Consider the following 57,671-nt stretch of genomic DNA (forward strand, 5'->3'; position numbering starts at 1 on the left):
GATCCACCGCGCCGCCGGTCGCGCGAAGGTGGACCGCGGCGCGCCACACCAGATCGGGATCGCCCGTGGGGTCGGCCGCGGCGATCAGCAGGATGGTCTGCGTGTGAGCGGGTAGCGCCCGGACCTGGCGCAGGAACCGGGCTTCCAGCTGACGGCCCATCGGCAGGCGCTGGGAGAGGAGCGGGGCGGGGACCTGCTGGGTGACGAGTTCGCCGCCCAGCTCGCGGATGGCCAGCGGGTTGCCGCGGGTCTCGGCGACGATGCGGCCGGCGATGCTCGGGTCGAGCCTGCCCGTGACCGCCGTGGCCAGAAGCTCGTGGGCGGCCTCCTCGCAGAGCCCCGTCACCCGGTGCCAGGGGAGATCGTCCAAGACGGTTCCGCTGTCGCCGCAGCGCAGGCCGAACAGCAGGGCGACTCGGTCGGCCTGGAGACGGCGTCCGACGAAGGCGAGCGCGCGCAGGGATTCGTGGTCGAGCCACTGGGCGTCGTCGCACACGCACAGCACCGGCCGCTCCTCGGCGTGGTCGGTGAGCAGGGTGAGCACCGCCAGTCCGATCAGGAAGGGATCCGGGCGGGGGCCCTCGGTCAGGCCGAAGGCGGCACCGAGCGCGCCACGCTGGGGGGCGGGCAGGCGATCGCGGCGGTCCAGGATCGGCAGGAGAAACCGGTGCAGACCCGCATATCCAAGCTCGGACTCCGCCTCGACGCCCGTCACCCGGAGGATCCGCACGCCCGGTGCCGTCTCGGCCGCGTGGTCCAGCAGGGCGGTCTTGCCGATGCCCGGTTCGCCGCGGAGCACGAGTGTCCCGCTGGTTCCGTGCCGCGCGGCACTGAGCAGCTCTCCCATGAGTCGTTTCTCGGCTTCACGGTCGAGGAACGCCATGAATCGATCTTAATCGGCCTGGGGCTGGCCGGGCCAAGACTAAGGACTTACCTGGATACAAACCGGCCACCTGAGGGGCGACGATGGCGGGGCCGGTCGCCGATGAGGGACGGCGCCGAGCGATGAGGGCGACGGTTTCGGCCGGCGACCGTCGCGTCCTGAACTCGGCGATTCGGAGCCGAAAAGATCCGCGATCCATCCTGCGTCCGGAGGGCGTCGACCGATGATCCTTTTCGACACCCGGGATCTCCCCGCGGCCGATCGGGTGGAGGCGTTCCACGCCGCGGCGACGGGGATGACGGTGCCGTTCCGGATCGTTCACGAGGACCCGGACGGTGACGTCCACGCGCGCATGGATCGCTGGGATTTCGGGCGATCCTCGCTCTTCGGTACGCATGCCTCGGGGTTCCGGCTCATCCGCACGCCCAGGCACATCAGGATGGGGAGCCTGCCGATCGTGGCCCTCGTCATGCAGACGCAGGGACGGGGGCTCTTCGAGACCCAGGGACACCGGCAAGTCGTGGGCGCCCACGACCTCGTGCTCAACGACCTGACGACGCCCTACGAGTTCGCCTGGTCCGGCGACGGGACATCACGGGCGTTCATGGTGGAATACGACCAGCTCGCGCTGCCCGCCGACGTCGTCCGCGAAGCCTCGCGGGACCTTCGGGCAAGCCCGCTGTACGGGCTCGTCCGCCACCATTTCGGCACGCTGGCGCGCGACGCCGAACGGCTCAGCCTCGACGCCGGCGCGGACGGGCTGGCGGCGGCCGGCGTCGAACTGCTGCGGGCGCTCATCGTCTCCGCCGCCCGGGACGACAGATATTCGCGGCCCGTGAAGGCCGAGACCCTGCTGACGCGCGTCCTCGCCTACACCCGGTGGCATCTGACCGAACGCGACCTCACGCCCGAACGCATCGCCTCGGCGCACAACATCTCCGTGCGCTCCCTCTACAAGCTCTGCGAGCGGGCCGGGATGAGCCTGGAAAAGTGGATCATCGAGCAACGGCTGGAGGGAGCCCGCCGTGACCTCGCCTCACCCAACGGGCGACATCGCACCATCGCCTCCGTGGCCCACGCCTGGGGCTTCTCGGCCCCCGGTCACTTCTCCCGCAGATTCCACGACGCCTACGGTGTGCTGCCCAAAGACTGGCAACGCGCGGCACGCCGACTCTCGGAAGCCCCGGACCTCCGGTGAGCGCAGTTCCGATCGTGATCAGAAGCCTGCGACCCGGCCTCGGACGATGCCGGACGGGCGTGGTCGTGAGCCGCTCCTGTCGCGGACGGCCAGGTCGGGAGATTCGAGACCGCGAGCTCGCCGGAGACCGCGGCGTCGATTCGGTCGGCGTTGATCGAATAGGTCGACACCGGATACGAAAGGTCCATACCCTCGCGACATGGACGTGGGTACAGGACTGACGGCCGCAGGTCTCGTGGTCGCCGTCATGGCGGCGGTGATCGCATGGATCCAGCTCCGAAGGACGCCCAGGCCGGATTCCGGTTCGGCGAGTTCCACGGGACCCCAAGCGGGCGACGGCCCGCCGCCGGAACCCTCCTCCGGTCTCAAAGTGCTGCCACCGCCGACAGGGCTGCTACCTGATCACGTACGTGGCCGAGACGAACTCACGGCCGAGCTCCGTACCTTGATCGACACTCCCGACGGGCAGGTCCATCTCCTGGCGGGTCTCGGCGGCATCGGCAAAACCACGGTCGCGCTGCAGGTCGCCGCGGAAGCACGGGCGGGAGGCCGGCCGGTGTGGTGGGTGGCCGCCGGCGACGCACAGGCTCTCACTCTCCAGTTGCTCGGTCTGGCACGCGAGCTGGGTGCCACAGCGGGTGAGGTGGAAGAGGCGATCGAAGGCCGTCGTAACCCCGCGAGCCTGCTTTGGCGGTCTCTTGAAGCCTCTGACGGCTGGCTCCTGGTGATCGACAACGCCGACGATCCGCGCGTGCTACAGGTTGGGGATCAGCCCGTCGCGGGTGGCAACGGATGGCTTCGACCGACCACATCCGGCCTTTTGCTGGTGACCAGCCGTGTCAGCGGGTCGCCGGAATGGGGCCGCCATGTGACGGTCCATCGATTGAACGCCCTGTCCGTCGAGGACGGGGCACGGATGCTGCTCGACCTGGCGCCGGAAGCGGGCGGTACGGCGGAGGCGCGGGCCTTGTCGGCAAGGCTGGGAGGACTGGCGCTGGCACTCCGTCACGCGGGCATGCATCTCGCCATGACCTTCGCCGCCGAGAGAGAATTCGCCGTGTACCGTGAAGCCCTGGACGGCAGAGGCCATCAATTGATGAACGAGAGCACGGAGGCCAGGTCGAACATCGCGACCACGTGGGAGCTGTCGCTCGATCTCCTTGAAAGTCAAGGCTTCCCTCACGCGCGTGCCTTGTTGGGGGTTTTCTCCTGCTTCGCGGCTCCCTCCCCGATCCCGGCTTTTCTGTTCGACCACGAGCAATTGAGCGCCGTTTGTGGAGATCGAGGAATCAGCGGTGTGATCGGTGGGCTGACGGCGCTCCATTCCGTTGGAATGGTCGAGGGCACGGTGACGCCGGACAACGCGCTGAACGGTGTCATCGTCCACCCCCTCGTGGCCGAGACCACTCGGCACAAGCTCTCGGGTGAGACCCTGGGCAGGGAAACCGCAACGGTAGCCGTCAGGTTGGTGTCGGGCGCCGCCGGCGGACTCGGTGTCGATCGCTCAACGGACTGGCCGAGGTGGAAGCAACTTCCCGAACATCTCCGCAGGTTTTGGATGGTCATCTCCGAGGATCTTGACGAAACGGGCATGAGAAGCCTCGCGGAGGCATCAGCGATCTGCGCTGTGGGTCTCACCTACGGTGGCGCCTATCACGTCGCTCTGGATCTCATGGAGGTCGCGCTGGCGGGAACCGAGAATCGCCTCCCCGCCGATGATCCGGTAGTTCTCGAACTCAGGCATCGGCACGCGAGCGCCTACATGTTCCTCGGCCTCACCGTCGACGCGGAGCGTGAATTCCGGCAGCTTCTCGAAGATCGGACGAGGGTTCTGGGGCCGGACCATCCCAAGACACTGACCATGCGCCACAACCTGGCGCGTGTTCTCGCCGACCAGGGGAGGCTGGCCGAGGCTCAGCATGAGTTCTCGGAGACCTACGAGTCGAAGGTGCGGGTACTGGGGCCGGACGACCCCGACACACTCGCCACCCGCTACGAGGCCGCCCGTGTCCTCCTCGTCCAGGGAAAGGCGTCTGAGGCCGAGCAGGAGCACCGCTCCATCTACGAGGTCAAGGTGCGGGTACTGGGGCCGGAACATCCTGACACGCTCGTGTCGCGCCATGAGATCCCCAAGACGCTTCTGGCTCAGGGAAGAGCCGTCGAGGCCGAACGTGAACTGCGAGAGCTTTACGATCTCCGAGTACGGCTTCTCGGCCCCGATCATCCCCACGTGATGACGACGGGGCATGAGATGGCCCGGGCCTTCGCCGAGCAAGGACGCCACGAGGAGGCCGAGCGCCAGTACCGGACGGTCCTCGAAGCCAGGCGGCGCGTGCTGGGTGCGGAGAACAAATACACGCTCGTCACCGAAGAGGCGTTGTCCACGTTGCTGCGGCGCCCCGCCGGCCCCACCTCGGAGAATGAGCGCGACGCTTCAGGCCCACCCCGGTTCGACGACCGAAAGTGAACACTCGCCAGACCGGCGGACCTCCGACGCTCGCGGCGGCAGCGGGCGGGCAGCCGCGGCCGGCTTCACCGGCTGAGCGTGTCCCGGCAGGTGGCGGTCGCCGGTGTGCTCACCCGTCCGGACCCGAATGCGGTTACGGCCCCGCGACCGCGGGCCGTAAGAAGACCTGAAGGAGACCGTAAGGGCCGCCCGGCATCGTAGGGGGTGTCAGCAGGAAGACCCCAGAGGGGAGGCCGGGATGGACGAGCGGTTACGGGTGGCGATCATCATCGGAAGCACCCGCGACGGCCGGTTCGGCCCGACCGTGGCCGAGTGGTTCGCCGCCAAGGCCCGAAGGCGCGAGGACCTGGAGGTCGACGTCGTCGACCTCGCGGAGGCCGGACTGCCCGACACCCTCTCCGGCGAGGAGGGAACACCGGCCCCCGCGCCGGTGCGGGTCCTGGCTCCGCGCCTCGCCGCGGCGGACGCCTTCGCGGTGGTGACGCCCGAGTACAACCGGAGCTTTCCCGCACCGCTCAAGACCGCCATCGACTGGTACTACGAGGAGTGGCAGGCCAAGCCCGTCACCTTCGTGTCCTACGGCCGGGAGTCCGGCGGCCGGTACGCCACCGACCACCTTCGGCAGGTCTTCACCGAGCTGCACGCGGTGGCGATCCGGGAGACCGTCAGCCTTCCCTGCTACTGGGACCTGTTCGCCGCCGACGGCTCCTGGCCCAAGGCGACGGCGACCTGCAACGCGACAGCCAGGATCACGCTCGACCGGCTCACCTGGTGGGCTCACGCACTGCGCGAGGCCCGCATTCGACGTCCGTACAAAGCCTGAAAAATTGGAGAAAATCATGCGCAAGATCATCGCTTCCACGTATGCCACGCTCGACGGTTACATCGACAACCCGCACCTGTGGTCGCTGGACTACTGGAGCGACGAGGCCGCCCGGTTCGCGAAGGACCAGCTCTTCTCCTGCGACGGGCTGCTGATGGGGCGGGTCACCTACGAGGGCTTCGCCGCCTCCTGGCCCGAGCGCACCGGCGACCCCTTCTCCGACCGGATCAACAGCATGTCCAAATACGTTGTGACGTCGACACTGGAGAAGGCCGACTGGAACAACACGACCGTCATCCCGGGCGACGACCTGGTGAAGCGGGTGACGGAGCTGAAGGAGCAGCCGGGTCAGGACATCCTCATGTACGGCATCGGGAACCTCACCGACGGGCTCATGGCCGGCGGCCTGCTCGACGAGTATCGGATCTGGGTGCACCCCGAGATCCGAGGCGAGGGCCAGCCGTTGTTCCGTGAGGGCGTGAAGGCCAAGCTCAAGCACCTCGGTACGCGGACCTTCGAGTCGGGCGTCGTCATCCTGTCCTACCAGCCGATCTACGAGGGCTGAGAATCCTCCGGCCGGATGTCGAGATGACGTCGGCAGGTTCGACAGATATTTCGACAGGTATGAGGAACCGACGAACATCCTTCCGGCGGGCGGCACCGTCCACCCGTGCTTCTCGAAGAACAGGAAACGATCGTGAGTGAGCTGCAGAAGAACGTCCAGGCCGTTGCCGACCGGCTTGTCGACTCGGGAGCCGAGCGGGGCGTGCAGGTCGCCGTCTACCGGGGCGCCGAGCAGATCGTCGATGTCGTGGCGGGTGTGGCCGACCCCGAGACCGGCCGCGCCGTCACCCCGGACACGCCGTTCTACAACTTCTCGATCGGCAAGGGCGCGACCGCGACCGTCGCCCACATCCTCGCCGAGCGCGGTCTGTACACCTACGACACCCCGGTCGCCGAGCTGTGGCCGGAGTTCGGGGCGCACGGCAAGGAGGGCGTGACCGTACGGCACGTGCTCAACCACACGGCCGGCGTGCCGGGCCTCTCGCTCGACAGCACGGCCGAGGACGTCTGCGACTGGGACAAGATGTGCGCGGCGCTTGAGAACGCCGAGCTCTGGTGGGAACCGGGCACCAAAATGGGCTATCACGCCTACACCTTCGGCTACCTGGTGGGGGAGATCGTCCGGCGCGCCACGGGGAAGCCGATCTCGCAGGTGCTGCTGGAGGAGGTCTCCGGGCCGCTCGGCGTCGCCGACGAGCTCTACTTCGGGGTGCCGGAGTCCGAGCACCACCGGCTGGCCAAGCTGGAGGACGAGCCGATGGACCCCTCGGCGTTCGGCGACATGCCCGACGACCTGCCGATGTTCAAGGCCGGGCCGATGACGCTGTTCCCGGCGGCCGGTCTCGGCAACCGCCGCGACGTACTCGGCGCCGACATCCCGGCCGGCGGCAAGACGACCGCGCGGGCCATCGCGAAGATGTACGCGGCGCTGCTGGGCGAGGTCGACGGGGTGCGGCTGCTGACGCCGGAGCGGCTCCGCGAGGCCACGAGGAAGTCGTCGTCCGGCATCGACGAGATCTTCGGGATGCCGTCCGCGTTCGCCCTGGGATACGCCCTGGGCTCGCCCGTCGACCAGTCGCCGGAGACGGTCTTCGGAATGGCCGGGGCCGGGGGGAGCGGCGCCTACGCGGACACCGCGACCGGGCTCGTGGTCGCCGTCACCAAGAACCGCCTGACCAACGACTTCACCGCGTACGGCCAGGTCGCCGACGTCGTCAAGCGTCTCGCGTCCTGACCCGCCCGTTCCCGCCCGCCCTCACGTCACGTGGGGGCGGGCGGTTCCCTTTTCACGGGAGCGTCACGCCGCGTGGGCGCACCTCCCGAGGACGCGCCGGCGGCGGATCTATGATTTTGATACCGAAGGGAACGCCATGGACATCAGGGACTACGCGGACAAGGTCTGGCGCGGCGCGATGGAGGACAACATCGCGCACGCCGGGATGGGCGGCAGCGGGGTCGTGGAGATCGCTGACGGGCTCGGCTGGCAGCCCGGGTTCGGTAACGCGATCGCGTTCCGCAACGCGGGCGAGCTGATCCTCTTCGACACCGGGAACGCGATCGCCGCCGACCGGCTGCACTCCCGGATCCGGGAGTGGACGACCGATCCGCTGACCACCGCGTTCTACTCGCACGGGCACATCGACCACGTCATGGGCATGGCCCCCTTCGACGCCGAAGAGGGCGCCCGGCCCCAGGTCGTCGCGCACGAGCTGGTCCGCGACCGCTTCGACCGCTACGTGCTGACCGCCGGCTACAACTCCGTGATCAACCAGCGGCAGTTCCAGCTCCCCGAGCTGCGCTGGCCGACCGAGTACCGGCACCCGGACGTCACCTATCGCGACGCCATGACCGTCTCCCGGGCCGAGCTCACGTTCGAGCTCTTCCACGCCAAGGGCGAGACCGACGACGCCACGGTGGCCTACGTGCCGGAGTACAGACTGCTGCTGCCCGGCGACCTGTTCATCTGGCTCGCGCCCAACTGCGGCAACCCGCAGAAGGTGCAGCGCTACCCCCGCGAATGGGTCCAGGCCCTGCGCCGCATGGCCGCCCTCGACGCCGAGATCATGCTGCCCTCGCACGGCGCACCGATCTTCGGCGCCGACCGGATCGCCCAGGCCCTCCTGGAGACCGCCGAGTGGCTGGAGAGCATCGTCGAGCAGACCCTCGCGATGCTGAACGAGGGCCGCCGCCTCGACGACGTCGTGCTCGCCGTCGTCCCACCCCGGCACCTGGCCGACCGGGTCTACCTGCAGGCCAAGTACGACGAGCCGGAGTTCGTCGTCCGCAACCTGTGGCGGATGTACGGGGGCTGGTACGACGGAAACCCGGCGCACCTCAAACCCGCCCGTGACGCCGACCTCGCCCGTGCCGTCGCCGATCTCGCGGGCGGCGCCCTCCGGATCGCGGACGCCGCCCGCCGGGCCGCCGCCACCGGAGACCTGCGGGTGGCCGCCCACCTGGCCGAGATGGCCGTCCAGGCCGACCCCGGCGACGCGAGCCTGCACGAGGTCCGGGCCGAGGTCTACGCCGCCCGCGCCGAGGCCGAGTCCTCCCTCATGGCCACCGGCATCTACTCCTGGGCCGCCGCCGAATCCCGCCGGGCCGCCGATCAGGGGGAAAGACCTTCCCCTTGAGCCCGGGGCAAGCCGCGGAGCCGGTTTTCCGGGTGGGCCACCCGGCTGGCAGGATGGCGGGTGTGACCCTTGCCGCGTCGGCACTGCGCGTGCCACGAGCCGTCGTCTTCGCGACGTTGTGCGTCGTGGTCTCCGCGGGCGGTCACGTCCTGGCCGGCGGCGGGCCGGTCCCGCCGCGTCTGGTCGCTCTCGGCGCGGCGATCGCCTTCTGCGTGGCGTACGCGCTCAACGGACGTGAGCGTGGCGCGGACGTCGTGCTCGCCGCGACCGTCGGAGCCCAGATCCTGCTGCACGAACTGTTCGGCCGGGCCGCGCCCGCGCCGCACCTGACGGTCGCCGCCGATCACGCCCACCCCGGCTGGGGCATGGCGGCGGTCCACCTGGTGGTGGCACTGGGCACGGGATGGTGGCTGCACCGCGGCGAGAGCGCGCTGTGGTTCATGATCCGTCTGTACGGCGGGCGGATGCCGGTGATCCGGCTGCGCCTCGCCTGCGCCGCCGAGGTGACGCCGCCCGCCTGGCAGGCCGTACCGGCCGCCGGCGTCCGGCCGTACGGCGGCTGGGAGATCCTCCCCGTGCTGCGGCGGCGCGGCCCGCCCGCGTCCCGACCCACCGGCTGAGGAACCTCCCCGAAGGGTCCGGCGGCCGGTGTGCCCCCGTGACCAGGCGCTTCCTTCCTCCACCGAAGCGTCCCTCCGGTTGTGCCGATCCGCGACGAGGGCGCGGACCGGGAGTTCCCTTGGAGCCCGTGATGGCATACATGCCACGATTCATACGCAGGACGGTGTCGGCGACGCTCTGCTGCGGGTTGTTTCTCATGCTCACCGCGCCCGCCGCGCTCGCCCACGACAGCCTGAAGAGCAGTTCCCCGGCGAAGGACGCCAAGATCTCGACCATCGAGCGGATCGAGCTGGAGTTCAGCGCCCACGTCCTGTTCCCCACGGTCGTCCTGCGCGAGGCGAAGGGCAAGTCCGTGGACATCGGCCAGGCACACGCCGACGGCCCGAAGGTCACCGCCAAGGTTCCGCGAACACCGCCCGACGGCAAATACGTGATCGCCTGGCGGGTGGTCTCCTCCGACGGTCACCCGATCGAGGGGGAGATCCCCTTCACCGTGACCGGCTCGGCTCCGTCGTCCGCGAAGCATCCCGCGCGGGCGTCGGCGCTCAGGCCGTCCGCCGCACCCGATTCCGTCTCCGCCGGCGATCAGGTGGGCACCCAGGGCGTTTCGACCTGGATATGGGTCGCCCTCGCCGTGCTCCTGACGATCGGTGCGGGGGCCTGGCTCCGGTACTCCAACCCGGATCGGCCCGGCAGCGCGAAGTGACCTCCCCGACCCCGCCGGCGGGCCTGACGTTCCGCCTCGCCCGCGCCGCCGCCTTCTCCGCGGTCTGCCTCGGGTTGAGCGTTACGGCCCACGTCCTCGCCGGAAACCAGGTCTCCGCCCCGAGCGCGGCCGGCGGGCTGGCGCTGGCGTTCCTGACGGCCCTGGGAGCGTCGGGACGCGAACGCACACCGGCCGTGATCATGCCGGTTCTCGTCGGCCTGCAGGCCGTACTGCACCTGCTTTTCTCCTTCGCGCACGCCACGTCCCACGTTGAGATCACCGGGCACGTCCACTCGGGGCTGCTGCCCGACCTGGGCATGCTGGTGGCGCACGGCTGGGCCGCCGGGCTGACCTCGCTGTGGCTGGCGCGTGGGGAGGCGGCTCTCTGGGCGATGCTGCGGCGGCTGGACGTACGGCTCCGCCTCCTGCTCGTCGTGTGCGCCGATCCCGCCTACACCGCCTTCCTGCCCTCGCGCACGGCCGAGCCGGCGATCCTCCGCTCGGCGATCCTGCGTCACGCCGTGAGCCGGCGTGGTCCTCCCGGGTCTGTCACCGCCGTCTCCGGCTGACCGCTCAGGTCGCCGGGGGACGTCACCTCGCTCCCGAGCCCGCGCGTGCGGGCACCTGCCGAGCCGTCGTCCGGCCGCTCGGTGGATCGAACCTGCGTGACAACTCCGGGCTGTCCGTCCGGCGGGCCACATCAAGGCGGCATTCGGCCGCGGCCCGCCGACGTCGGCCAGAAGATCAGAAGAAGGGCATCACCATGCTTTCTCCTCGTGTCGCCCCCGCCGGAATCCTGCTCGCGGCCGTGATGGCGCTCAGCGGATGCGGCTCCCAGAACGCGACCACGACACCGGCGGCGGCCGGAAGCACCGCGCCCGCTGCGGCCACCTCCACTGCGGTCACCGCCACGGAGACCGGTGCCGGATCGGCGACAGCCTCCGGGCTGACGATCACCGATCCGTGGGTGAAGACCGTCAAGAAGGGCATGACCTCCGCCTTCGGCACCCTGGTCAACACCACCGACGCCGACGTGACCGTCGTCTCCGCGACCTCTCCTCTGTCGCCGATGGTCGAGCTGCACGAGATCGCCGACTCGGGCGGCAAGATGGTCATGCGCCCGAAGAAGGGCGGTTTTGTCATCCCGGCTCGCGGCTCGCAACAGCTTCAGCCCGGCGGCGACCACCTCATGCTGATGGGCGTCACGCAAGAGGTGAAACCCGGCGCCCGGATCCCCTTCACCCTCACCCTCGCCGGCGGGCGGACCGTGACGTTCACCGCGGTCGGCAAGGACTTCGCCGGCGCCAAGGAGGATTACCAGCCCGGCATGGGTGAGGGCTGATGCGAGAGCCCCAGCTGACACGCAGGGGACTGCTGGCGGGAGGCGCCGCCACCGCGGTCGGCGCCCTCGCCGCCTGCGCCCCCGAGCAGACCGCCTCCCCGGGCCGGTCCGTCGCCGGAACGGCGTCGACACCGGCCTCCCCCGCCGGCGGCCTGGCGGTGGAACCCTTCCACGGCCTCCATCAGGCGGGCGTCGCCACGCCACCCCAGGCCCACGCGGTCTTCGTCGGCCTCGACCTGCTCCCGGGCACCGACCGGGACGCGGTCGTGCGGATGATGCAGCTCCTGACCGACGACGCCCGGCGGCTGACCGGGGGCCGGCCCGCGCTGGCCGACACCGAGCCGGAGCTGGCGGTGCTGCCCTCCCGGCTGACCGTCACCTTCGGGTTCGGCCCCGGTCTCTTCACGGCGGCCGGGGTGGAGGACCGGCGCCCCGCGTCGATCGCGCCCCTGCCGGGGTTCGCGATCGACAAACTCCGGAAGGAGTGGACCGGCGGTGACCTGCTGCTGCAGATCTGCGCCGAGGACGGCCTCGCCCTCGCCCACACCCTGCGCATGATCATCAAGGACGCCCGGTCCTTCACCCGGGTGCGCTGGACGCAACGGGGCTTCCGGAGCGGCCCGCAGACCCAGGCCCCAGGGCTGACCCACCGCAACCTCATGGGCCAGCTCGACGGAACCGTCAACCCCCGGCCGGGCACGCCCGACTTCGACCGGGCCGTGTGGGTGAGCGACGGCCCCGGCTGGCTGCACGGCGGCACCACGCTCGTGCTGCGGCGCATCCGCGCGGAGCTGGAGACCTGGGACGCCGCCGACCGGGTCGCCAGGGAGTTCACGATAGGCCGCCGGCTGGACAACGGAGCCCCGCTCACCGGGCAGGCCGAACACGACGAGCCCGACTTCGGCAGGCTCACCCCGGCCGGCTTCCCCGTCATCTCCGAACAGGCCCACATCCGCCGGGCCCACGTCAAGGACCCGAACATGCGCATCCTGCGCCGGGTCTACAACTACGACGAGGGTCTCACCTCCGAAGGACACGCCGACTCCGGACTGCTGTTCGCCTCCTACCAGGCCGACATCACCCGGCAGTTCCTTCCCATCCAGAAAAGCCTGGCCGAGGCCGACCTCCTCAACGAGTGGACGACACCCATCGGCTCCGCCGTGTTCGCCGTCCCACCGGGATGCTCACCCGGCGGCTGGATCGGAGAGACCCTGCTGGCCTGACATGTCATGACCGTCCAGGGGGGCGCGGGAACTACGCGCGAGACACCGCGTCGAGCACGTCAAGGTACCCGTCGCCGGCTCGCCACAGCGCGTCCGCGACCGGTTCGAGTTTGCCCGGGCTCCAGCGCCGGTCCTCGTACGCCCGCGTGCACGCGCGAAGGTTGCGCAGGCTGACCGCCAGCTCCTCGTGCAGCCGCCCCAGCAGCAGGTCCTCGGCTGGGGCGGCCAGGCGGACGGTTTCGCCGTGCCCGTCGCGCAGCGCGGCCAGCGTGTCCTCCCGCACTCCGTCCGTGTCGTCCCAGACCAGGGCCGGCCGATCGATGCGGTGGTTCCAGACCGGCGCACGCGCGGACCTCCACCAGACCAGCACCGGGTTCCTGGCCAGGCGGGTGGCATTGGCCCAGTGCTGCGCGCCGGGCGGTTCACTCCACCAGGCGACCTCGTCGGCCGGAAGGTCGACGCACAGGGCGACCGTCACGGTTTCCAGGTCGCGCGGCGGGCCGAGCAGGTCCGCGGCCACCCACATCTGGGTCACCCGCAACGGAAAGATCGAGGGCGGCCGGGTGGCCATCTGGGCGCACTCCTGCGCCAGCGACTCCAGATGATGCACGGCGCGGGTCCATTTCATCCGGCCATCCTCGCCCATGCGGGTGGACCGTCGAGCCCACGCCATGGAGATCACCGGGGGCGCGGGGCACACCGGCGGGCCGTACGGGGTCCTCGTGGTCGTTTTGACGCGCGGGGTGAAGCGCTTCACGGGGCTTTTATCATGATTTACGACTTCATGTCACTAAATCGGCAAATATGCGCGCATAGGGGAAGGGACGTTGATTCCACTCATGAGCTGATCGCCGGAGGTCCTCATGGTTCGAAGAATGCTCGTCCTGATGGCCCTCGCCGTCCTCGTGCTGGGTGGCGCGATCAGCGGCGTCGCCGCCGCTCAATCGGCTCCCAGCGACCAGGACAGTCATTTCCTGGTCCAGGCGCACCGGGCCAACCTGGCCGAGATCGAGGCAGGGAAGACCGCTCTGGACAAGGCGAGTGACCAGACCGTCCGCGACCTCGCCAACAGGTTCGTCGCCGACCACACGAGGCTCGACGCGAACGTGCGGAAGGCGGCCGAGGATCTCAACGTGACCCTGCCCGACCGACCCGGTCCCAAGCAGCGCGCCGTACTCGACAAGGTGTCGGCACTGAGCGGAGCGGCCTTCGACCGCGCGTGGATAGCCGCGGAGATCAAGGGACACCGGGAGACCCTCGACGCGGTGAACACCGAGCTGAGGGACGGCTCCTCCACCGAGGTGAAGCAGCTCGCCACGGACGCCAAGCCCGTCGTGCAGGAGCACCTGAACCTGCTGGAGAAGGCCCGAGGCTCCGAGAAGACGCCGGAGAGCACGCCGAGCCCCAGCTGACCGGCGGCCAAGGCCACCGGTCCGGCCCCGCGTTCCGGCGCCCGGCGGCGCCGTCCGGGGCCGGACCGGCCCACATGGGCCGGCGGGCATCGGATCCGGGCGGGAAACCGTTCCCCGGCCTCAGCCCACGTGGGCCGGCGGGGCGGGCTCTTCCTCGGTGAACTCGATCTCGGGCGGGGGAAGCCGGAACAGGCGGGTGAGGTAGGCCAGGTAGACCACGCCGACGAGGAGCCAGATCAGGCCGAGCATGATGGCGTTGCCGTCCAGCTTGGTGAGCAGCCACACGTCGACGATCGCGCCGATCGCCGGCGCCAGGACGTACGGCAGGATCCTCGGCCGGCGCCCCGCGCGGCGTTCGCGGAGGTAGAGGGCGATGACGCTGAGGTTGACGAAGGTGAAGGCGGTGAAGGCCCCGAAGTTGATGAACGACGTCGAGGTGGCGACGTCCAGGCGCAGGGCGATCATCCCGACGACGCCGGTGAGCAGGATGCTGAGGGCGGGCGTGCGGAACCTGGGGTGGATGTAGCCGAAGATCCTGCGGGGCAGGACCGAGTCGCGTCCCATGGCGAACAGCAGTCGCGAGGTGCTGGCCTGCGCGGCGAGGCCGGAGGTGAACTGGGCGATGACCAGACCGGCGAGGAAGACCGCCCCGAACAGGTTGCCGCCGATCGTCTTGGCGATCTCGGAGGCCGCCGAGGAGGAGTCGGCGAAGGTGCTGCCGGGATGCACGAGCTGGGTGAAGTAGGCGACGACGACGAAGATGGCGCCCCCGATGAGCGCGATGAGCAGGATGGCCCGCGGGATCGTCCTGGTGGGTTCGACGGTCTCCTCGGTGAGGGTGGTGACGGCGTCGAAGCCGAGGAAGGAGTAGGCGGCGATGGCGGCGCCCGCCGAGATGCCGGACACGGTCGTGGCCGGGTTGAGGAACGGGGCCGGGTCGATCAGCGCGCCCGCGCCCCGCGAGCCGACCACGTGGCCGATCGACAGCAGGACGAAGAAGACCAGGACCAGGATCTGGAAGACCATGAGCAGGGAGTTGGCCCTGGCGGCGACCTTGATGCCCAGCAGGTTGAGCGCGGTCGTCACGACGATGAAGGCCACGATCCACAGCCACGAGGGGACGCCGGGGAACTGCGCGGACAGGTAGGCGCCGCCGATCAGCCAGATGACCATGGGCAGGAAGAAGTAGTCGAGCAGGACCGCCCACCCGACGAGGAAACCCACCCGGGAGTCGATGGTCCGCCGCACGTAGGTGTAGGCGGATCCGGCGATCGGGTACGTCGCCGCCATCCTGCCGTAGCTGAGGGCCGTGAACAGCATGGCGATCAGGGCGACGGCGTACGCGGCGGCGGTCGCGCCGCTCGTCGTCTCGGCCACGACGCCGAAGATGCCGAGCACGATCAGCGGTGTCATGTAGGCCAGGCCGAACAGGACGACGGATCTGAGCGTGAGGGCTCGCCTCAAGGTCGGTTCGCTGGCTTGCATGGCGAGGTTCCTCCAAAGGGGATCAGTTGTCCGGTGGTTTCCAGCGCGCGGGGTCGATGCGCCCGCCGTACAGGGGGAGTTCGAGGGGATCGTCGGCGGGGCCGAACTGGTCCCACACGCGGTTGAGGCCCGCGGTGCCGTACCTGCGCACCCGCGTGACGTCGTCCAGGTCGAGGACGTCGGTGAGCACGGTGGGGGCCTCGCCCGCCTCGACCCTGACCCGGCCCTCGGGATCGACGACGAGACTGCGCCCGGTGCCGGTGGGGGCGGCCGTGTTGACGCTGACGACGTAGACCTGGTTCACGATCGCGTTGGCGCGCGCCAGCACCAGCTCCTGGGCGCGGTCGGAGGTCGTCGTCATGACCGGGTTGACGATGACCTCCGCGCCCATCCAGGCGAGATGGCGTGCGACCTCGGGAAACCAGACGTCGTAGCAGATCGCGAAGCCGACCCGGCCCGTCCCGGGGACGTCGAAGACCACGAAGCGGTCACCCGGCCGGTAGGGCTCGTACGGTCGCCAGGGGAAGATCTTCCGGTACGAGGCCGCGAGGCGGCCCTCGGGGGAGAAGGCCAGGGCCGTGTTGTACAGCGCGCCGTTCTCCCCGCGCTCGCACACGCTGCCGGGCACCAGCCAGATGTTCAGGTCGCCGGCGAGCTGGGCGAGCGCCTTCGACCGCGGCCCGTCCAGGGGCTCCGCGGACGCCTCCAGCTCCGCGTTCCTCCGGCGGGGCGGCGTCCGGGTGCCGTGCAGGTGCAGCTCGGGGAAGACGACGAAACGGGCCTCGGGAAAGCCCGCGACGAGTTCCTCGACCTCCCGGGCGAAATCCGAGAGCGAGGCGTCGATCGGATGAGGGGCCGCCTGGGCGAGCGCGACGGGAAGAGGGCGGGACACGGTTCACCTGTTTTCTGGCTTCCACGCTATGAGATGTGAAAATAGCTCATTCTGAGCATTTAAATCAATAGTGCTCAGAATGATCTATTTTTCGGCTAGTACGGTGTGGGCATGACGCCTGGCAGCCCCCTGACCGCGCTCAAAGCACCCGCCCTCGCGGGTATCCGCCGGCTCAACGCCCTGGACACCGTTCGCGCCCGCATCGCGATGGCCGTCGATCTCGGCCTGCTGAAGCCGGGGGAGCGGCTTCCCCCGACCGACGAGATCGCCCGTGCCCTCGGCGTCGGGGAGATCACGGCCCGGCGCGCCCTCGTCTCGCTGTGCGCCGAGGGCGTCCTGGAGCGGCGGCGCGGCCGGAACGGCGGAACCCTGGTGGCCCACCGGCCCGTCACCGGAGGGGTCATCGAGATCGAGGCGTACCGGTCGGCCGCGGACGAGGTCCATCGGCTGATCGACCAGAGGCTGCTGCTGGAGTGCGGGATCGCGCACCTGGCGGCGTCGAACGTGAGCCGGCGGCAACTGGAGGAGCTGGAGGAGCTCGTGGCGCAGATGGACCGGGTCTCAAGCTGGGCCGAGTTCCACACCTGCGACGAGCGGTTCCACACGGCGATCGCGGCGGCCACCGGCCTGCCGTCCGCGGGGGACCAGTACGGCCCGATCCTGCGGGAGCTCTACCGCTACTACCTGCCGTACCCGCTGGACTACCTGCGGGAGTCCAACGGCGAGCACGCCGAGCTCGTCGCGGCCCTGACCGGCCGCGATCCGCTGAAGGCGGTCGACGTCACGCGCCGCCACGTCGAGACGCTCCACCGGACCATGTTCGTCGGGCTCATCGGCCGTCAGCCGTCCGCCGACGTCCCGCCCCCGGCCGTGCCCTCCCCTGATGAGGCGGTCTCGGTTCCGGCCAGCGCGGAGTGCCGGTAGGAGTAGCCGAAGTACACGATCAGGCCGACCACGAACCACGCCGCGAAGCGCACCCAGGTCTGCCACTGCAGGAAGGTGATCAGCCAGAGCGAGAAGAGGACGCCGATCGCCGGCACGACCGGCATTCCGGGGCAGCGGAAGGTCCGCGGCAGGTCGGGCCGCCGGTAGTGCAGCACGATCACCGCCGCGCACACGACCACGAAGGCGAGCAGGATGCCGATGTTGGTCAGTTCCGCCACCTGCACGATGGGCAGGAACCCGGCCATGATCGCGGAGATGACGCCGACGATCCAGGTCACACGGGTCGGCACGTGCCGGGTCGGGTGCGTCTTGGCGAACCACTTCGGCAGCAGCCCGTCCCGGCTCATCGCGAACCACACGCGGGTCACCCCGAGCATGAAGGTGAACATCACGGTGAGGATGCCGATGATCGCCCCGACCGCGATCACGTTCGCCAGGCCGCGCAGGCCCACCGCGCTGAACGCGGTGGAGAAGCCGCTCTCCCTGTCGATCTCCGTGTACTTCTGCATGCCCGTCAGCACCAGGCAGGCCAGCACGTAGAGGACCATCGCGATGGCGAGAGAGTACATGATCGCCTTCGGCATGTGGCGCCTGGCGTCCCTGGACTCCTCCGCCGCGGTGCTCATGGCGTCGTAGCCGAAGACGGCGAAGAAGACCGTGGCCGCGCCGGTGAACGCGCCGCTGACGCCGTAGGGGAAGAAGGGGGTGTAGTTGGCCGTGTCGATGTGGAGGAAACCGACGACGATGACCACCAGCACCACGACGACCTTCAGCGCGACGACGGCCATCTCGAACCGGGCGGCGTTCCTCATGCCGAGGTTCAGCAGGTAGGCGATCAGCAGGCACAGCAGGGCGGCGATCAGGTCCACCTGGTGTCCCGCGCCCGTCCCCGGCGCTCCCAGCATCCACGCGGGAATCTCGACGCCCAGGGCGTCGAGCAGGAACGAGAAGTAACCGGAGATGCCGATGGCGACGACCGCGACGATCGCGGTGTACTCCAGCAGCAGGTCCCAGCCGATGAACCAGCCCACCAGTTCGCCGAGGACCGCGTAACCGTAGGTGTACGCCGATCCGGCCTTGGGGATGAGCCCCGCGAACTCCGCGTAGGAGAACGCCGCCGCCGCGCTCGCGATCCCGGCGATCAGGAACGACACCACGACGGCCGGACCGGCTATGCCGTTGGCGACGGCGCCCGCGAGGGTGAAGATGCCCGCGCCGATGATGCCGCCCACCCCGATCGCGGTGAGCTGCCACAGTCCGAGCACGCGGGTGAGCTGCTCACCCCCGGCCTCGGGTTCCTCCAGGTGCTCGATGGGCTTACGGCGAAGGACGCCCGATCCCGCCCGGAGTATGGCCATGACGCATCCCCTCAGCATGACGGCCGTGGCGGACCGTCTGGAGCCGCCATCGATCCTGACGGAGAGTTTTCCCCACTTCACTCACGGTGATGTCAGCGGCGCCGTCCCCGGATCATGCCCGGCCCGGACCGCCTCGACGGCCCCGTCCGCCGGCGCCGGCGCGACCCCGCCGGCCCGGGGGTCACGCCGGACGCTTCGCCCGGGCTCTCCCTCCTCTCCCGGGACGAGAGGAGGTACCGTCGTATTGTCGGACTCAGCCACCGGGGGGAGCCGCTATGTCAAGCGATCCCGATCACGTGCTCGACGCCATCGACGGGGTCGTCGACGAATGGCTCGCCATGAGCGACGATTCCATGCGCTGGGCACCACCTGAGAAGATTCCGCCGAAGGCACGGCTCACGCTGCCGACACCGCCCCTGCCGCATGTCCTCGAGGACCTGCTGCAGGAGGTCGGCACGCAGGCGCACACCGCCCTGGAGGCGTTCCGCCCGCTGGGGGAGGGGGTGGTCGGCGCCTTCACCGCGTTCTTCGACAGCTCGCCCGTACGGCACCTGATCGAATTGGCCAACCCGTCTGAGGAGCACGCCTCTCCCGGCGAGGCCGAACCCGGCGAATCCCGGCCCGGGCCGTCACCCGGGGAGCCGCCGGAGCGGTGATCGCGGGTGTCCCGTGACGTCTCCGGGACGCCGGTCACGAACGCCGGCGCGGCCATGAACGGATCTACAACGTAAAGGGCAAGTGCCGGACACCGGAGGTTCTCCCTTGCTTGCGGATCGCGTGCCGGAACGCGTGGGTCCTTGCCCTTCCGGTGGTCGCAGGACCAAGATCGGTGGCGGCTCTACGGCGAGGCGGGCATCGCGCGGGTGACGCGCGGTGGGCCGTCCGGCCGGACGACGGTCACGCTCTCCGGCGATGAGGGCGGCCTTTCACCGCATTTTTCTCTCTTTGCAACCCGCCACGGGTAACGGATCGGTAATGCCGCACTGTCAGTAGCCCCATACAGCGAGTGACTTTCGTCAGGCTGGGGGAGATCAGACGTGAAACGGGAGGCGAGATGCACAGTGAGCATGATCGGACCCACGGCCACGGCCTGGAGGTGAGACCGCGAGGCCGCATGCCGTACAGCGAGTCGCGAGGGGTGCCGTCGCCCGCGCCGGCCGGGTCACCGGCCGGTCCGACGGAGACGCTGGTCTGGCCGATCGAGTCACGGGCATGCCCGGCTGACACACCGGTCGGGCCACGGCCGTCCGGTGAGCCGTCACGGGCCGAGGCCGCCGACGAGACGGAGGACGCCCCCGATCCGTTCACGCGCCGGCCCTGGGCGGGCATCGAGAGCCGGCCGTTCTCCATGCCCCCGCCGCCGGGCCGGTGGGATCGGCCGTGGTCGCAGATCTCGCGCGGCCGGCTCGTGAGGCCCGTGCTGATCGTCGGTTTCCTCGCCGCGGCCGGTACCGGCGTCTGGTTGTACGGCAGGCCCTCCTCGCCCGACTCGTCCGCCGTTGAGGCGGCTCCCGCCGCCCGGGGCCCCCTCGCGGGACGTGACAGCGTGAGCGAACCCCCCTCAGGGACGACGCGGGGCACCTCCTCTCCTGCCCCGCGGACTCCGGCCTCGGCGGCGCCCGAGCCGGGCCACAAGGCCTCGGCCGGGCGTGGGCAGGGGAGGAAGTCCGTGCGCGGCTGGAGGTCCGAGACCCCGCTCCCGGCGAGGCCGTCCCATGCCCTCGCCGCTCCCGGTGGGAAAGAGGGCCGGGGGAGTCAGGAGGAGAGGCATCGGGAGCGGCGCAGGACCCCGAAGGTCACCGCGAGGCCCGGAGCCGTCGAGAGCGCCAGGTCGCCGCGGGCGGAGGAAACCCGGAGCGCACCGCCCCCCAACGCCAGGACCGTGCCGTCCGGGAGGGCCCGGAGCGCGCCGGACGCGAGGGCAAGGACCTCGCCGCCCGCGAACGCCAGGACCGTGCCGTCCGAGAGGGCCCGGGCCACGCCGGACGCGAAGGCCGGGACCGGGCCGTCCGCCAGAGCCAGGACCGCGCCGCCCGCGAACGCCGGGCCGAGGTCGTCGCAGGCGCCCGCGGCGCCGAGGGCCAGGGTCCCGGCGCCCGCCGGCGGAAACGAGAGCCGGGCGGCCGACGGCGGCGCCGCCTACGCCTGCCGGCATCTGAGTCCCGGAGACTGGCGCTACGCCTACTGCGTGCAGGTGTGGAACAACTACAGCAGGAGGAGCGGCACGCCCTGACCTCGCGCCGGGTCAGTACCGGCCGCTGCGGCGCATGGCGCGCGGGCGTCCGTCGGGGTCGCACACGAGCCGGTAGAACGGGGCGGCCCAGGCGACGGTCCAGGGCGACATGCGCGAGGTCTCGTAGAGCCGTAGCCGTCCGGGCGGGCGCGGCCCGTGGCGGCCCTCCGCGTGCCAGCGTTCGAGGGCGGCGGCCGAGTCGGCGAACGCGGCGAAGAAGGCCTTCGGGTCGAGAAGATCCTCATCGGAGGAGCCGGTCAGGTCGAGGTGCTCTTGCGCGAGGGTCAGCCGCAGGTCGCGGGGGAAGCGGCGCGCGCCGTCCCCGTGGCCTCCCGGGTCCAGGGGCTCCCGGCCGTCGAGGGTTTCGTCGAGCACCGCGCAGGTGAGCTCGGAGTCGTAGGTCCAGGACCGCCGGTTGAAGTTGTCCGAGCCGATGGTCGACCAGGCGTCGTCGATGACGCAGACCTTCGCGTGGACGTAGATCGGGACGCCCTCCCGGTTCTCGACCCCGTACACCGCGACGCGGTCTCCGCCCGCGCGCTTGAGGATGGAGAGGGCCTGGTCGCGGCCCAGTATCTGGGGAGTGGCGCTGAGCGCGCCGTCCTGGTCGGGGTGGAGCGGCAGGACATTGATCATCAGCAGGTCCGGGTTGGCCTCCAGCGCCTCGGCGAAGGACTCCGCGACCTGGGGCGACCACAGATACTGATCTTCGATGTAGATGAGGGCGCGGGCGCGGCGCAGGGCCTTGAGGTAGCCGCGGGCGACGCTGCGCTCTCCTTCGGGGGCGAACGGATAGCGGGTCCGGCGGTGGGCGTAGGTCCGCAGGAGCTGTACGGCATGCGGCCCGCGGGCGGGTGGATCGGGGAACTGCGGCGGCAACGGATCGGGCAGGGTGTCCTCGTGGCGCAGCAGGTCGGCCAGGCGGTGCAGGGGGTTGCGGGTCAGCGGCTGGGGATCCTCCCAGCGCTCCCTGAACACGGCTTCGACGTCGCCGACGGCCGGCCCCTGGATCGCGGCCTGGACGTCGTGCCACGGCGGGCGGGCGCCGTACACCTTGGCCATGGGGGCGGACTGCGGGTCGCCTTTGTGCGAGGAGTCGTCGCGGCGGCCCCAGCACAGGTCGATCCCCCCGACGAAGGCGATGTCGCGTTCCGGTTCGGCGCGGTGCCGCAGCACCACGAGTTTCTGGTGGTGCGATCCGCCGGGCGGGACGCGCATGTCACGCAGGCACTCTCCGCCGGCGGCCTCGATGTCCTCCCCGAGATGGCGGTTCTCGGCCTCGCTGAAGCGGAGCCGGTCCCAATGCGAGCGCCACAGGAGGCCCTTCACCACGACCCCGCGTCGCGCGGCCGCCGCGAACACCTGGGCGACCTCCGTGCCGGGGCCGTCCAGCCTCTGGGTGGGATCACCGCGCCAGTCGGTGAACAACAGCAGGTCTCCGGGGCCCAGTTCGTTGACGCGGGCGAGCAACTCGGTGAAGTACGGCGCGCCGTGCGGGATGGGCCGTACCGTGTTGCCGCCCGACCAGGCCACCCCGTCGTCATGCCGGGCATCGATTCCGGACGCCGGGTTGCCACGCTCCTTACCGTTAAGAAACCAGTCGTTTGTATTCATTAAGTGCGCTCTACCCGGTTTTTGCCAGATTTCACGCCGCGGCTTTGACGATCGGGTGGCCTCCGGCGGGCGAGGGAGGACGCACGACATCGTCACGAAAGCTTGATGGGGGATCGACGGACTGTCACGCTGGCCCCCATGGCAGCATTCGCTGGGAACAAGATCGAGGCGTTCGTCGGGCCGACGGAGCTCGGGGCGGCCGACGACCTCGAAGGTGTGATCGTCGACTTCATCGGCGGCGCCCGCCACTCGCTGGACATCGCGGTCCAGGAGCTGGACTCCGAACCGATCGCCCAGGCGATCCTCGACGCCCGCTTCCGCGGGGTGAGCGTCCGCGTAGTGCTGGAGCAGGACTACCTGCTCACCGCCAAACTGCCCGTCGTCACCGCGCGCGCCGGAGAGGACGAGGCGGCGGCGCGTCGTCGCGTCCAGTGGGGCGAGGAGCCCGGCGCCCGCAGCCTGGAGGCCAACCGGCGGATCCTGGCGGCGCTGCTGCGGTGCGGCGTCGACGTCAAGGCCGACTACAACCCGGCGATCTTCCACCAGAAGTTCGTCGTCCGCGACTACCGCGGCCGGACCCTCCCCACCTCGGCCATCCTGTCCGGGTCGGCGAACTTCACCGACACCGACTGCCACCGCAACCTCAACCACCTCGTCGTCTTCCACGACGCCCGGATCTGCGACGAGTACGGCACCGAGTTCGACCAGATACGGGCAGGCCACTTCGGCAGGGGCGTCCACGGCAAGGTTCCCGCCGCCTACAACCTCGCCGGCGTCCCGGTGAAGGTGCTGTTCGCCCCCGATCACGCCCCCGAGCTTGAGATCATGAAGCAGATGCTCAAGGCCGTCCGGCGCGTCGACTTCGCGATCTTCACCTTCTCCGGATCCTCCGGCATCGACGACGCGATGATCGCCCTGGCCGAGGCGAAGCGCGTCGTCACCGGTGCGATGGATCCCGGGCAGGGCGCCCAGAAGTGGGCCGCCACCCATGACCTGGACCGCGCCCACATCGAGCTCTACTTCCCCAGGCGCGGCGCCGCCTTCGGCAAGCTCCACCACAAGCTCATGGTGATCGACGAGGCCGTCGTCGTCGCCGGATCGTTCAACTACACGGCGCCCGCCAACAACTACAACGACGAGAACATCTTCGTCATCGGCAGCCCGTACCTCGACCTGCCCAAACGCGAGGGCGGCCCCGTCGACCCCGACGCGTGCGCCGAACTCGCCCTGTTCTTCCGCACCGAGATCCAGCGCATCGAACAGGCCGGCGAACGATTCATCGGCGAGCCGTAGCCGTCACACGCCCGGCAGGGCGATGGCGGTGATCACCAGGCCGTCGGCGACCAGCCAGCGCCCGTCGAAACCGGTCAGTTCCCGGCCGTCCACCAGGGGGCCGGGGACGAGGAGGCGGGCGGTGAAGGTGCCCGAGGGGGCGAGGGTCACGTGGGCCTCCTCGAAGCCGAGCCAGCGTCCGGCCAGCGGGAACCACGCCTTGTAGACGCTCTCCTTGGCGCTGAACAGCAGCCGCTCCCAGTGGACCTGGTCGCCGAGCCGGGCCAGCTCCTCCCGTTCTTCCGGCAGGGCGACGACGCCCAGGACGCCGTCGGGAAGGGGCTCGTGAGGTTCGGCGTCGATGCCGACGGTGAGGGCCTCCAGGGACACGGCGGCGGCGCGGTATCCGTCGCAGTGGGTGATGGAGCCCACCACCCCGTCGGGCCACCCGGGAGCGCGGTGCTCACCGGGCAGGATCGGCACCGGGGGCAGTCCGAGCCGGGCCATGGCCTGGCGGGCGCAGTATCGCGCGGTGGTGAACTCGCGCCGCCGCCTGTCCGCCGCGCGAGCGACGACGGCCTCCTCCTCGGGGAACAGCATGACGCCGGGCGGATCGCCGAAGGTCTCGGCGCTCGCCACCCAGGGCGGCAGGATCTTCTCGATCATGTGGCGGACCGCGGCGCGGGCAGGATCCGGCGGAGTTGGCCGGGGGCGGTGGGACGGGGCCGCCATTCGCGGGGGTATCCCAGGGAGACCTCCTCGAAGCGGACGCCGTCGTACGAGGTGGTCCGGGGAATGTGCAGGTGGCCGTAGACCATCGTGTGCACGTCGAAGCGCAGGTGCCAGTCGGCGGTGCGCTCGGTGCCGCACCAGATCGCGAACTCCGGGTGGCGCAGGACCAGCGTGGGGTCGCGGACCAGCGGGTAGTGGTTGACCAGCACCGTGGGGACGCCGGGAGGGCGCGCTTCCAGGCGGCGCTCCGTCTCGGCGACCCTGGCCTCGCACCAGGCGTCCCGGGAGGGATAGGGGTCGGGATGGAGCAGCATCTCGTCGGTGCAGACCACGCCCTTGTCATAGGCCAGGGCGAGTGCCTCCTCCTTGGTCGCGACGCCGGGCATGCGGAAGGTGTAGTCGTACAGCACGAACAGCGGAGCGACGGTGACCGGCCCGCCGGGGCCGGTCCAGGTCGGGTAGGGGTCCTCGGGCGTCACCACCCCCAGGTTCCGGCACACCTCGACGAGGTGGCGGTAGCGCTCCTCGCCGCGCAGCTGGACCGGGTCGCTGGGATGGGTCCACAGCTCGTGGTTGCCCGGCGCCCACACCACCTTCTCGAACCGGTCGCCGAGCAGCCGCAGCGCCCATTCGACGTCGGAGACCTTCTCGGAGACGTCTCCGGCGACCAGCAGCCAGTCGGAGGCGGAGGTGGGCCGCAACTCCTCGACGATGCGCCGGTTCTCCTGGTAGCCGATGTGCAGGTCGCTGATGGCCAGCAGCGACGTCATGCGCGGACCGTCCCGGCCGGCTCGGTGGCTCTCCCGGTCACGGCCGCCCGGTGGCCGCCGCGTGCCACCCGGGGGACCGGTTCGCCTGATGTGTTCTTCTCCGGCACCGCCGCCTCCGTCCCACCCGATTCTCCGGGCATGGTCATGAGTTCGTCGTCGAGCACATGCACCCTCTCATGCCGGCCTCCGGAAGGCATATACGGCTCCGGAGACCGGCCCCGCCGAGGGGGTCGCCGGTCGTCCCTGCGGGCGCGGGTCCGGCGTGCCCCACTTTTCGGCGCGACCTGTTCGCCACCGCTCACGTGACCGCAGAGAACCGTAATCAACTGGTATCCATGAGTGACGTCATACCCGTGCGCCTGGCAGGAATGGAAGCGATTCTTAACCCATGACCACTTTCACAAGCACGCCGATGTGCTGCATCGCGCCCCCCGATCTCCTCAACGCGGTCGTCGAACACGGCAGCCCCGAAGAGCAGGAAGCGGCGCTCAGGACCCTGGACGTGTCGGACGCCGGCCGAGCGCAGCGCTCCGCGGTCGCGGGCCTGTTGCGGAGCAATCTCACCATCGCCGATGTGGCTCCCGCCCCCGGGATGGTCCGGACGGTCTACGACGCGGAGAACGGCGGTGACTTCCACCTTCCCGGACGGAGGATGCGAGGAGAGGGCGATCCGCCGGTCACCGACGAGGCGGTCAACGACGCCTACGACGGTTCCGGCGCCACCTACGACTTCTACCGGGAGATCTTCGGGCGCGACAGCATCAACGGGCTGGGCCTGGAGATCGTGTCCTCGGTCCACTACGGGCTCGCCTACGACAACGCCGCCTGGACCGGCTTTCAGATGATCTACGGCGACGGCAGCGGGAAGATCTTCGTCAAGGGGTCTCTCGCGAAGTCGATCGACATCATCGCCCACGAGCTGACCCACGGCATCACCCAGTTCACGGCGCAACTGGAGTACAGGAAGCAGTCCGGAGCCCTGAACGAGTCCTTCTCCGACGTCTTCGGCTCCCTGGTGAAGCAGTACGGCCGCGGGCAGACGGCGGACCAGGCCGACTGGTTGATCGGCGAGGGCATCCTGGGCACCGCCCTGCAGGGGACGGCCCTGCGCTCGATGAAGGCGCCGGGCACCGCCTGGTCGACCTCCGGAGGGGGAGACAACCAGCCGGCGCACATGCGCGACTACGTCGACCTGCCCGACGACCGCAACCCCGCGAACGACCACGGCGGCGTCCACATCAACTCCGGCATCCCCAACCACGCCTTCTACCTCGCGGCCACCGCCATCGGCGGCCACGCCTGGGAGATCGCCGGCCGGATCTGGTACGTCACGCTCACCGAGCGGCTCGGGCCGCGATCCGATTTCGTGGAAGCGGCCGAGGCGACCGTGGAGGTGGCCGGAGAATTGTTCGGTGGCGACGGCGACGAGCAGAAGAAGGTGCGGGGCGCATGGCAGCAGGTCGGAGTCCTATAAAAGGCATTCATCTAGGATTATGCCTATGAAGGTGTCGATCGTACGCGGTGGCGGTTTTGCTGGCCTTGTCACGATCACTACGGTGGACTCGGCGTCGTTGACGCCCGGGGACGCCGCGACGCTGCGGGCCAAGGTGGAACAGGCCGGCTTGTCGGAGCCGCCGGGGCGGGAGGGCGGCTCACCCCCGATGCCCGATCGCTTCGACTACGAGGTGACGGTGGAGGACCGGGGCCGTGCGCACACGGTGCGCGTGAGCGAGCAGGACCTCTCCGCTCCGCTCCGTTCCCTCATCGCGTACGTGGACTCGCTGCCCGGGCGGCAGGAACGGGTCGGCCCGCCCGGCTGATCGTCTGTGTGGCCTCCGTCCCCGCGCCGGCGTTCCGCGGGGACGGAGCGGCCCCGGCGGAGGCTCCCGGCGGCGTGGGCTCGATGTGGGCTCGGCGGTGTGGACTCTGGCGCCCGGAGGCGTGTGGCGGGCGGCCGGCGACGGAGTGGACGTCCGAGCCGGTCTCGTATGTCAGTGGTGGCGCATATACCTTTTTGTCCGGCCGTGATTGCGCGAGAAGCGCCACAGCCCATGTCTTGACGTGATTTTTGCTGGAAGAAACTCGACGTCGCCGCCCTGATTCTGGTGTAGGAATTCTCTGTCGTGATTACCTCGATGTGATGGTCCACCGGTAAGCGCAGGTCATACGGGCAGCGGAATTTTCAACGTTCGCCGGTTTTGTCATGTCTTGACGGCAATTATCTTCATATATGGATTAATGCCGTGCGTGAATTCACATTGGTGGGGGAGATATTCCGATATACGGAGGTGTGTGTGAAAGGCGTCATCGTCATCGCCGCTGTCGCGGCTCTAGCGGCGGCGGGGCTGGCACCCCCCGCGCAAGCCTGGCGGGTGCACGCCGAGCCCGGTGTGAAGACCGAATACGTCGTTCTCTACAGGAGCGGCGTCAGCGCCACCGCCGCCCGGCAGGCCGTGAGGTCCGCGGGCGGGACCATCGTCAGGGAGAACAGCGCGGTCGGTGTCGCCACGATCACCACGACGAACGCGGACTTCGCCGACGCGGTGCGCGGCAGCGGCTCGATCGAGGGCGTCGCCCACAATCGCTCCATGAGCGGTACGCCGGCCCCCCAGCGGCAGGCCGGCGTGCGCCGGGCCGTCAAGATGGGGGCGGTGGAGAGGGCAGGTCACGGCGCCCCGGCCGACTCCGCCTCGGGTGAGACGCGGGGAAGACCGCTGAGGATGCGGTCCGGCAAGCCGCTGGGCATGCGGTCGGGCAGTCCGGCGAATCCGGCACCCGCCGCCGAGCCGCTGTCAGAGCTGCAGTGGGACATGAAGCAGATCCACGCGACGGCCGACGGCGCCTACCGGGAGCACCAGGGCGACCCGGGCGTGCTGGTCGGCATCCTCGACACCGGGGTGGACGCCTCACACCCCGACATCGCACCGAACTTCAACCACAAGCTGAGCCGTAACTTCACCGTCGACATCCCCGTCGACGCCAACGGAAAATCGCTCGACGGTCCGTGCGAGGCGGAGCCGGACCGTTCCTGCAACGACCCGGCGGATGTCGACGAGCGAGACCACGGCACGCACGTGGCGTCGTCGATCGCCTCCCCGATCAACCGGCTCGGCATCGCGGGGGTGGCCCCCAAGGTCTCGATCGTGAGCCTTCGCGTCGGTCAGGACTCCGGCCTCTTCTTCCTGCAGCCGAGCGTGGACGCGCTGACCTACGCCGGCGACGTCGGCATCGACGTGGTCAACATGAGCTACTACATCGATCCGTGGTTGTTCAACTGCACCGACAACCCGGCCGACTCCGCCGCCGACCGGCTGGAGCAGGTCACGATCATCAAGGCCACCCAGCGGGCGCTCACCTACGCCCACGACAGGGGTGTGACCCTGATATCGGCCGCGGGCAACGGCTCCACCGACTACACCAGGGAACTCACGGACGCGTCCAGCCCCGACGTGGCCGGCATACCGGGGGAGGCCCCCTACTCCCGCAAGATCACACCGAGCTGCCTGTCCATGCCGACCGAGGGCGACCACGTGATCTCGATCTCCTCGACCGCCATCAGCAAGCGCAAGGCGTACTACTCCGACTACGGCGACGGCTACGTCGACCTCGCCGCGCCCGGCGGGGACGTCTTCGACACCGCGGCCGGCACCCATGATGTCTCCAGGGCGACGCTCGCGGCCTATCCCAAGGCGATGGCCGAGGCGCGTGGCCAGCTCAAGCCCGACGGCACGCCCAAGGTCACCAGCGTGATCCGTGACTGCAGGGGCACCGTCTGCGGCTACTACCAGTATCTCCAGGGAACCTCGATGGCGGCGCCGCGCGCGGCCGGGGTGGCCGCGCTGATCGTCAGCAGGTTCGGCCGTCCCGACCCGGTGCACGGAGGCAAGACGCTCGACCCTGCCGTGGTGGAGGACCGCCTCCGAAACTCCGCGACCAGGATGTCCTGCCCCACCGTGTCAGCCTCCACCTACACCAGGAAACTCTCGGACGCCACTGTGACCGAGAAACAGGTCTGCGAGGGCAGCGGGCCCCGCAACGGTTTCTACGGTTCCGGCATCGTCGATGCCCTGAGAGCCGTCCACTGACCCGAATCCGGCGGGACGCATACGTCCTCTGGTAGGCGGGGGCGCTCAGCCTGGATGGCGCATGATCGTTGGAGGATGTGCCGGTGCCGACCGGCTGACGACGGGACCTCGAGCGGGTGGGCGATATGCCAAATGAATCACCAGGCACAGGCCCAGAACGTCACCGGCGCCAGGAGGCCCAGGGGCGGGGGGCGTCCATGAGCGTGAGGACGCCCCCCGCCGCTGCTATCGGGTCGTGCAGACGCTTCCGTTGAGGGTGAAGGTGGCAGGCAGCACGTTCGGGCCGCTGTAGTTGCCGACGAAGCCGATCGTGGTCGACGCGCCGGTGGGTAGCGAGCCGTTGCCGGAGTCGTTGACGACCTTGACGTCCTGCTCGTTCTGCGTCCAGACGGCGCTCCAGCCGCTGTCCAGGCGCTGCCACGTCCTGGGCCAGTTGAAGTTCAGGGTCCAGCCATTGATCGGCGCGCCGTGGTTGGTGATGTCGATGGCACCGACGTAGCCGCTGCCCCAGTCGGACTGCTTGGTCAGACGTACGGAGCATGAACTGGAAGCGGGCGTGCCGGTCGTGAACGTCAGCGGCGAGGAGGGCGACGAGACGCCACCGCCGCTGTCCCGTGCGATCACGTTGACCGTGTGGCGAGTGCCCGGCCTCAGGTTGTTCGCGGTGAACGAGGTGCCTGCGGTCTCGCCGATCTGCTCGCTGACGGCTCCGTTCTGGCGGTGGATCTCATACTTCACGATCGGGCGCGCGCCGGCGGAGGCGGCGGGCCAGGAGATCGTGGCGGCCCTGTCCGTCACGTCCGAGGCCGTCGGCTGCCCCGGCGTGCCCGGCAGTCCGACCTGGGCGGAGGCGGGACGCAGGACGATCGTGGTCAGTGAGAGCGGTGGCAACGCCTGGCTGATCGCGCTGCCCGTGGCCGAACTGGCGATGCTCGTGGCGCCGTTGGTGTGGGTCAGCACGGTGGGAGCCCCGGACGCCGGGCTGAAGCCGGAGTAGCCGATGGTGACGGGGTAGGACGTGTCGGACGAAGTGTTGATCAGCAGGACGGCCAGATCGCCGTTGGGACGGCGCGCGGCGTGTGCGCTGACCTTCGCCTGGTCGGTTGCGGCCCGGATGAACCGGTCGCCGGGGCGGGCGAACCTGCTCACCATCTGGAGCGCGTAGTACGGCGCGAAGGGTGTGTTCGCCGATGGTTCGCAGACGCTGCCGTCGGAGGTGCACGCCCCGCTCGACAGCAGGCCGAAGTCGCCGTAGTCGGTGTGCCCCTCGACCTGCGTGACGTTGCCGATGCCGTTGTGGACGTTCCACCAGTCGACCGTGAACACCCCCTGAGCCAGCAGCGTCGAGTAGGCGTCGGCGGCGGCCAGCGCACCGGGCTGGGTCGTCGTGCCGTTGCTGCTCGACCCGGTGTTGAATTCGGTCATCGCGATGCCGATCCGCTCGGAGCCCGGCCCCGCGTACTTCGCGACCTGCTGACGGGTGAGTTGGATCATGTCCGGAATGTGCGCGGTCCTGTCGAAGGCGCCGGGGTACCAGTGCAGGATCACAAAGTCGATCTTCGACCCGGCGGCGGCCAGGACGACCTCGTTCCAGGTTCCGCTGTCGCCGTCGGCGATTATCCCGTCGGGCCAGTTGGCCGGCGTGGTCAGCACCGCGCCGATCTTGATGGTCGGGTCGACGGCCTTCATCGCGTCGGAGTAGGCCACGACATGGCGTGCGTACTCGGCAGGGCTCTTGTCGGCGTGGTTGTCGGCCTCCCAGGCGGAGCCGTAGCGGCCGTTGCCGTAGTTCTCGTTGCCGATCTCCCAGTATTTGACGCCGTAGCCCTTGGTGATGTTGGCGTGCCGCACCCAGGCCGCGGCCTCTTCCGCCGTGCCGGTGCCGTAGTTGGCGGTCACCATCGGCTGCGCCCCGGTGCGCCGCACGCCGCGCATGAAGGTGTCGAAGCCGGTGTTGGGAGCCACGTAGCCGCCGGGAGCGGTGTGGTCGGCCCAGTGGTAGATGTCGGAGTACGAGCCGCCGGGATAGCGCAGCAGCTTCATGCCCGCCTCCTTGAGCAGGTCGGCGGTTTCGTCGGTGCCCAGCCGGCTGTCCCAGATCGCATGGTTGGTACCGATGCCGGTTTCGGGGACGGTGGCGAGCGCGGCGCGGGCGTTCACGGTCACCGCGACCGGGGCGACCTCGTCGGCCCGCGCCGCGGGGACGTTCAGGACGGTCAGCGTCAGCAGGACGGCGGACGCGGCCCGTAACAGAGTTCTTGGCATCGGTGCACCTCGCAACGGATAGTGGCGTTCACTCGACACCCCCTCCCTGACCCGGAGGCAACATGATCGTGGGTGGTCGCCTCATATCCGTCAACAGCCGGTGAAACTTTCAGACTCCAGCCCGCTCCGGTGAAGTGATGACAGTCACGAGCCGACGTAGGCGGCATGGGCCTCGGAAATTTTTCGCGGGATCTGTCACAACCCGGAGGTCCGTCCTGTCTTAGCCGGCGACCGAGGGCGAGCAAGGGCCCCGGCGGACAGGAAGGCTCATCATGAAGATCGTGGTAGTTGGCGGGACCGGCCTCATCGGGTCGAAGCTCGTGGCAAAGCTGGGGGCACGATCCCGTGGTTCCGTCTCGCTCAGTGGTCGAGGACGTGGAGGGACTGCGAGCTCCCGCTGAGCCGCCGCGCCCCGGTGGGGGTGCACACCACGACGTCGGCCACCCGCGCGCCGAACAGGTCGGGCAGGTAGATCGCCGGTTCGACGCACACCGTCATGCCGGGCGCGAGGACGGTCGGGTCACCGGGTGCGAGCCACGGGCCCTCGTCGTGGCCGAGGCCGACACCCCGCCCCAGCCGCTCCGCGGCGTAGTGGCCGTAGCCGCTGTCCTCGATCACCTCCCGGGCGGCCCGCCCGGCCTCCGCCGCCGGCACGCCGGGCCGCAGCGCGTCGAAGGCGGCGCGCTGCGCGGCGAGGACCACCGAGTACATCGCCTCGAAGTCCTCGGGGGGCTCGGCCACCGCGAACACGCGGGCGACCTCCGCGTAGTGGTCTCCCCACCTCCCGCACACCGAGACCAGGAGCGCGTCGCCCGGATTGATCACGCGGTCGCACGGCACGTGCCCGGGGACGGCGCTGTGCTCGCCGGCCGCCACGAGCACCGACCGCACCTCCTCGCACCCCGCCTCGATCATCATGGCCCACAGCCGTCGCGCCATCGCGCGCTCGGTGGCCCCGAACCACGCCGGCTCGCGGGCCATGAGCAGGACCGCGTCCGCCGCCGACGCCGCGTGTTCCGACGCCGAGACCTCCGCGGGCCCCCTGTTCAGCCGGAGCGGGGCGAGCACGGCCGACGCCAGCACGAGTTCGGCCTCCACCCGCAGCGAGAACAGCTCCCCGGCCCGCATCTCGGGATCCACCCCGACGCGGCGGGCGGAGACGGGGACGAGCGCCGCCGCCTCCAGCGGGCCGGTCGCGACGGCGGGAGGGCCGTCCATGGTCACGACGAGATACCCGTCGCCCCGGCCGCCCAGGTAACGGAAGTCGGGGGAGGGGCGCAGGATCAGGGCGTCGATCCCCTCCTCGGCCATCCTGAGGAGCACCTCGTCGATCATGCAGGTTCGTGCAGCCAGCACGCGACCGGGCCGAAGTCGGGCTCGCGCTCCCGGCAGACGTCCATCGCCACCGGGCAGCGCGGATGGAACCGGCAACCGGACGGCGGGTCGGCCGGATCGGGCACGTCTCCGGGGAGTTCCGCCGGCAGCACCCCGGCGCCGTCGGGGGAGGGGATCGCGCCCAGCAGCGCCTTGGTGTACGGATGACGGGGATCGGCCCACACCTCGGCGGTACGGCCCACCTCCACGATCTTCCCGAGATACATCACCGCGATCCGGTCGGCGATCAGCCGTACCACCGACAGGTCGTGACTGATGAAGAGCAGACCGGCGCCCGAGGAGACCGCGAGGTCCCGCATCAGCCTGGCCACCTGCGCCTGCGCGGACGCGTCGAGCGCGGAGATGGGTTCGTCGCCGATCAGCAGGGACGGCCGGGCGGCCAGCGCCCTGGCGATCGCGATCCGCTGCCGCTGGCCGCCGGAGAACTCGTGCGGGTGACGGCCGGCGAAGTCGCGGGGCAGTCCGACCCGCTCCAGCAGGTCGGCGGGGGTGGTCGTGGTGTCACCTGCCGTGCGCAACCCGTCGGCGATCTGCGCGCCCACCCTCCGCCGCGGGTTCAGCGAGGCGTAGGGGTCCTGGAAGACCATCTGGATCCCGGTCAGCGACCGGTTCCTGCGACGCAGGCCGAGCGGGGTCACCGGGTGCCCGTCGAAGGTGATCCTCCCGGCCGCGGCGGGGTTGAGCCCGCACACCGCGCGGGCCAGCGTCGACTTGCCGCACCCGGACTCGCCGACGAGCCCGACGACCTCGCCCGCCGCCACGGTCAGGCTGGCTCCGGCCACGGCGCGCACCAGCGGGCGGCCGGGAGTGCGGTGCTCGACGACGAGATCGTCCACGGTCAGCAGTGTCATGAGGTCTCCCCGGGCAACGACTCCAGCAGGGCGCGGGTGTAGGGGTGGCGCGGGTCGCGCAGTACCTGACCGCGCGGGCCCGTCTCCACGACCAGGCCCTCCTTCATCACGCTCACCTCGTCGGCGATCGCCGACATCACGCCGAGGTCATGGGTGACGAGCAGTACGGCCAGGTCCAGGTCGTCGCAGAGGCCGCGAAGCAGCCGCAGCACCCCGGCCTGGACGGTCACGTCGAGCGCGGTCGTGGGCTCGTCGGCGATGAGCACCTTCGGCGAGCAGGCCAGCGCGATCGCGATCGCGATGCGCTGGCGCATGCCGCCGGAGAACTGGTGCGGGTAGCGGTCGATCGCCGCCTCGGGAGCGGGGATGCGCACCTGGCCCAGCAGTTCGACGGCCCTGGCCCGCGCCTGTTTCCTGTCGAGGCCCAGGTGGTGACGCATGTGCTCGGTGATCTGGCGGCCGATCGAGAGCATCGGATGCAGGCTGGTCGCCGGATCCTGGAAGATCATGGCGATCTCGCCGCCGCGCACCGCGTTGAGCTCCTTGAGCGGCATGGCGAGCAGGTCGCGCTCTCCCAGCGTGATCCGGCCGGTGGCGCGGGCTCCGTGCGGGAGCAGCCCGAGCACGGCCAGGCCGGTCATCGTCTTGCCCGAGCCGCTCTCGCCGGCCAGGCCGTGCACGCGTCCGGGTCGCAGGTCGAGGTCGACGCCGCGCAGGATCTCCTTGTCGCCGATGGAGACCTTCAGATCGGAGATGGCGAGAAGGGTCAAAGCGCACGCTCCTTGATGGCGCGGGCCGTCCGCGGGTCGAGGGCGTCGCGCAGCGTGTCGCCCAGGAAGTTGAAGGCCAGCACGACCGTCAGGATGGCCAGGCCGGGGAAGGTCGCCACCCACCAGCTGTCGAAGACCTCCACGCCGGAGGCGACCATCGCGCCCCACTCGGGAGACGGCGGCTTCGCGCCGAGGCCGAGGAACGACAGGCCCGACAGCAGCAGCAGCGCGGTGCCGATGTCGAGGGTCGCGAGCACCAGGATCGGCCCGGTGACGTTCGGCAGCACGTCCACCCGGAGCGAGCGCCAGGCGGAGAAGCCGAGCAGCCGCCCGCTCACCACGAACTCGCGCTCGCGCACGCCCAGCACCAGACCGCGGGTGACGCGGGCGTAGGCGGGCCAGGCGACGACGAGTACGGCGAGCACGGCGTTGCTGAGACTCGCGCCGAGCGCGGCGGCGACGACCATGGCCAGGATCACGGTGGGGAAGGCGAAGACGAGGTCGGCGAACCGCATGATCGTCTCATCAACCCATTTACCGAAATATCCGGCGCAGGCTCCGAGGAGGCCGCCGATCAGCACCGAGAGCGCGACCAGCAGCAGTGTCAGGGGGATGGACAGCCGCGCGCCGTACATCACCCTGCTCAGGATGTCCCGGCCGAGCTGGTCGGTGCCGAACCAGTGGCCCGGGCCCGGCGCGGCCAGCCGCGGCAGGTCCTGGGCGAGCGGGTCGTGCGGTGCCAGCAGCGGGGCGGCCAGCGCGATCACGATCCAGGCGACCGCGATCACCCCGCCGACGATCGCCAGCGGCTGCCGCCAGGCTTGGGGGAGTTTCACTGGAGTCTCACTCTGGGGTCGATGACGCCGTACAGCACGTCGACGATCAGGTTGATGACGAGGTAGACGCCGCCGACCACCAGGCCGACGCCCATCACGGCGGGCAGGTCGAGGGTGGTCGCGCTCTTGTAGGCGTACTGCCCGACCCCCGGCCAGGCGAAGATCGCCTCGACGAGCACGGTGCCGGACAGCAGGCTGCCGAAGGCCAGGCCCGCGACCGTGATGATCGGGACCAGCGCCGAGCGCAGCACGTAGCGGAGCAGGATCACCCTGGGGGGCAGGCCCTTCGCCCTCGCGGCGCGCACGTAGTCCTGGCCCAGCACCTCCAGCACCGCCGACCGGGTGAACCGGGTGAGCAGGCCGATGGTGTAGAGGGCCAGCACCAGCGCGGGGGTGATGAGGTGGCCGACCGCCGAGGAGAACACGTCCCACTGTCCCGAGAGCACCGAGTCGATCGTGTACAGCCCGGTGACGTGAGGGGGAGGGCTCATGCTCGGGTCGATGCGACCGCTGCCCGGAGTGATCTGCAACCGGTAGAAGAAGACGTAGAACGCCATCAGCGCCAGCCAGAACGTCGGCACCGAGATGCCGATCAGGCTGAGGACCCGGAGCAGGTGGTCGGAGAGCCGGTCACGGCGCAGCGCCGCGATCACGCCGAACGCCACGCCCGTCACGAGGGAGATCAGGATCGCCGCGCCGGCGAGTTCGAGCGTGGCCGGCACGAACTCCGCCAGGTCGTCGAGGACCGGGCGGTGGCTCTGCTGGCTCGTCCCGAGGTCGCCGTGGAGGATTCCCTCCAGGTGCAGCAGGTACTGCTCGGGGAGCGGCTTGTCCAGGCCGTGCTCGGTCCGCCACTGCGCCACGATCGCCGGGTCGCCGAGGGCCCGCTGGCCGAGGTTGGCCGAGACGGGGTCGCCGGGGACCAGGTTGGTCAGGACGAAGGTCACGAGTGTGATGCCCACGGCCAGCAGCAGCGCGGTGAGCACCCTGCGAACCAGGAAGCGCACCAGCGGGCTCCGCCTTCCGGCGCGGCCGGTACGGCCCGGCTTCCGCGGGTCCGTACCGGCCTTCAGGTCCTTACTTGGCACCGAGGTCGGCGACATCGACGGTCCACACCGGGTGGTACTCCAGACCGGTGACGGACGCGGCCGTCACGATGTTCTGGCTGGGCTGGATCAGGGGGACGAACGGGCCCGAGGCGTTCAGCTTCGTCTGGAGGTCGGCGTAGGCCTGCTTCCTGGCGTCGTCGCCGATGGTGGTGGCCGCCGCGTCGCCGGCCGCCTCCAGGTCCTTGTCGGCACCGGCCTTCCACCCGGCCCGCAGGCCCACGACCTTGCCCGGCAGGAACGCCAGGTAGTCGCTGGGGTCCGGATAGTCGGGACCCCAGTACCACAGGCCCAGCTCCTCCTTGCCGTTGCGGTAGTTGTCCAGGGCCGTGGTGACCGGCGCGGGAGTGAGCTCCACGGTGATGCCGACCTCCTTGAGGTTGGCCTGGATCCGCTCGGCGAGGGGCTGGAAGGACAGGCCGTTGACGGTCAGCTCGCTGGGGTACTCCAGCTTGACCGTCGGGCTGGTCACGCCGCTCTCCTTGAGGGCCGCCTTGGCACCCTCGACGTCACGCTTGGCCGCGGCCTCCGGAGGAAGCGCGCCCAGGAACATCGAGGGGATCACCCCGGGCGCCTGCACCGAGCCCTCGCCCGCCAGCTCCAGCAGCCCGTCGTAGTCGATGCCCTTACGGATGGCCTCGGCGAACTTGGGGTTGGAGGTGACCTTGCTGACCGAGGGGTCCTGGTTGGCGAGCAGGAAGATCACATTCGCCGAGGCCGTCTTCGTGACCTGCAGGTCGCCCGAGATGCCGGCGACCTGGTCGCCGGAGAGGTTCAGCGCGACCTGGCTGTCGCCCCGCGCGATGTTGAGCTTCTGCGTCGCGGCCTCGACGTTGCGGATCACGACCTTGTCGTAGAACGGCTTGTCCGGGCCCCAGTACTTCGGGTTGGCCTTGAGCACGACCTGGCTGCTGACGTTGAACGACTCGATCGTGTACGGTCCCGAGCCGGCCGAGTCGGAGTTGAGGTACTGCTCGGCCTTGTCGCCGGTGTCCGCGGTGGCGCCGTGCTCCTTGGCGACCTTGGAGTTGAGGATGCCCAGCGCGGGGTTGGGCAGGATGTAGGGCAGCGCCGGGTTGGCGTTCTTCGACGTCAGCGTGATCGTGTCCGCGTCGGTCTTGGACACCTTCACGCCGTCGAGCAGGAACGACGGCGTGCCCTTCATGTCGCGCACGCGGTCCAGCGAGAAGACGACGTCGTCGGCGGTGACCGGCGAGCCGTCGGAGAAGGTGGCGCCCTGACGGAGCTTGAGCGTCAGGGTCTTGCCGTCCTTGGACAGCTCGAACGACTCGGCGAGGGCCGGCACCGGCTTGGTGACGTCGGAGCCCTCGAACGTGAGGAGTGTCTCGTAGGTCGCCTTGTCGATGGTCAGGCCGGTCGGCTCGTAGGTCCGTCCGGGGTCGGCCGTCTTGAGGTCGAAGGAGGTGTCGATCACGAGCGTCTTGGCGGCGGCGGTGCCACCGCTCTGGGACGTCGTGGACGAGCCGCCGCTCGAGCAGGCGGCGAGGGCGAGGGCGCCGGTGAGCAGCACCGGCAGCAGGGCTGCCTTCCCTCCGGGGCGCCGTGAACGGATCGCCATTCTGTGTCCTCCGAAATATGCCATGTGGGCGTTTAGTCGCCGATGGCCATGGATTCTCCGGCAGAACGTCCAGCTCATGGGGTTAAGCTGGGACAAATATGGCTCAGGAGGTATTGGGATGACCGAAACGTCAAGGGGCTCGGTTCACGAAGGCGGTCAACCTGGACGGATCGGCATCGGCCTGGAGCTCGACGCGACACATTTGAAGATCCTTGAGGTGCTGCGCGAGAACGGGAGGATCTCCGTGGCGGCCCTGGCCGAGCGGGTCGGCATCTCTCGGGCGAACGCCTACACGCGCTTCGAGGCGCTGCGCGCCGACGGCGCGATCAAACGGTTCACGGCCGAGATCGACCACGTCCGCGCAGGTCTCGGCATCACCGCGTTGATCTTCGTGACCGTCCGGCAGCAGATGTGGCGCCAGTTCCGCGCCCAGCTCGCGACGATGCCCGAGGTGGAGTACTGCGCGATCACGACGGGCCAGCACGACGCGATGATCCAGGTCCGCGTGACCGACGTCGCCGCCGTGCACGCGATGGTGACCGACCGGCTGGCCAACATCCCGGCGGTCAAGGCCACCGAGACCGTCTTCATCCTGGACGAGGTGCTCAGGCGGCCCTACGTCCTGCCGAGCGACCGCGGCCCCAGCCGGTCCGTCCGCCGTCCGGCCGCCGACCCCGTGGGGAACGCGGGGGGCCCGGGTCACCCGGCGGGGTCCGGGGGATCCGGGGAGGACGTCCCCTTGGGCATGATGCGTTTCGTGGGGGCGGCCGAGGGCCGCGCCCAACTCCAGCGGGACGCCTGAACCGTCCTTCCCGCCGGACCGCGCGTTCTCCAGGAGATGCGCACGGATCCCTCGGAACGGCACGTTCTCCGTGAGAGGCGCGCGGATCCTCTGGAGCGCGCGGTCCGACCGGCGAGCCTGACTAGAGAATCTCCGTGCACACACTCACGTGCGCCGTGTCGTCCCCGGCGAACTGGAACTCCTCGACCAGGTTCAACCGGCCGTCGGGAAGGGTCTCGATCCGGCTGCTGCTCTGCCCGCCGACGCGGTCCCCCTTCTTGGTCAGATGGACGTAGGTCAGCTCGATCCGGTCGCCGTCCCTGGTGCCGACGAAGCGTCCATGGACCACCGTGTCACCGGTGTAGTCGCCCCAGATGATCCCGCCGGACTCCCGGTAGGCGAACTCGGTGGGCCCGTCCGGGTCCACCGAGCTCGCCGTCGAGCTGACCATGACAAACCTGCGGTCGTTGAGAAGGTCGTTGTCGTTCACGCCTCCGCATCGTGCCGCTCCACCGGGCATCCGCAACCCAGGTTGGACGTTCTGCTCACCACGGCATTCCGGGACGGTGATCCGTCCAGCCGGGCGCCGATCCGGTGGGGACGGACGAGATCCGCGCTCCCGCCCCCGGATCGGTCTTTCCTCGCGAAGCCGTCCCCGGGCGGGTGAGCGTCCCTCCACCGGCTGCGAACGATGACGTCAATGGCGGCGGGGGCGTCGCCGAGCCGGCCGGGATTCACACCGGCGACGTGGTGTCCTCGGGCAGTCCGAGTCGCGCCGCGAGTTCGGCCGCGGGCACTCCCAGCTCCTGGTAGAGCCGGTAGGCCCTCAGCAGCAACTGCCGCGCCCCGGGGTCGTCCGCCTGCTCGGCCACGGAGGCCAGGGCGACGAGCGTCCGCGCCTGCAGGGCCGGCACCTGCTGGTCGGTCCAGTACCGCAGGGCGCGGTGGAGGCGGCCGGCGGCGTCGGCGGAACCACGTCTCACCTCAAGCTCGCCAAGGCTCAGCTCGGTGAGGGCGAAACCCCAGTCGTGCCCCCGATCACGGAACAGGGACGCCGCGGCGGCCAGGGCCTGCTCGGCCTCGGCCAGCCGGTGGGGTTCGTACGCGAGTGCCTCTCCCAGCGTCCGCAGGCTCTGGGCGGCGCCGATCGGGTCACCGATCAGCTCGAAGAGCTCGGCGGCCCGCCGGGCCTCCGATACGGCCTCCCGAGCCTGGCCGCAGGCCACAAGCGCACCGGCGAGACCTCGCGAGGCGTACGCCTGGGCGAACCGATCATGACACGAACGGGCGATGGCCAACGCGGAGCGGATGATGTCGACGGCCTCGGTGCCGTCGCCCCGCTGCCGCAACACGAATCCGAGGCTGGTGAGCGTCGTGACCTCGGTGAGGCGCATGCCGACGCTCCTCAGCTCCTCGGCGGCGGCACGCAGCTCGACCTCGGCCGCGTCGAGCCGGCCGGTCAGGGACAGCACGAACCCGATGTGTTTACGGGCCATCGCGGCTCCGGCCCGGTCGCCGACCTCCTGGGCCAGCGCCCGCGCGGAGCGCAGCGTCGACACCGCCTCGTCCGGGTCGTCGAGCTCGACCAGGCAGCCACCGAGGCCGCGCAGCATCGCCGCCTCGCCGGGACGATCACCGGCCTGCCTGCACGCCTCCAGCGCCACCCGCATGGACCGAAGCCAGTCGGCGTAGTAACCCCGCAGATCGTAGAAGTCGGCGCTACAGCCGGCCAGGCCGCGCGCGGTCACCGCCAGGCCCTCCCCGGCGCACGCCTGCACCAGCACCGCCAGCGTCTCCCGTTCCGCCTCGAACCATTCGACGGGCCGGTCGGCGGCGACGGCGGCCGCCCGCGGGTCGGCGACGGACGCCGCCCCACTCCTGTCGTCGAGGTACAGCCGATCGCAGTGCAGGCGGTCCTGGGCCTGCCGGGCGAGGGCCAGCCAGCCGCCGGCGGCCCGCGCCAGCGCGGCGGCCCATTCGGCCCGGCCGATCTCGGCCTCCCGGCACTCGCGCGCGTACAGTTTGGTCACTTCGTGAAACCGGTAGCGCGGCTGGCCGGCCCGGTCGGGGCCGAGATCGTCCAGCAGTCGCGCGTCGAGCAGCTCCTCAAGCGCGGCGGCGCCCGCGACCGGCTCGACGTTCAGCAGCGCGGCCACCGGCCACTCCGGAAACGACGGGACGTCCAGCTCCCCGAGCAGCGCGAACGCGCGGGCTGCGGCCGGGGTGAGCCCCTGGTAGGTGAGTTGGAGTCCTGGACGCACGGCCAGGTCTCCGTGGCGCAGCTCGTCGAGCCGGCGGCGTTCGTCGGCCAGCCGTTCGGTGAGCGTTCCCACCGTCCAGTGCGGCCGCGCGGCCAGCCGTGCGGCGACGATCCGGACCGCCAGCGGCAACCCGCCACACGCGGTGACCAGCTCCGCCGCGGCCGCGGACTCGGCCCGCACGCGCTCCGCGCCGGCCACCCGGCAGAGCAGTTCGACGGCCGTCGGGCCGGACAGCGGACGCAGGTCGATGGCGGTCACGCCGGGAAGCCCGGTCAGCGGCAGCCGGCTCGTCACCATCACCGCGATGCCCTCGGCGGGCAGCAGCGGCTCCACGTGGCGATACCCGCCGGCGTCGTCGAGGACGAGCAGCATCCGCCGTCCCGCCAACCGGGCCCGGAACAGTCCCGCGCGCGCGTCCACTCCGGCGGGCAGGGCCGGCCCGTCCACGCCGAGCACCCGCAGCAACTGGGCCAGCACCTCGGCCGGAGCGGCCGGGTCGCCGGTGGCGCCACGCAGCGCCGCGTACAGCTGCCCGTCGGGGAACCACGACGCGAGCCGGTGGCCGACGTGCACCGCCAGCGCCGTCTTGCCCACCCCCGGAGGTCCAGAGATCATCGCCCGTCTCACCCCGCCGGCGGCCGGATCGAGCGCCTCGCACACCAGGGTCAGCTCGTCGTCACGGCCGACGAAGTCGGGGAGATCCGCGGGCAACTGCCACAGCGGCGAGCCGGCGGCGCTCGTGTCCTCGTCCGGCGGGGCGTTTCGGCCGGACCGGCCGGCGCGGCTGGCCCAGAAGAGCGTGTGCCCGGCGCCGACGAACTCCGCCCGCTCGTCGCCGGTCAGCTCCAGCGCCACCGCGAGTCGTTCGACCGTTCCCGGACGGGGACCCCGGCCGGGAACCCGCTCCATCTCACGGATCGAGCGGGAGCTGACCCCGGCCCGCTCGGCGAGTGCCTCCTGCGTGAGCCGGCGGTGCAGCCGATGGCGCCGGAGCAGTGTTCCGAACGCGTCCATCGAGACCGGCACCCCCTTGGTCGGTTCAGCAGCGTACCGGACGTCCGGTTCAACGTCCGGTACAAGATCCTGGTTGGTCGGTGAAGTTTAGGTTTCGATGGGTTTGTCGCCCCACATTCGGCGGTCGGTGCATTCGTCGAGCGCGCCGCGTCCGGGTCAGGGGGCCGGGACGCGGTCGCGGCGGTAGCCGCCGGCACGGTGGAGGAGGCCGCGGGCCGGTGGGGGCGTTCCGGCCGGTGGGGGCCGTCATGGTGGAGCTCGACAGGGGCACGCTCCAGCAGACGTCCGGTGTGAACGGCTTTCCCGCGTTCGTGCCCGCAGAACGCGACACTCATGACGAGCCGGTGACGCGCGGCGGCGCGTCTCCGGCCGTCACGGCGACGGGCGTCTCCTGCTTTCCCACTCGCCCGGCTTCCGCTCGTCCGGACCCGCGTGGCGCGGCGGCGCCGTTGCCGGTGGGAGCGCTGCCACCTGCGGGTGATGGTTGAGCAGCCCGAGGCGGGTGGTTATCATCGCGTAGTTCGTCAGTAACCATCCTGATTCTGGTAGGCGCGTCGGTGGCCCCCGGTGAGATCCAGAAACGGCATCCCCATGAGAGGGCGCGCGTGAATCCCGACCAGGGAATGCACTGGCCGATCAGCACCGACCTCACCGCGTTGCGACACCGGATCACCCAGGCCGCGACCCTGGCGGGATTGACCGGGACGCGGCGCGACGATCTGCTGCTGGCCGCCAACGAGGCCGTCATCAACGTGCTGGAACACGGTGGCGGAGTCGGCACCGTGACGTTCTGGCACGACGAGGAAGGGGTGAGCGTCGAGATCTCCGACACCGTCGGCCTGCTCACTCCGCGCGACGTCGACCGCCGGCGCCCCTCCGCGCACGCGGACGGGGGCTTCGGGCTGTGGCTGATGGGCCAGTTGTGCGACGAATTCACCATCCACCAGCAGGAGGGGCGATCCATCGTCCGGCTCCGGATGCGCCTGCACCCCGCCTTCGTGCCCCAGCCGGGTGCCGCCGTGCCCCAGCCGGGCGCCGCCATGCCCGAGTGATCGCGGGCCGATCGGCTGCGCGATCGCTCTTTTCGGGCATGAGGGCGCCGCTGCCTTCGCCGCCTACGGCGGAACGCGGCATCACGCCGGTGTCAGATCGGATGAAATGATGTGCAACATGGACGTACGTGGCAGAAACAATGTGACACAGATCGGCAAGGACAACGGGCCGGTGGTGATGCTGGCGCACGGGTTCGGCTGCGACCAGAACATGTGGCGCCTGGTGGCGCCGACGCTGGCAGGGGAGTTCCGCGTGGTGCTGTTCGACCATGTGGGGGCGGGCCGGTCGGATCTGTCGGCCTGGCGGGCCGAGCGCTATGCGGCGCTGGACGGCTACGCCGATGACGTGCTGCAGATCTGCCGGGAGCTGGACCTGGATCAGGTGATCTTCGTGGGGCATTCGGTCAGCGCGATGATCGGGGTGCTGGCGGCGATCCGGGAGCCGGAGCGGTTCGCCAAGCTGGTCCTGCTCACTCCCTCACCGCGCTATGTCGACGACGGCGACTACCGGGGCGGCTTCAGCCAGGCCGACATCGAAGAACTGCTGGAGTCGCTGGACAGCAACTACCTGGGCTGGTCGGCGGCGATGGCACCGGTGATCATGGGGAACCCGGACCGTCCCGAACTGGGCGAGGAGCTGACCAACAGCTTCTGCCGCACCGACCCGAAGATCGCGCGTGCCTTCGCGCACACCACCTTCCTGTCGGACAACCGGGCCGACCTGGCCAAGGTGACCGTGCCGACGCTGGTCATCGAGTGCGCCAGCGACGCCATCGCGCCGCCGCAGGTGGGCGCGTTCGTGCACGCCCAGATCCCCGGCAGCCGCCTGGTCACCCTGGACGCCACCGGGCACTGCCCGCAGCTGAGCGCCCCGGAGGCCACCACTCAGGCGATCGCCGCCTTCGCCGCCGACTCCTCCGCGGCCGACTCACGATGATGTGCGACACCGGGTGCGCCTCCGGTCCCGGCGGGGACGGCCCCGGTAGCGCCGGCCTCAGCCCGGAGGCCCTTTTCAGCGCGTTATTGGAGGACAGCACGGAGGACCTGTACGAGAACGCGCCCTGCGGCTACCTGTCCACGCTCCTGGACGGTCAGATCGCCAAAATCAACACCACGCTGCTGACCTGGCTCGGCCACACCCGCGAGGAGCTCGTGGGCCGGCGCCGCTTCGCCGACCTGCTCACCGTCGGCGGCAGGCTCTACCACGAGACGCACTTCGCCCCCCTGCTCCGCATGCAGGGCAAGCTCGGCGGGGTGGCCCTGGAGATGCGGGCCGCCGACGGCACCCGGCTGCCGGTCCTGGTCACCTCCACGCTCAAAACCGGCCCCGACGGTGAACCGCTGCTGATCCGCACCACCGTCTTCGACGCCCGTGACCGCCGCGCCTACGAACGCGAGCTGTTGCGCGCCCGCCAGGAGGCCGACCGCGACCGCGAACGCCTGCAGCGCCTGGTGTCCACCTTGCAGCGCAGCCTGCTGCCCCCCGCCCTGCCCGCGGTGCCGGGGATGGAGGTCGCCGCGCACTACCACACCGCCTCCGCCGACCAGCTCGGCGGCGACTTCTACGACCTGTTCCGCCTGGCCGACGACCGGTGGGCGTTCTTCCTGGGCGACGTGTGCGGCAAGGGCGCCGAGGCGGCGACCATGACGTCGCTGGTGCGCTACACCCTGCGCGCCGCGGCGCACGGCGACCCCGACCCGGTCAGCGTGCTGGAAAGCCTGAACAGCGCTCTGCTGGCCGAGTACAGCTCCGAGTATCCGTTCTACTGCACCGTGCTGTTCGGCCTGCTGACCGTCGTCGCCCCCGGGACGGCGGAGATCACGCTGACCGGGGGCGGGCACCCGCCCGCCCTGGCCATCCGCGGCTCGGGCGCGGTCGAGCCGGTCCATCCGGACGGCGGGCTGCTGGTCGGGCTGATGAGCGACCCGTACTTCGCCACCTCCACCGTCCGCCTGGACCCCGGTGACGGCCTGCTGCTGTACACCGACGGGCTGACCGAGGCGCGGATGCCCGACGGTGATCTGTTCGGTGACGACCGTCTGGAGGAGCTGGCCGCGACGTTGTCCGGCGCCTCCGCCCCGGAGATGACCGAGGCCGTCGCCCGGGTGCTGACCGGCTTCGGGTCCGGTCTGACCGACGACACCGCCGTCCTGGCCCTGACCGTTCCGGCCCCGTCCTCGTCTCCGCCGCCGAAGGTATCGTCATGACCGCTGCCGTCCAGCTCACCCCGCACCCCGACGGCACGCTGCCGGACACCCTCATCGTGGCGTTGAGCGGTGAGCTGGACTACGACAACGCCGAGGTTCTGCGCGCGCAGATCCTGGTCCTGCTGACCGGTGAACACCGCTGCCTGGTCCTGGACCTGGCGGAGCTGGCGTTCTGCGACTCCACCGGGATCAGGATCTTCCTGGCCCTGCGTGCCCTGATCGACGAACGCGGCGGGGTGATCGCGCTGACCGACCTGCATCCCCGTCTGGTCAGGGCCTTTCAGATGACCGGGCTGGTGCGGTTCTTCGCCGTGCATCCCACCCGCGCCGACGCCCTGGCCGTCCTCCGTGGCCGGCCGGGCGTCGTGTAGGGCCCGGGGCGCCGGGGGCGCATCCCCGCCCGGCGGCCGTCAGGCGAGGAGGCGGGCCGCGATGGCGGGCCAGTCCTCGTCGAGGCCGGGTTCGCGGTCCTCGACGATGCGGTCGGCGGCCGCCGCGAACTCTCGCAGTCCGTACAGCAGGGCGTCCCGGGCAGCCTGGGACATCTCCCGCAGCACGCGGGCCAGGTCGTCACGCCGTCGCTCGCGCAGCGCGGTCAGCAGGGTGTGCCCTGAGGGGGTCAGGGCCAGCGTGAGCTCGCGGGCGTCCGTCGGCCGGGTCGACCGGCGGATCCACCCGGTGGCCTCCAGGCGGTCGCACAGGCGGCTGGTGGAGGAGGGCAGGGCGTTGAGCGCCGTGGCGAGGCGGCCCAGATTGGTCGTCTCCTGGTGTTCGATGATCAGCAAGGCCTGCAGTTGCATGGCCGACACCTTGGCGGGCACGGCGCGCCTGGACAGGCCCCAGATCGCGACGAGCGCGGCGGCCTCGTGCTCGACGGCCTCCTCGTCCGTCGGCCAGGGTCGCGAGGGCGGGGGGACGGGCGCGTCCACAGAGGACGGCTGGTCGTTCATGTGGTCGTCCATTCGGGCGGCAAGATCGCGGGTTTCATGGCGTCTTCCTGCGAGCGGAGTTCGAAGTGCGGTCGGCGGTCTCCTCCCGCACGCGTCACGAGCCCCTTCCGCACTCGCGCTACCGGCCTGATCACGGCCGGATTGTCGGCATGCGATCACGTGGGATAACCTCACGAACCGACACCATATTTGCCATAGGTCAAATAAGGTGCGCGAACGGCCGGTGGCGAACGCTTGTGCGTGAGGGTAGCGGAGCGGAGCGAGGGTGGACATGAGTGACACGGCGGTCAGCGGTGCATCCTCGGTGGGGCGCGGCAGGGCCGTACGCGGCGCCGGTGAGGGCGGGGAGCTGGAGCTGCGCCAGTTGCTGGCCGGGCTGACGGCGGTCAGGGACGGCGATTTCGGCACCCGGCTGCCCGGTGACACCGACGGCCTGCTCGGGGAGATCGCCTCGGTCTTCAACGGCATGGTGGACCAGTTGTCGCTGTTCACCTCCGAGGTGACGCGAGTGGCCCGCGAGGTCGGCACCGAGGGCCGCCTGGGCGGGCAGGCCGAGGTGCCCGGCGTGTCGGGCACCTGGAAGGACCTCACCGAGTCCGTCAACGCCATGGCCGGCAACCTGACCGACCAGGTGCGCTCCATCGCCGAGGTCACCACCGCGGTGGCCAAGGGCGACCTGTCGCAGAAGATCACCGTGGACGCCCGGGGCGAGATCCTGGAGCTGAAGAACACCGTCAACACGATGGTCGACCAGCTGTCCAGCTTCGCCGACGAGGTGACCCGCGTGGCCCGCGAGGTCGGCACCGAGGGCCAGCTCGGCGGGCAGGCCGACGTCAAGGGCGTGGCGGGCACCTGGCGCGACCTCACCGACTCGGTGAACTACATGGCCGGCAACCTGACCGACCAGGTGCGCAACATCTCGCAGGTGGCCACCGCGGTGGCACGGGGCGACCTGTCGCAGAAGATCACGGTCTCGGCGCGGGGCGAGATCCTGGAGCTGAAGAACACCCTCAACACGATGGTGGAGCAGTTGTCCGGCTTCGCCGACGAGGTGACCCGGGTGGCCCGCGAGGTCGGCACCGAGGGCCGCCTGGGCGGGCAGGCCGACGTGAAGGGCGTCTCGGGCACCTGGAAGGCGCTGACGGAGTCGGTGAACGTCATGGCCGACAACCTCACCGCCCAGGTGCGCTCCATCGCCGAGGTCACCACCGCGGTGGCCAAGGGCGACCTGTCGCAGAAGATCCGCGTCGACGCCCGGGGCGAGATCCTGGAGCTGAAGGAGACCATCAACACGATGGTCGACCAGCTGTCGGCCTTCGCCGACGAGGTGACCCGGGTGGCCCGCGAGGTCGGCACCGAGGGCCAGCTCGGCGGGCAGGCGACGGTGCGGGGCGTCTCCGGCACGTGGAAGGACCTGACCGACAACGTCAACGTCATGGCCTCCAACCTGACCGGGCAGGTGCGCTCCATCGCCCAGGTGGCCACCGCGGTGGCCAAGGGCGACCTGTCCCAGAAGATCAACGTGGAGGCGAAGGGCGAGGTCGCGGCGCTCGCGCAGACCATCAACACGATGGTCGACACGTTGAGCGCCTTCGCCGACGAGGTGACCCGCGTGGCCCGCGAGGTCGGCACCGAGGGCGAGCTGGGCGGCCAGGCCCGCGTGCCGAACGTGGCCGGCACCTGGAAGGACCTCACCGACAACGTCAACTCGATGGCGAACAACCTGACCAACCAGGTGCGCAGCATCGCTCAGGTCACGACGGCCGTGGCGAGGGGCGATCTGACCAGGAAGATCGACGTGGACGCGCGAGGGGAGATCCTGGAGCTGAAGACGACCATCAACACGATGGTCGACCAGCTGTCCAGCTTCGCCGCCGAGGTCACCCGCGTGGCCAGGGAGGTGGGTTCGGAGGGCCGCCTGGGCGGTCAGGCCGAGGTGGAGGGCGTCTCGGGCACCTGGAAGCGCCTGACGGAGAACGTCAACGAACTGGCCGGGAACCTGACCCGGCAGGTGCGTGCCATCGCGGAGGTGACCAGCGCGGTCACCTCCGGTGACCTGACCCGGTCCATCACCGTGGACGCCTCCGGCGAGGTGGCCGAGCTGAAGGACAACATCAACTCGATGGTGAAGTCGCTGCGCGAGACCACCAGCGCCAACCAGGAGCAAGACTGGCTCAAGACCAACCTGGCGCGCATCTCCGGTCTCATGCAGGGCCACCGCGACCTCGACGTGGTCGCCGAGCTGGTCATGAACGAGCTCGCCCCGCTGGTGTCGGCCCAGTTCGGCGCGTTCTTCCTCGCGGAGGAGTCTCCGGGGGGCGCCGAGCTGAAGCTCATCAGCGCCTACGGCTATCCCGCCGGAGACGCCTCCACCCGGTTCCGGATGGGTGAGTCCCTGGTCGGGCAGGCCGCCCGGACCCGCCGGACGATCGCCATGGACGAGGTGCCCCCGGGCTACGTCACGATCTCCTCCGGGCTCGGCCACACCGCGCCCTCGTCGCTGATCGTGCTGCCCATCCTCGTTGAGGACCAGGTGCTGGGCGTGATCGAGCTGGCCTCCCTGTACGCCTTCACCCCGGTTCATCGCGCTTTCCTCAACCAGCTGATGGAGACCATCGGCGTCAACGTCAACACCATCGTCGCCAACGCCCGCACCGACGAGTTGCTGGTGGAGTCGCAGCGGCTGACCGCCGAGCTGCAGGCGCGCTCGGAGGAACTGCAGAACCAGCAGGAGGAGCTCCAGCGCTCCAACGCCGAGCTGGAGGAGAAGGCGGCCCTGCTCGCCTCGCAGAACCGCGACATCGAGACGAAGAACCTGGAGATCGAGCAGGCGCGCCAGGAGCTGGAGGACCGCGCCCAGCAGCTCTCGCTGGCCTCCAAGTACAAGAGCGAGTTCCTGGCCAACATGAGTCACGAGCTGCGCACCCCGCTCAACTCGCTGCTCATCCTCGCCCAGCTGCTGGCCCAGAACCACACCCGGAACCTGACCGCCAAGCAGGTCGAGTACGCCAGCATCATCCACTCGGCCGGATCCGACCTGCTTCAGCTCATCAACGACATCCTCGACCTGTCCAAGGTGGAGGCCGGCAAGATGGACCTCAACCCCGAGCTGGTCTCGCTGCGCCAGCTCCTGGACTACGTCGAGGCCACCTTCCAGCCGATGACCACGCAGAAAAGCCTGGAGTTCCGCATCACGAGCGCGCCGGGCGTGCCGGCCGACCTGCTCACCGACGACTCCCGGCTGCGCCAGGTGCTGCGCAACCTGCTGTCCAACGCCGTCAAGTTCACCGAGACCGGCAGCGTCGAGCTGCGGATCGAGCCGGCCACGCCGACGGAGCTGCCCTCGTCGGTGCGCCCGTACGGCGCGGCCATCGCCCTGCGGGTCGTCGACACCGGCATCGGCATCGCCGAGCAGCACCTGGAGGCGATCTTCGGTGCCTTCCAGCAGGCCGACGGCACCACCAGCCGCAAATACGGCGGCACCGGCCTGGGACTGTCCATCAGCCGTGAGATCGCCTACCTGCTCGGCGGCGCCATCACCGCGGAGAGCGCGCTGGGTCAGGGCAGCACGTTCACGTTGTACCTGCCCGTCGCCCGGCCCGACTTCGCCGAGCAGCCGGATGACGCCGTGCCCTCCGAGGCGCTGCAGGAGGACCCCGTCGGCCGGCCGGTCGTCGCCGCGGTGCCGGCGCCCCCGCAGCGGCGGCGGCTGCTGGTGATAGAGGAACGCGCCCACGGGCTGCTGTCGCTGGTCGCCGAGAGCGTCGTGACCGATCTGGCCAACCGCGACGTGGGCGGGATCGGAAGATCCGTGGAGATCGTCACCGCGGCCGGCGCGCAGGAGGCGGCCACCTCGCTGGCCGCGCAGCCCTGCCACTGCATCGTGCTGGACCTCGACATGGCCGACCGGGCGTCCTTCGGCCTGCTGGAGGCCATGAACGGCGACGCCGCCCTGAACGGCGTGCCGGTCCTGGCCTACAACAACTGGCGCATGGGCTCGCAGGAGGAGAACATCCTGCAGTCGCGCGCCGGCTCCCAGCCGCTGGAGCTGCTGTCCAGCCTGGACGAGCTGCGCGAGCGCATCGCGCTTCACCTGACCGCCGACCAGCCGGGCGACGTCCTGCCGCTGGTGCGGCCGCAGAAGGCGGGCGAGCCGATGGCCCGGCAGATCGACGTCACGCTGGCCGGCCGTACCGTGCTGGTCGTCGACGACGACACGCGCAACCTGTTCGCGCTGACCAGCATCCTGGAGATCTACGGCATGCACGTGCTGCACGCCGAGAACGGGCGCAAGGGCATCGACACCCTGGTCGTGCACCCGGAGATCGACCTCGTCCTGATGGACGTGATGATGCCGGAGATGGACGGCTACGCGGCCACCTCGGCGATCCGCGCGATGCCGGCCTACGCCGACCTGCCCATCATCACCGTCACGGCCAAGGCGATGCCCGGCGACCAGGAGAAGAGCCTGGCCTCGGGCGCGAGCGACTACGTGACCAAACCGGTCGACGCCAACCACCTGATCGGGCTCATCCAGCACTGGATGGCCCCGTAGCCCGGCGGTTCCCACCGCAGCCCGGCGGTGCCCACCGCATCCCCTTCCGCATCGCGAGGAGCAGCAGCGTGCAGATCCCCCAGCCCGCCGAGGACACCGCCGGAGAGGTCACGGTGTCCGGCAACGTGGGCAGGCTGGCCGCCACGATCGACCGGCTGCGCAGGGAGATCCACGACGCCCAGCTCGCGGCCGAGGGCCGGGCGTTGATCGCGCTGGCGAGGGGAGTCCTGGTCGAACGGCTGCGCTGCGGTCCGACCCAGGCCGCCCAGCAGCTGGCGGCGCTCGCCGAGCAGGCGGGGCTCTCACAGCTGGAGCTGGCCACCGACATCATCAATCAGACGGCCCAGGACCGTCTCAGCGACGCCGCCCGCGACTTCCTGACCCGGACCGGCGCGGAGGCCCGCGACGCCGGCGCGTCGTCGGTGGCGGTACGGCTGCGCACCGCGGAGAGCGGCGTGCTGTACGCGACCGACAGCCAGATGGTCGCCGAGTCGCTGCTGGAGCACGCGCTGGCGCCTCTCGGAGCGACGGCCGTCGCGATGTGGGCGGCCGGCCCCGACGCCTCCCTGACACTGGCCGGGTACGCGGGGTTCAGCGCGGAGGAGGCCAGGCGGTGGCGCTACGTGCCGCCGGGCGTGGCCACCCCGGCCCGCCGTGCCCTGGTCGAGCGGCAGACCGTATGGTTCTCCTCCCTGTCCGAGCCGGGCCTGCCCTCCATCGGGCAGCGGCAGCTGTCCGGCGGAGGCCGGGTGACGATCCCGGCGGGCACGGGGGGCCGCATCCTGGGGGTGCTGGAGATCTGCTGGCCGCAGCCGCTGCAGCCGCAGCCGCCCCAGATCCACAAGCAGATGGAGGCACTGGCCGAGCTGTGCGCGCACACGCTGGAGGCACCGGCCGACCAGCGTGCCGCGGCGCCGCACATGGCCGAGCTCATCGACCTGGTCGACGCGCTGCCCGACCCGGCGCTGGTGCTGACACCCCAGCTCGACGACGGGGGCCGGCTCACCGACTTCCGCATCCACCACTCCAACAGCCGCTTCGCCGATCCCGCCGGACGCCCGCGCGGCGTCGTCACCGGCGCGCTGCTGCTGGAGGCCTACCCCCTGGCCGCCGGCGACAGCGGCCTGCTGGAGAAGATCGAGCACGTCCACGCGACCGGCGAGCCCTTCCGCGCCGAAGGCATGACGCTGACAGCCCTGGCCGACCAGGTGCCGCTGACCACTCTCGCCGACATCAGCCTGACCCGGCACGGCGACTGCATCCTGCTGATCTGGCGGGTGCAGGACGAGGTGGTCCGCCTGGCGAGCCTGCTGCAGCACGCCCAGCGGCTGGGCCGTATCGGCGGGTTCGAGGAGAACGCCCAGACCGGTGAGATCACCTGGAACAGCCAGCTCTACGAGCTGTACGGCCTGACCTCCGCCGACCGGCCGATCCCGCTGGAGCGTCTGCGTGAGCGAGCTCATCCCGACGACGCCACCGCCATCGGCCGCTTCCTGCGCACGGTGCTGCACCACAGGCACCCGAGCGCCACGGCTTTCCGCCTGCAGCGCGACGACGGCATCATCCGGCACATCCGCGTGGTGGCCGAGCCCGTCTTCGACGCCGACGGGCGCATGGCGGCCATCCGCGGCGCCTACCAGGACATCTCCGCCCAGCACTGGACGGAGGTCGCCCTGGCCGCCACCCGTGACCGGCTGGCCCTGTCCGAGCAGCAGGTCGACGAGCGCAACCGCCTGACCCTGCAGCTCCAGCACGCCATCATGCCGCCGGCCCGAGGCCCCGTCGAGGCGTTCGGCCTGCACATCGCCGTACGCTACCGGCCGGCCGAGAAGGAACACCTGATAGGGGGCGACTGGTACGACACGTTCATCCTGCCCTCCAAGCAGATCCTGCTGTCGGTCGGCGACATCGCCGGGCACGGCATCGAGGCCGCGACCGGCATGGTCATCCTGCGCAACGCCCTGCGAGGCCTGGCGGCCACCGGCGCCGGACCGGCCCAGTTGCTGACCTGGCTCAACCTGGTCGCCCACCACCTGACCGAAAGCGTCACCGCCACCGCGGTCTGCGGCCTGTACGACCCCACGACCCGAGTCCTGCGCTGGGCACGGGCCGGTCACCTGCCGCCCGTCCTGATCCGGCGGAACCGGGCGACCGAACTCTCCATGATCGGCGGCATCCTGCTCGGCGCGGTCTCCGACGCCGACTACGCCGAAGAACGGATCCAGCTTGAGCGAGACGACACGCTCCTCATGTACACCGACGGCCTGATCGAGCGCAGGGACCGTTCGCTGCAGCATTCGCAGGCGCAGCTCCTGATCACCGCCGAGCACCCCACCGCCAGTCTCGACCACCGGCTCGACCATCTGCTGACCCACTGCAACTCCGACACCGACGACGACACCTGTCTCATCGGCGTGCAGCTCCACTGACCGATCACGGCCCCGGCCCGGCGGGTCACGTGGCGGTCCGGGATCGTTCACGGAGATCGCCGGGTCGCCACGGGGCCGGAGGGCCTGACGCTCCCGTCGAGCGGGGACGGCGGCGGCGCGTGGCGCGGGGTCAGGGTTTCGTCAGCACGACGAGCAGGCCGGGGTGATCGGTGTATCTCATGGAGACGACCTCGGTGCGCGTGTAACCCATGCCGGCCGCGAAGACGTGCTGCACGTCGCCGTCGCCCTTCCGGAAGAAGGGGGCGGAGTTGCAGTTCTGGACGTTCTGCCCGAACAGGGGGGCGTACCTGAGGTTGAAGTCGCCCGCCAGGAAGGTCGGTTTCGTGGCCGCGCCCCGGCCGAGCAGCATGGAGACGGCGGCCTTGCACTGGGCCATGGCGACGGTTCCGGTGGTCGACAGGTGGGTGGCGCAGGCGGTCAGGTCGGGGAATTCGGCGCACACGTAGACGCGCTTCTCGCTCCCGCTGTCCTGGGCGCCGTACACGCCCGAGAAACCGGTCGCCCCCGTGGCGCGGAAGATCATCCCGTTGCCGTACTCGTCCCCGTCGGTGCAGCGCACCGGTGTGCCGTCGGCCCGGACCGCCGGGGCGAACATGCTGTAACCGTTGCCCATCGAGGGAGCCAGCTGTGCCACGTCGGCGCGGCAGATCTCGTTGAGCGTGACGGCCTGGGGCTGCTTCGCGGTGATGACGTCGCGGGCCTCCTGGATGACGGCGGCCCCGTTGTAGCAGGAGGTGTTGACGCCGCTGTGGCAGAGGTTGAGCTGGAGAACGCGATACTCCTGCGCGGCGGCGGCCGCCGCGGGTATGGCGGGCGCGGTGACGACCGAACCGACCGCGGCAAGCAGGATGACGAGACAGAGGCGGGCGAGAGCGCGAGGGGCAGGGCGTGAGCGGCGCATTGTTCCCCTTATGTCTGACATATCGGTTAACCGTGCGCGAGCAGCTTGGCAGCAGGCGCCTGTCAGGCACAAGATCTCAAAAATGAATGGAAACGGTGCGGTATAAGTCCATCGCGCTCGGCCCGTTCATCCGTTCGCCGGGATGAGATGAACCGTCGGCCGTTCGGAGAGGGACGGCCCCGCGATCGTCTTTACGTCTTCTTGCGCGAGGAATTGATTTACCGGCAGGTGAGCGTGGGGATGGATCGCGCGAAGTGGACCGGCCGCCGACCCGTCCGGCCCGCCGTCGGGGCAGTCGTGTCCGAATGTGATCACGCCTGCGAATTTCTCTCCAACGACGCGGAGGAGCGACGCCCATGGTCGCCGTCACCCAAGAGATCGATCGTCGTCGGAGGCGGGCGGCCGGGTTCGCGGACCTGGTGACCGGGAGGAGTTCGTGAGCCCGATCGTGGTGGTCGGAGCCGGGCTCGGCGGCCTCGCCGCGGCGATCCGGCTGGCCGCGGCCGGGCGCGACGTCACCGTCGTGGAGGCGGAACAGGTTCCGGGCGGCTGCTGCGGGACCGCGAACCTGGGCGAGTACCGTTTCGACACCGGGCCGTCGGTGCTGACCATGCCGGACGTCCTGGCCGACGTCTTCGCCGCCGCCGGTGAGGACATGGAGAGCCTGCTCCCGCTGCGGCGGCTGGACCCGTACTACCGGCTGCGCTACCACGACGGCTCCCACCTGGACGTGGTGCCCGGCGAGGACGCGATGATCGAGCAGGTGCGCGGGCTGTGCGGCGCCGCGGAGGCCGACAGGTACCGGCGGTTCCGGAAGCGGCTCGGCGAGCTGTTCGCCGCCGAATGGCCCTGCTTCATCGACCGTGACATGACGCGGCTGCGCGGCCTGGCCCAGCCGCGTGCCCTGGCGCGGGTGACCGCCATGGGCGGGTTCCGGCGCCTGGAGTCTTTCGTGGAGAGCCACCTCACCGACGCCCGGCTGGTCAAGGCGCACACCTTCCAGGCCCTGTACGTGGGCCTGGCACCCCGGCAGGCACTCGGGATCTACGCCGTGATCGCCCACATGGACACGGTCGGCGGCGTCTTCTTCCCGAGGCACGGCGGCATGCACGCCATCCCGCAGGCCATGGCCGCCGTGGCCGAGAAGGCGGGAGCGCAGATCAGGTACGGCGTGCGAGCCGTCAAGGTCGAGACCGGACCCGGCGGGGTCTGCGCGGTCCGGCTCGACACCGGGGAACATCTGGCCGCCGGGCACGTCGTCGTCGCCTGCGACCTGCCCCGCGCCCACGCCGGGCTGCTCCCCGAGGCGGCGGGCGACTGGCGGCTCCGCCGTCCCCGCTACTCGCCCTCCTGCCTGGTCCTCCACCTCGGCCTCGACCGGCGGATCCCCGGCCAGGCCCACCACACCCTGCACTTCGGCCGCCAGTGGGACGCCACCTTCTCCGCGCTCAGGGAGGGCCGGCCGCAGCCGGACCCGAACCTGCTGATCACCTACCCGGAGTCGGACGCCGGCGCCGCCCCCGCCGGGCACGCCACCCTCACGGTGCTGGAGCCGACGACCAACCTGCACGGCGCGAACGACTGGGACCGGTTGACCCCGCAACTGGAGAACCGCCTGTTCCGCAGGCTCGCCGACCTCGGCTACGGCGACCTGGCGACGGCCCCGAGGCTCACCTTCGACCCACCCGCCTGGGCGCGGCGCGGCCACTCGGCGGGCACGCCGTTCGCCATGGACCACCGGTTCACCCAGACGGCCTGGTTCAGACCGGCGGGCGCGGCCCGGCGCGTCCCCGGGCTGCACTTCGCCGGCATGTACACCGCGCCGGGGGTGGGAGTGCCACCGGTGCTGATCTCCGGAAAACTGGCCGCGGAACGCGTCCTGGGAACGTCCCGATGACCCTGACCGGCAGCTACGAGCTCTGCCGCAGGCTCAACGCCCGCCACGGCCGCTCCTACTACCTGTCCACCCTGCTGCTGCCCGCCTGGAAGCGGCCGCACGTGCACGCCCTGTACGGCTTCGCCCGCCACGCCGACGAGATCGTGGACTCCTTCACGATGACGGGCGACCGCGCCGCGGCACTCGACACCCTGGACATCCGGCTGACCCGCATGCTGGCAGGCGGCCACGGCGGTCATGCCGGCCTCGACGACCACGGCGCGGACCCGGTGCTTCCGGCCTTCGTGCAGACCGTGCGCTCGTTCGGCATCGACCACGACGACATCAGGGCCTTCCTGCGGTCGATGCGGGCCGACCTGACCGTCAGCCGCTACGCCACCTACGACGACCTGCTCGGCTACATGGAGGGTTCGGCGGCGGCCATCGGCACGATGATGCTGCCCGTGCTCGAACCGCTGCCGGGCACGGAGGAGCGGGCCAGGGAGGCCGCCCGCCAGCTCGGGCTGGCGTTCCAGCTGACCAACTTCCTGCGTGACGTGGCCGAGGACCTGCAGCGCGGCCGGGTCTACCTGCCGCTGGAGGACCTGGACGCGTTCGGGGTGCGCGAGGCCGACCTGGGGCGCCGCGGCCTCACCCCGGCCCTGCGCGAGCTGCTGGCCTTCGAGGTCGGGCGGGCACGCGGCCACTACCGGCTGGCCGCCAAGGGCGTCGACCTGCTGGCCCCCTCCTCGCGGCCGTGCATCCGGGCGGCCTGCGAGCTGTACGGCGGGATCCTCCAGCGGATCGAGGCCGCCGGTCACGACGTCCTCGGGACCAGGGTCGCCGTGCCGGGACACCGCAAGCTGGCGATCTTCGCGCGGCACCTGCTCGCGGCGTCCGCGGCGGACCGGGCCGAGCGCCGGATGACGGTCCACGTGCTGTGAGACGAGCGGGCGAGGCGAACCGGTCAGGCCAGGGGATCGGCCCCGTCCCACGTTCCCTCGCTGCGGTAGGGGACGAACCGGGCGAACAACTCCTCGGAGTACCAGTCCTCCGCCCGCGTCCGGCCGATCACCTCCCGGTGCGCGTGCCCCCGATGGGCGAAGTCGCGCACAGCCCCGGCGTCGCGCCACAGCGAGAACGTGGCCTGCCGGGCCAGCGGCCACTCGCCGACGCCGACCGAGGCCAGGCAGCCGCCCTGTTCCCTCAGGAGCCGATCCACCTCCGGGACCGAACGGTAGAACGGCACCAGGCGGGAGGGCCGGATCGAGGCCCGGGTCAGCACGGCGATCGGCCCGCCGGGGTCCGGCCCGGACGGTTCCCCGAGGCCGGGGCCGAACGGCTCCACCCCGCCCCACCGGCCGCGCGAGGCCAGGGGAGCGAGCCGTACCTGCCAGGACTCCCGTGCCTCGCGCCGGCGCGCCGCCACGGGGGAGTTCCTCAGGAACTCCTCCAGGTCCCGCTCCTCGCGCCACACCGCGAACAGCGCCCAGCGGCGCAGGTCCGCGCCCAGGCTCATCGACGTCCCGCGGCCCGAGCCGAGCAGCCGCCAGAACGACAGCC

The 57,671-nt window shown here is 70.5% G+C and carries 48 protein-coding genes (2 of these 48 cut by a window edge); 28 read left to right on the top strand and 20 right to left on the bottom strand.

The window, feature by feature from the left end; genetic code table 11:
* Positions 1 to 883: the 5' portion of an AAA family ATPase gene (locus J2853_RS07715; RefSeq protein ID WP_307556272.1), read on the bottom strand. The gene continues 746 nt to the left of window position 1, outside the view; the window shows 883 of its 1,629 coding nt (coding positions 1-883); it begins with the start codon at positions 881 to 883; the stop codon falls past the left edge of the window.
* Positions 884 to 1,106: 223 nt separating this feature from the next.
* Here J2853_RS07715 and J2853_RS07720 point away from each other — a divergent pair, with 223 nt between their 5' ends.
* The 11 genes from J2853_RS07720 to J2853_RS07770 all read left to right on the top strand — a co-directional run bounded on the left by J2853_RS07720 (position 1,107) and on the right by J2853_RS07770 (position 12,460).
* Positions 1,107 to 2,081, top strand: a complete 975-nt coding sequence (locus J2853_RS07720; protein WP_307556273.1) for a helix-turn-helix domain-containing protein — start codon at positions 1,107 to 1,109, stop codon at positions 2,079 to 2,081.
* A 565-nt stretch (positions 2,082 to 2,646) separates the two neighbouring features.
* Positions 2,647 to 4,548 carry a tetratricopeptide repeat protein gene (locus J2853_RS07725; protein WP_307556274.1) on the top strand — a complete coding sequence of 634 codons (1,902 nt, stop codon included), beginning with the start codon at positions 2,647 to 2,649 and terminating at the stop codon, positions 4,546 to 4,548.
* Positions 4,549 to 4,786: 238 nt separating this feature from the next.
* Positions 4,787 to 5,371, top strand: coding sequence for an NADPH-dependent FMN reductase (locus J2853_RS07730; RefSeq protein WP_307556275.1), 585 nt, complete (start codon positions 4,787 to 4,789; stop codon positions 5,369 to 5,371).
* 16 nt (positions 5,372 to 5,387) lie between these two features.
* Positions 5,388 to 5,936, top strand: coding sequence for a dihydrofolate reductase family protein (locus J2853_RS07735; RefSeq protein ID WP_307556276.1), 549 nt, complete (start codon positions 5,388 to 5,390; stop codon positions 5,934 to 5,936).
* 132 nt (positions 5,937 to 6,068) lie between these two features.
* Complete coding sequence (locus J2853_RS07740; protein ID WP_307556277.1) at positions 6,069 to 7,169, top strand: serine hydrolase domain-containing protein; 1,101 nt, start codon at positions 6,069 to 6,071, stop codon at positions 7,167 to 7,169.
* Positions 7,170 to 7,305: 136 nt separating this feature from the next.
* Positions 7,306 to 8,568 carry an alkyl sulfatase dimerization domain-containing protein gene (locus J2853_RS07745; RefSeq protein WP_307556278.1) on the top strand — a complete coding sequence of 421 codons (1,263 nt, stop codon included), beginning with the start codon at positions 7,306 to 7,308 and terminating at the stop codon, positions 8,566 to 8,568.
* A 62-nt stretch (positions 8,569 to 8,630) separates the two neighbouring features.
* The gene (locus J2853_RS07750; RefSeq protein ID WP_307556279.1) at positions 8,631 to 9,188 is read left to right on the top strand and encodes a hypothetical protein; all 558 of its coding nucleotides are present in this window, start codon (positions 8,631 to 8,633) and stop codon (positions 9,186 to 9,188) included.
* 140 nt (positions 9,189 to 9,328) lie between these two features.
* Positions 9,329 to 9,895 carry a copper resistance CopC family protein gene (locus J2853_RS07755; protein ID WP_307556280.1) on the top strand — a complete coding sequence of 189 codons (567 nt, stop codon included), beginning with the start codon at positions 9,329 to 9,331 and terminating at the stop codon, positions 9,893 to 9,895.
* Positions 9,892 to 10,464, top strand: a complete 573-nt coding sequence (locus tag J2853_RS07760) for an MFS transporter (RefSeq protein WP_307556281.1) — start codon at positions 9,892 to 9,894, stop codon at positions 10,462 to 10,464. Before J2853_RS07755 ends, J2853_RS07760 begins: the two co-directional genes overlap by 4 nt.
* A 194-nt stretch (positions 10,465 to 10,658) precedes the next feature.
* A complete protein-coding gene (locus J2853_RS07765) occupies positions 10,659 to 11,237 on the top strand; it encodes a copper chaperone PCu(A)C (RefSeq protein ID WP_307556282.1) in 579 nt (192 codons plus the stop codon).
* Complete coding sequence (locus J2853_RS07770; RefSeq protein ID WP_307556283.1) at positions 11,237 to 12,460, top strand: Dyp-type peroxidase; 1,224 nt, start codon at positions 11,237 to 11,239, stop codon at positions 12,458 to 12,460. The genes J2853_RS07765 and J2853_RS07770 overlap by 1 nt, the downstream gene beginning before the upstream one ends.
* A gap of 31 nt (positions 12,461 to 12,491) precedes the next feature.
* On the opposite strand, the gene J2853_RS07775 is transcribed toward J2853_RS07770, so the two are convergent.
* Positions 12,492 to 13,088 carry a DUF7711 family protein gene (locus J2853_RS07775; RefSeq protein WP_307556284.1) on the bottom strand — a complete coding sequence of 199 codons (597 nt, stop codon included), beginning with the start codon at positions 13,086 to 13,088 and terminating at the stop codon, positions 12,492 to 12,494.
* A 247-nt stretch (positions 13,089 to 13,335) separates the two neighbouring features.
* On the opposite strand from J2853_RS07775, the gene J2853_RS07780 reads away from it, so the two are divergent.
* The gene (locus J2853_RS07780) at positions 13,336 to 13,872 is read left to right on the top strand and encodes a DUF4142 domain-containing protein (RefSeq protein ID WP_307556285.1); all 537 of its coding nucleotides are present in this window, start codon (positions 13,336 to 13,338) and stop codon (positions 13,870 to 13,872) included.
* Between the two features lie 120 nt (positions 13,873 to 13,992).
* Here the strand turns inward: J2853_RS07780 and J2853_RS07785 are convergent, their stop codons facing one another.
* Entirely contained in the window at positions 13,993 to 15,357 is a 1,365-nt protein-coding gene (locus J2853_RS07785) for an APC family permease (RefSeq protein WP_307556286.1), read from the bottom strand.
* A 22-nt stretch (positions 15,358 to 15,379) separates the two neighbouring features.
* On the bottom strand, positions 15,380 to 16,249 hold the full coding sequence (locus J2853_RS07790) for a carbon-nitrogen hydrolase family protein (RefSeq protein WP_307556287.1): 870 nt from the start codon (positions 16,247 to 16,249) through the stop codon (positions 15,380 to 15,382).
* Positions 16,250 to 16,360: 111 nt separating this feature from the next.
* Between J2853_RS07790 and J2853_RS07795 the strand changes: the two genes are divergently transcribed.
* The gene (locus J2853_RS07795) at positions 16,361 to 17,173 is read left to right on the top strand and encodes a FadR/GntR family transcriptional regulator (RefSeq protein WP_307556288.1); all 813 of its coding nucleotides are present in this window, start codon (positions 16,361 to 16,363) and stop codon (positions 17,171 to 17,173) included.
* Here J2853_RS07795 and J2853_RS07800 read toward each other — a convergent pair.
* Positions 17,089 to 18,552: an amino acid permease gene (locus tag J2853_RS07800; protein WP_307556289.1), complete on the bottom strand. Its 1,464-nt coding sequence runs from the start codon at positions 18,550 to 18,552 to the stop codon at positions 17,089 to 17,091. The genes J2853_RS07795 and J2853_RS07800 overlap by 85 nt on opposite strands.
* 275 nt (positions 18,553 to 18,827) lie before the next feature.
* Between J2853_RS07800 and J2853_RS07805 the strand changes: the two genes are divergently transcribed.
* Both J2853_RS07805 and J2853_RS07810 read left to right on the top strand, forming a co-directional pair.
* A complete protein-coding gene (locus J2853_RS07805) occupies positions 18,828 to 19,208 on the top strand; it encodes a hypothetical protein (protein WP_307556290.1) in 381 nt (126 codons plus the stop codon).
* 398 nt (positions 19,209 to 19,606) lie between these two features.
* Positions 19,607 to 20,785, top strand: coding sequence for a hypothetical protein (locus J2853_RS07810; protein WP_307556291.1), 1,179 nt, complete (start codon positions 19,607 to 19,609; stop codon positions 20,783 to 20,785).
* 12 nt (positions 20,786 to 20,797) lie between these two features.
* On the opposite strand, the gene J2853_RS07815 is transcribed toward J2853_RS07810, so the two are convergent.
* A complete protein-coding gene (locus J2853_RS07815) occupies positions 20,798 to 22,399 on the bottom strand; it encodes a phospholipase D family protein (protein WP_307556292.1) in 1,602 nt (533 codons plus the stop codon).
* A 138-nt stretch (positions 22,400 to 22,537) separates the two neighbouring features.
* Here J2853_RS07815 and J2853_RS07820 point away from each other — a divergent pair, with 138 nt between their 5' ends.
* On the top strand, positions 22,538 to 23,692 hold the full coding sequence (locus tag J2853_RS07820) for a phospholipase D-like domain-containing protein (protein WP_307556293.1): 1,155 nt from the start codon (positions 22,538 to 22,540) through the stop codon (positions 23,690 to 23,692).
* Positions 23,693 to 23,695: 3 nt separating this feature from the next.
* Here the strand turns inward: J2853_RS07820 and J2853_RS07825 are convergent, their stop codons facing one another.
* A complete protein-coding gene (locus J2853_RS07825) occupies positions 23,696 to 24,337 on the bottom strand; it encodes a 4'-phosphopantetheinyl transferase family protein (protein ID WP_307556294.1) in 642 nt (213 codons plus the stop codon).
* Entirely contained in the window at positions 24,334 to 25,173 is an 840-nt protein-coding gene (locus J2853_RS07830; RefSeq protein ID WP_307556295.1) for a metallophosphoesterase family protein, read from the bottom strand. Before J2853_RS07830 ends, J2853_RS07825 begins: the two co-directional genes overlap by 4 nt.
* A gap of 388 nt (positions 25,174 to 25,561) precedes the next feature.
* Here J2853_RS07830 and J2853_RS07835 point away from each other — a divergent pair, with 388 nt between their 5' ends.
* From J2853_RS07835 to J2853_RS07845, 3 genes are all read left to right on the top strand, one after another.
* A complete protein-coding gene (locus J2853_RS07835) occupies positions 25,562 to 26,647 on the top strand; it encodes a M4 family metallopeptidase (protein WP_307556296.1) in 1,086 nt (361 codons plus the stop codon).
* Positions 26,648 to 26,672: 25 nt separating this feature from the next.
* Positions 26,673 to 26,993 carry a protealysin inhibitor emfourin gene (locus J2853_RS07840; RefSeq protein WP_307556297.1) on the top strand — a complete coding sequence of 107 codons (321 nt, stop codon included), beginning with the start codon at positions 26,673 to 26,675 and terminating at the stop codon, positions 26,991 to 26,993.
* Between the two features lie 474 nt (positions 26,994 to 27,467).
* On the top strand, positions 27,468 to 29,258 hold the full coding sequence (locus J2853_RS07845; protein ID WP_307556298.1) for a S8 family serine peptidase: 1,791 nt from the start codon (positions 27,468 to 27,470) through the stop codon (positions 29,256 to 29,258).
* Positions 29,259 to 29,483: 225 nt separating this feature from the next.
* Here the strand turns inward: J2853_RS07845 and J2853_RS07850 are convergent, their stop codons facing one another.
* The 7 genes from J2853_RS07850 to J2853_RS07880 all read right to left on the bottom strand — a co-directional run bounded on the left by J2853_RS07850 (position 29,484) and on the right by J2853_RS07880 (position 38,060).
* Positions 29,484 to 31,523 (bottom strand): cellulose binding domain-containing protein, encoded by a 2,040-nt coding sequence (locus tag J2853_RS07850; protein ID WP_307556299.1) that lies wholly within the window; start codon positions 31,521 to 31,523, stop codon positions 29,484 to 29,486.
* 360 nt (positions 31,524 to 31,883) lie between these two features.
* Complete coding sequence (locus J2853_RS07855) at positions 31,884 to 32,879, bottom strand: M24 family metallopeptidase (protein ID WP_307556300.1); 996 nt, start codon at positions 32,877 to 32,879, stop codon at positions 31,884 to 31,886.
* The gene (locus tag J2853_RS07860; RefSeq protein ID WP_307556301.1) at positions 32,855 to 33,769 is read right to left on the bottom strand and encodes an ABC transporter ATP-binding protein; all 915 of its coding nucleotides are present in this window, start codon (positions 33,767 to 33,769) and stop codon (positions 32,855 to 32,857) included. The genes J2853_RS07855 and J2853_RS07860 overlap by 25 nt, the downstream gene beginning before the upstream one ends.
* Entirely contained in the window at positions 33,766 to 34,539 is a 774-nt protein-coding gene (locus J2853_RS07865) for an ABC transporter ATP-binding protein (protein ID WP_307556302.1), read from the bottom strand. The genes J2853_RS07860 and J2853_RS07865 overlap by 4 nt, the downstream gene beginning before the upstream one ends.
* Positions 34,536 to 35,375 (bottom strand): ABC transporter permease, encoded by an 840-nt coding sequence (locus tag J2853_RS07870; protein WP_307556303.1) that lies wholly within the window; start codon positions 35,373 to 35,375, stop codon positions 34,536 to 34,538. Before J2853_RS07870 ends, J2853_RS07865 begins: the two co-directional genes overlap by 4 nt.
* A complete protein-coding gene (locus tag J2853_RS07875) occupies positions 35,372 to 36,382 on the bottom strand; it encodes an ABC transporter permease (protein WP_307556304.1) in 1,011 nt (336 codons plus the stop codon). Before J2853_RS07875 ends, J2853_RS07870 begins: the two co-directional genes overlap by 4 nt.
* A gap of 70 nt (positions 36,383 to 36,452) precedes the next feature.
* Positions 36,453 to 38,060, bottom strand: a complete 1,608-nt coding sequence (locus tag J2853_RS07880; protein WP_307556305.1) for an ABC transporter substrate-binding protein — start codon at positions 38,058 to 38,060, stop codon at positions 36,453 to 36,455.
* 118 nt (positions 38,061 to 38,178) lie between these two features.
* Between J2853_RS07880 and J2853_RS07885 the strand changes: the two genes are divergently transcribed.
* Entirely contained in the window at positions 38,179 to 38,862 is a 684-nt protein-coding gene (locus J2853_RS07885; RefSeq protein WP_307556306.1) for an Lrp/AsnC family transcriptional regulator, read from the top strand.
* 121 nt (positions 38,863 to 38,983) lie between these two features.
* Here the strand turns inward: J2853_RS07885 and J2853_RS07890 are convergent, their stop codons facing one another.
* Together J2853_RS07890 and J2853_RS07895 are read right to left on the bottom strand one after the other, a co-directional pair.
* Positions 38,984 to 39,331, bottom strand: a complete 348-nt coding sequence (locus tag J2853_RS07890; RefSeq protein ID WP_307556307.1) for an avidin-fold protein — start codon at positions 39,329 to 39,331, stop codon at positions 38,984 to 38,986.
* A gap of 244 nt (positions 39,332 to 39,575) precedes the next feature.
* Entirely contained in the window at positions 39,576 to 42,116 is a 2,541-nt protein-coding gene (locus J2853_RS07895; protein WP_307556308.1) for an ATP-binding protein, read from the bottom strand.
* Positions 42,117 to 42,721: 605 nt separating this feature from the next.
* Between J2853_RS07895 and J2853_RS07900 the strand changes: the two genes are divergently transcribed.
* From J2853_RS07900 to J2853_RS07915, 4 genes are all read left to right on the top strand, one after another.
* Positions 42,722 to 43,168, top strand: a complete 447-nt coding sequence (locus J2853_RS07900; protein ID WP_307556309.1) for an ATP-binding protein — start codon at positions 42,722 to 42,724, stop codon at positions 43,166 to 43,168.
* 118 nt (positions 43,169 to 43,286) lie between these two features.
* Positions 43,287 to 44,105, top strand: coding sequence for an alpha/beta fold hydrolase (locus tag J2853_RS07905; protein ID WP_307556310.1), 819 nt, complete (start codon positions 43,287 to 43,289; stop codon positions 44,103 to 44,105).
* 86 nt (positions 44,106 to 44,191) lie between these two features.
* Positions 44,192 to 45,376: a PP2C family protein-serine/threonine phosphatase gene (locus J2853_RS07910; RefSeq protein WP_307556311.1), complete on the top strand. Its 1,185-nt coding sequence runs from the start codon at positions 44,192 to 44,194 to the stop codon at positions 45,374 to 45,376.
* Complete coding sequence (locus J2853_RS07915; RefSeq protein WP_307556312.1) at positions 45,373 to 45,747, top strand: STAS domain-containing protein; 375 nt, start codon at positions 45,373 to 45,375, stop codon at positions 45,745 to 45,747. The genes J2853_RS07910 and J2853_RS07915 overlap by 4 nt, the downstream gene beginning before the upstream one ends.
* A 39-nt stretch (positions 45,748 to 45,786) precedes the next feature.
* On the opposite strand, the gene J2853_RS07920 is transcribed toward J2853_RS07915, so the two are convergent.
* Positions 45,787 to 46,326, bottom strand: a complete 540-nt coding sequence (locus J2853_RS07920) for a MarR family winged helix-turn-helix transcriptional regulator (RefSeq protein ID WP_307556313.1) — start codon at positions 46,324 to 46,326, stop codon at positions 45,787 to 45,789.
* A gap of 271 nt (positions 46,327 to 46,597) precedes the next feature.
* Between J2853_RS07920 and J2853_RS07925 the strand changes: the two genes are divergently transcribed.
* Positions 46,598 to 50,881, top strand: coding sequence for a HAMP domain-containing protein (locus J2853_RS07925; RefSeq protein WP_307556314.1), 4,284 nt, complete (start codon positions 46,598 to 46,600; stop codon positions 50,879 to 50,881).
* Between the two features lie 68 nt (positions 50,882 to 50,949).
* On the top strand, positions 50,950 to 53,310 hold the full coding sequence (locus tag J2853_RS07930; RefSeq protein WP_307556315.1) for a PP2C family protein-serine/threonine phosphatase: 2,361 nt from the start codon (positions 50,950 to 50,952) through the stop codon (positions 53,308 to 53,310).
* A 130-nt stretch (positions 53,311 to 53,440) separates the two neighbouring features.
* Here J2853_RS07930 and J2853_RS07935 read toward each other — a convergent pair whose 3' ends face one another.
* Positions 53,441 to 54,232 carry an endonuclease/exonuclease/phosphatase family protein gene (locus J2853_RS07935; RefSeq protein ID WP_307556316.1) on the bottom strand — a complete coding sequence of 264 codons (792 nt, stop codon included), beginning with the start codon at positions 54,230 to 54,232 and terminating at the stop codon, positions 53,441 to 53,443.
* A 436-nt stretch (positions 54,233 to 54,668) separates the two neighbouring features.
* Between J2853_RS07935 and J2853_RS07940 the strand changes: the two genes are divergently transcribed.
* Both J2853_RS07940 and J2853_RS07945 read left to right on the top strand, forming a co-directional pair.
* Positions 54,669 to 56,129 carry a phytoene desaturase family protein gene (locus J2853_RS07940; protein WP_307556317.1) on the top strand — a complete coding sequence of 487 codons (1,461 nt, stop codon included), beginning with the start codon at positions 54,669 to 54,671 and terminating at the stop codon, positions 56,127 to 56,129.
* Entirely contained in the window at positions 56,126 to 57,052 is a 927-nt protein-coding gene (locus J2853_RS07945; protein WP_307556318.1) for a phytoene/squalene synthase family protein, read from the top strand. The genes J2853_RS07940 and J2853_RS07945 overlap by 4 nt, the downstream gene beginning before the upstream one ends.
* 23 nt (positions 57,053 to 57,075) lie before the next feature.
* Here the strand turns inward: J2853_RS07945 and J2853_RS07950 are convergent, their stop codons facing one another.
* Positions 57,076 to 57,671, bottom strand: the 3' portion of a protein-coding gene (locus tag J2853_RS07950; RefSeq protein ID WP_307556319.1) for a spheroidene monooxygenase. Its footprint extends 46 nt past the window's final position; the window shows 596 of its 642 coding nt (coding positions 47-642); its start codon lies beyond the right edge, outside the window; it ends in the stop codon at positions 57,076 to 57,078.

Origin of the sequence: Streptosporangium lutulentum, assembly GCF_030811455.1 — a bacterium.
In the GTDB taxonomy this organism is placed as follows: Bacteria; Actinomycetota; Actinomycetes; order Streptosporangiales; family Streptosporangiaceae; genus Streptosporangium; species Streptosporangium lutulentum.

Bases quoted from the DNA above. Each gene is read 5' to 3' on its own strand.
- J2853_RS07720 (WP_307556273.1), top strand. From the start codon at position 1,107: ATGATCCTTTTCGACACCCGGGATCTCCCCGCGGCCGATCGGGTGGAG.
- J2853_RS07730 (WP_307556275.1), top strand. From the start codon at position 4,787: ATGGACGAGCGGTTACGGGTGGCGATCATCATCGGAAGCACCCGCGAC.
- J2853_RS07735 (WP_307556276.1), top strand. From the start codon at position 5,388: ATGCGCAAGATCATCGCTTCCACGTATGCCACGCTCGACGGTTACATC.
- J2853_RS07745 (WP_307556278.1), top strand. From the start codon at position 7,306: ATGGACATCAGGGACTACGCGGACAAGGTCTGGCGCGGCGCGATGGAG.
- J2853_RS07755 (WP_307556280.1), top strand. From the start codon at position 9,329: ATGCCACGATTCATACGCAGGACGGTGTCGGCGACGCTCTGCTGCGGG.
- J2853_RS07765 (WP_307556282.1), top strand. From the start codon at position 10,659: ATGCTTTCTCCTCGTGTCGCCCCCGCCGGAATCCTGCTCGCGGCCGTG.
- J2853_RS07770 (WP_307556283.1), top strand. From the start codon at position 11,237: ATGCGAGAGCCCCAGCTGACACGCAGGGGACTGCTGGCGGGAGGCGCC.
- J2853_RS07775 (WP_307556284.1), bottom strand. From the start codon at position 13,088: ATGAAATGGACCCGCGCCGTGCATCATCTGGAGTCGCTGGCGCAGGAG.
- J2853_RS07780 (WP_307556285.1), top strand. From the start codon at position 13,336: ATGCTCGTCCTGATGGCCCTCGCCGTCCTCGTGCTGGGTGGCGCGATC.
- J2853_RS07785 (WP_307556286.1), bottom strand. From the start codon at position 15,357: ATGCAAGCCAGCGAACCGACCTTGAGGCGAGCCCTCACGCTCAGATCC.
- J2853_RS07795 (WP_307556288.1), top strand. From the start codon at position 16,361: ATGACGCCTGGCAGCCCCCTGACCGCGCTCAAAGCACCCGCCCTCGCG.
- J2853_RS07800 (WP_307556289.1), bottom strand. From the start codon at position 18,552: ATGGCCATACTCCGGGCGGGATCGGGCGTCCTTCGCCGTAAGCCCATC.
- J2853_RS07805 (WP_307556290.1), top strand. From the start codon at position 18,828: ATGTCAAGCGATCCCGATCACGTGCTCGACGCCATCGACGGGGTCGTC.
- J2853_RS07810 (WP_307556291.1), top strand. From the start codon at position 19,607: ATGCACAGTGAGCATGATCGGACCCACGGCCACGGCCTGGAGGTGAGA.
- J2853_RS07815 (WP_307556292.1), bottom strand. From the start codon at position 22,399: ATGAATACAAACGACTGGTTTCTTAACGGTAAGGAGCGTGGCAACCCG.
- J2853_RS07820 (WP_307556293.1), top strand. From the start codon at position 22,538: ATGGCAGCATTCGCTGGGAACAAGATCGAGGCGTTCGTCGGGCCGACG.
- J2853_RS07825 (WP_307556294.1), bottom strand. From the start codon at position 24,337: ATGATCGAGAAGATCCTGCCGCCCTGGGTGGCGAGCGCCGAGACCTTC.
- J2853_RS07830 (WP_307556295.1), bottom strand. From the start codon at position 25,173: ATGACGTCGCTGCTGGCCATCAGCGACCTGCACATCGGCTACCAGGAG.
- J2853_RS07835 (WP_307556296.1), top strand. From the start codon at position 25,562: ATGACCACTTTCACAAGCACGCCGATGTGCTGCATCGCGCCCCCCGAT.
- J2853_RS07840 (WP_307556297.1), top strand. From the start codon at position 26,673: ATGAAGGTGTCGATCGTACGCGGTGGCGGTTTTGCTGGCCTTGTCACG.
- J2853_RS07850 (WP_307556299.1), bottom strand. From the start codon at position 31,523: ATGCCAAGAACTCTGTTACGGGCCGCGTCCGCCGTCCTGCTGACGCTG.
- J2853_RS07860 (WP_307556301.1), bottom strand. From the start codon at position 33,769: ATGACACTGCTGACCGTGGACGATCTCGTCGTCGAGCACCGCACTCCC.
- J2853_RS07880 (WP_307556305.1), bottom strand. From the start codon at position 38,060: ATGGCGATCCGTTCACGGCGCCCCGGAGGGAAGGCAGCCCTGCTGCCG.
- J2853_RS07885 (WP_307556306.1), top strand. From the start codon at position 38,179: ATGACCGAAACGTCAAGGGGCTCGGTTCACGAAGGCGGTCAACCTGGA.
- J2853_RS07895 (WP_307556308.1), bottom strand. From the start codon at position 42,116: ATGGACGCGTTCGGAACACTGCTCCGGCGCCATCGGCTGCACCGCCGG.
- J2853_RS07905 (WP_307556310.1), top strand. From the start codon at position 43,287: ATGGACGTACGTGGCAGAAACAATGTGACACAGATCGGCAAGGACAAC.
- J2853_RS07915 (WP_307556312.1), top strand. From the start codon at position 45,373: ATGACCGCTGCCGTCCAGCTCACCCCGCACCCCGACGGCACGCTGCCG.
- J2853_RS07920 (WP_307556313.1), bottom strand. From the start codon at position 46,326: ATGAACGACCAGCCGTCCTCTGTGGACGCGCCCGTCCCCCCGCCCTCG.
- J2853_RS07925 (WP_307556314.1), top strand. From the start codon at position 46,598: ATGAGTGACACGGCGGTCAGCGGTGCATCCTCGGTGGGGCGCGGCAGG.
- J2853_RS07935 (WP_307556316.1), bottom strand. From the start codon at position 54,232: ATGCGCCGCTCACGCCCTGCCCCTCGCGCTCTCGCCCGCCTCTGTCTC.
- J2853_RS07945 (WP_307556318.1), top strand. From the start codon at position 56,126: ATGACCCTGACCGGCAGCTACGAGCTCTGCCGCAGGCTCAACGCCCGC.